54 protein-coding genes and 1 riboswitch (1 of these 55 running past the window's edge) are annotated in these 57,671 nt (G+C 53.2%); of the genes, 48 read left to right on the forward strand and 6 right to left on the reverse strand.

The window, feature by feature from the left end; genetic code table 11:
- Positions 1-254 precede the first annotated feature (254 nt).
- Entirely contained in the window at positions 255-2,171 is a 1,917-nt protein-coding gene (locus M0651_RS19775; protein ID WP_248553457.1) for an amidase family protein, read from the reverse strand.
- A gap of 419 nt (positions 2,172-2,590) precedes the next feature.
- Here M0651_RS19775 and M0651_RS19780 point away from each other — a divergent pair, with 419 nt between their 5' ends.
- Positions 2,591-3,019 carry a hypothetical protein gene (locus M0651_RS19780; protein ID WP_248553458.1) on the forward strand — a complete coding sequence of 143 codons (429 nt, stop codon included), beginning with the start codon at positions 2,591-2,593 and terminating at the stop codon, positions 3,017-3,019.
- A 139-nt stretch (positions 3,020-3,158) separates the two neighbouring features.
- On the opposite strand, the gene M0651_RS19785 is transcribed toward M0651_RS19780, so the two are convergent.
- Positions 3,159-3,686: a hypothetical protein gene (locus M0651_RS19785; protein ID WP_248553459.1), complete on the reverse strand. Its 528-nt coding sequence runs from the start codon at positions 3,684-3,686 to the stop codon at positions 3,159-3,161.
- A 210-nt stretch (positions 3,687-3,896) separates the two neighbouring features.
- Between M0651_RS19785 and M0651_RS19790 the strand changes: the two genes are divergently transcribed.
- The 10 genes from M0651_RS19790 (at position 3,897) to rsmI (ending at position 11,701) form a co-directional block, all read left to right on the forward strand.
- Positions 3,897-4,082 carry a sigma factor G inhibitor Gin gene (locus M0651_RS19790; protein WP_155608050.1) on the forward strand — a complete coding sequence of 62 codons (186 nt, stop codon included), beginning with the start codon at positions 3,897-3,899 and terminating at the stop codon, positions 4,080-4,082.
- 133 nt (positions 4,083-4,215) lie between these two features.
- Positions 4,216-5,745, forward strand: a complete 1,530-nt coding sequence (locus M0651_RS19795) for an aminotransferase class I/II-fold pyridoxal phosphate-dependent enzyme (protein WP_248553460.1) — start codon at positions 4,216-4,218, stop codon at positions 5,743-5,745.
- Between the two features lie 55 nt (positions 5,746-5,800).
- Complete coding sequence (gene tmk / locus M0651_RS19800; protein WP_248553461.1) at positions 5,801-6,451, forward strand: dTMP kinase; 651 nt, start codon at positions 5,801-5,803, stop codon at positions 6,449-6,451.
- A gap of 54 nt (positions 6,452-6,505) precedes the next feature.
- Positions 6,506-6,835, forward strand: a complete 330-nt coding sequence (gene darA, locus M0651_RS19805; protein WP_059040419.1) for a cyclic di-AMP receptor DarA — start codon at positions 6,506-6,508, stop codon at positions 6,833-6,835.
- 325 nt (positions 6,836-7,160) lie between these two features.
- On the forward strand, positions 7,161-7,604 hold the full coding sequence (locus M0651_RS19810; protein ID WP_248553462.1) for a YaaR family protein: 444 nt from the start codon (positions 7,161-7,163) through the stop codon (positions 7,602-7,604).
- A gap of 25 nt (positions 7,605-7,629) precedes the next feature.
- Positions 7,630-8,607: a DNA polymerase III subunit delta' gene (gene holB, locus M0651_RS19815; RefSeq protein ID WP_248553463.1), complete on the forward strand. Its 978-nt coding sequence runs from the start codon at positions 7,630-7,632 to the stop codon at positions 8,605-8,607.
- Between the two features lie 154 nt (positions 8,608-8,761).
- On the forward strand, positions 8,762-9,562 hold the full coding sequence (locus tag M0651_RS19820; protein WP_248553464.1) for a PSP1 domain-containing protein: 801 nt from the start codon (positions 8,762-8,764) through the stop codon (positions 9,560-9,562).
- A gap of 48 nt (positions 9,563-9,610) precedes the next feature.
- Entirely contained in the window at positions 9,611-9,982 is a 372-nt protein-coding gene (gene yabA, locus M0651_RS19825) for a DNA replication initiation control protein YabA (RefSeq protein WP_248553465.1), read from the forward strand.
- Positions 9,983-10,049: 67 nt separating this feature from the next.
- A complete protein-coding gene (locus tag M0651_RS19830) occupies positions 10,050-10,805 on the forward strand; it encodes a tRNA1(Val) (adenine(37)-N6)-methyltransferase (protein WP_248553466.1) in 756 nt (251 codons plus the stop codon).
- Positions 10,802-11,701, forward strand: a complete 900-nt coding sequence (gene rsmI / locus M0651_RS19835; protein ID WP_248553467.1) for a 16S rRNA (cytidine(1402)-2'-O)-methyltransferase — start codon at positions 10,802-10,804, stop codon at positions 11,699-11,701. The genes M0651_RS19830 and rsmI overlap by 4 nt, the downstream gene beginning before the upstream one ends.
- Before the next feature lie 154 nt (positions 11,702-11,855).
- Here rsmI and M0651_RS19840 read toward each other — a convergent pair whose 3' ends face one another.
- Positions 11,856-12,110 (reverse strand): AbrB/MazE/SpoVT family DNA-binding domain-containing protein, encoded by a 255-nt coding sequence (locus M0651_RS19840; protein ID WP_009226360.1) that lies wholly within the window; start codon positions 12,108-12,110, stop codon positions 11,856-11,858.
- 314 nt (positions 12,111-12,424) lie between these two features.
- Here M0651_RS19840 and M0651_RS19845 point away from each other — a divergent pair, with 314 nt between their 5' ends.
- The 31 genes from M0651_RS19845 to M0651_RS19990 all read left to right on the forward strand — a co-directional run bounded on the left by M0651_RS19845 (position 12,425) and on the right by M0651_RS19990 (position 48,256).
- Positions 12,425-13,714 carry an HD domain-containing protein gene (locus M0651_RS19845; protein ID WP_248553468.1) on the forward strand — a complete coding sequence of 430 codons (1,290 nt, stop codon included), beginning with the start codon at positions 12,425-12,427 and terminating at the stop codon, positions 13,712-13,714.
- Between the two features lie 17 nt (positions 13,715-13,731).
- Positions 13,732-14,505: a TatD family hydrolase gene (locus tag M0651_RS19850; protein ID WP_248553469.1), complete on the forward strand. Its 774-nt coding sequence runs from the start codon at positions 13,732-13,734 to the stop codon at positions 14,503-14,505.
- Between the two features lie 206 nt (positions 14,506-14,711).
- Positions 14,712-14,924: riboswitch (cyclic di-AMP (ydaO/yuaA leader) on the forward strand.
- A gap of 443 nt (positions 14,925-15,367) precedes the next feature.
- Complete coding sequence (locus M0651_RS19855; RefSeq protein ID WP_248553470.1) at positions 15,368-16,504, forward strand: resuscitation-promoting factor; 1,137 nt, start codon at positions 15,368-15,370, stop codon at positions 16,502-16,504.
- 372 nt (positions 16,505-16,876) lie between these two features.
- Positions 16,877-17,422 carry a ribonuclease M5 gene (rnmV, locus tag M0651_RS19860; RefSeq protein ID WP_248553471.1) on the forward strand — a complete coding sequence of 182 codons (546 nt, stop codon included), beginning with the start codon at positions 16,877-16,879 and terminating at the stop codon, positions 17,420-17,422.
- A 5-nt stretch (positions 17,423-17,427) separates the two neighbouring features.
- The gene (gene rsmA, locus M0651_RS19865; RefSeq protein WP_248553472.1) at positions 17,428-18,324 is read left to right on the forward strand and encodes a 16S rRNA (adenine(1518)-N(6)/adenine(1519)-N(6))-dimethyltransferase RsmA; all 897 of its coding nucleotides are present in this window, start codon (positions 17,428-17,430) and stop codon (positions 18,322-18,324) included.
- Positions 18,325-18,348: 24 nt separating this feature from the next.
- Positions 18,349-19,266: a sporulation peptidase YabG gene (gene yabG / locus M0651_RS19870; protein WP_248553473.1), complete on the forward strand. Its 918-nt coding sequence runs from the start codon at positions 18,349-18,351 to the stop codon at positions 19,264-19,266.
- A gap of 236 nt (positions 19,267-19,502) precedes the next feature.
- Complete coding sequence (gene veg, locus M0651_RS19875) at positions 19,503-19,778, forward strand: biofilm formation stimulator Veg (RefSeq protein WP_155608065.1); 276 nt, start codon at positions 19,503-19,505, stop codon at positions 19,776-19,778.
- A gap of 201 nt (positions 19,779-19,979) precedes the next feature.
- Positions 19,980-20,159: a small, acid-soluble spore protein, alpha/beta type gene (locus M0651_RS19880; RefSeq protein ID WP_016314706.1), complete on the forward strand. Its 180-nt coding sequence runs from the start codon at positions 19,980-19,982 to the stop codon at positions 20,157-20,159.
- 186 nt (positions 20,160-20,345) lie between these two features.
- Complete coding sequence (ispE, locus tag M0651_RS19885) at positions 20,346-21,200, forward strand: 4-(cytidine 5'-diphospho)-2-C-methyl-D-erythritol kinase (protein ID WP_248553474.1); 855 nt, start codon at positions 20,346-20,348, stop codon at positions 21,198-21,200.
- A 118-nt stretch (positions 21,201-21,318) separates the two neighbouring features.
- Positions 21,319-22,155 (forward strand): pur operon repressor, encoded by an 837-nt coding sequence (gene purR / locus M0651_RS19890; RefSeq protein WP_248553475.1) that lies wholly within the window; start codon positions 21,319-21,321, stop codon positions 22,153-22,155.
- A gap of 176 nt (positions 22,156-22,331) precedes the next feature.
- The gene (gene spoVG, locus M0651_RS19895; RefSeq protein WP_036618134.1) at positions 22,332-22,616 is read left to right on the forward strand and encodes a septation regulator SpoVG; all 285 of its coding nucleotides are present in this window, start codon (positions 22,332-22,334) and stop codon (positions 22,614-22,616) included.
- 158 nt (positions 22,617-22,774) lie between these two features.
- Positions 22,775-24,175 carry a bifunctional UDP-N-acetylglucosamine diphosphorylase/glucosamine-1-phosphate N-acetyltransferase GlmU gene (gene glmU, locus M0651_RS19900; RefSeq protein ID WP_282578016.1) on the forward strand — a complete coding sequence of 467 codons (1,401 nt, stop codon included), beginning with the start codon at positions 22,775-22,777 and terminating at the stop codon, positions 24,173-24,175.
- Positions 24,176-24,277: 102 nt separating this feature from the next.
- Positions 24,278-25,231 (forward strand): ribose-phosphate diphosphokinase, encoded by a 954-nt coding sequence (locus tag M0651_RS19905; RefSeq protein WP_248553476.1) that lies wholly within the window; start codon positions 24,278-24,280, stop codon positions 25,229-25,231.
- Between the two features lie 653 nt (positions 25,232-25,884).
- Complete coding sequence (pth, locus tag M0651_RS19910) at positions 25,885-26,445, forward strand: aminoacyl-tRNA hydrolase (RefSeq protein ID WP_248553477.1); 561 nt, start codon at positions 25,885-25,887, stop codon at positions 26,443-26,445.
- An 87-nt stretch (positions 26,446-26,532) separates the two neighbouring features.
- On the forward strand, positions 26,533-26,763 hold the full coding sequence (gene fin, locus M0651_RS19915; RefSeq protein WP_248553478.1) for an anti-sigma-F factor Fin: 231 nt from the start codon (positions 26,533-26,535) through the stop codon (positions 26,761-26,763).
- A 160-nt stretch (positions 26,764-26,923) separates the two neighbouring features.
- Positions 26,924-30,448, forward strand: a complete 3,525-nt coding sequence (gene mfd / locus M0651_RS19920; protein WP_248553479.1) for a transcription-repair coupling factor — start codon at positions 26,924-26,926, stop codon at positions 30,446-30,448.
- Positions 30,435-31,580, forward strand: coding sequence for a peptidylprolyl isomerase (locus tag M0651_RS19925; RefSeq protein ID WP_248553480.1), 1,146 nt, complete (start codon positions 30,435-30,437; stop codon positions 31,578-31,580). Before mfd ends, M0651_RS19925 begins: the two co-directional genes overlap by 14 nt.
- 305 nt (positions 31,581-31,885) lie before the next feature.
- On the forward strand, positions 31,886-32,428 hold the full coding sequence (spoVT, locus tag M0651_RS19930; protein WP_248553481.1) for a stage V sporulation protein T: 543 nt from the start codon (positions 31,886-31,888) through the stop codon (positions 32,426-32,428).
- A gap of 188 nt (positions 32,429-32,616) precedes the next feature.
- Positions 32,617-34,260, forward strand: a complete 1,644-nt coding sequence (locus M0651_RS19935; protein WP_248553482.1) for a putative polysaccharide biosynthesis protein — start codon at positions 32,617-32,619, stop codon at positions 34,258-34,260.
- A gap of 154 nt (positions 34,261-34,414) precedes the next feature.
- Positions 34,415-35,911, forward strand: coding sequence for a bifunctional methyltransferase/pyrophosphohydrolase YabN (yabN, locus tag M0651_RS19940; RefSeq protein ID WP_248553483.1), 1,497 nt, complete (start codon positions 34,415-34,417; stop codon positions 35,909-35,911).
- A 184-nt stretch (positions 35,912-36,095) separates the two neighbouring features.
- A complete protein-coding gene (locus tag M0651_RS19945; protein WP_248553484.1) occupies positions 36,096-36,368 on the forward strand; it encodes an HU family DNA-binding protein in 273 nt (90 codons plus the stop codon).
- The gene (locus M0651_RS19950; protein ID WP_059040394.1) at positions 36,368-36,649 is read left to right on the forward strand and encodes an RNA-binding S4 domain-containing protein; all 282 of its coding nucleotides are present in this window, start codon (positions 36,368-36,370) and stop codon (positions 36,647-36,649) included. The genes M0651_RS19945 and M0651_RS19950 overlap by 1 nt, the downstream gene beginning before the upstream one ends.
- A 239-nt stretch (positions 36,650-36,888) precedes the next feature.
- Complete coding sequence (locus tag M0651_RS24140; RefSeq protein ID WP_282578017.1) at positions 36,889-37,014, forward strand: hypothetical protein; 126 nt, start codon at positions 36,889-36,891, stop codon at positions 37,012-37,014.
- A 131-nt stretch (positions 37,015-37,145) separates the two neighbouring features.
- Entirely contained in the window at positions 37,146-38,204 is a 1,059-nt protein-coding gene (hydE, locus tag M0651_RS19955) for a [FeFe] hydrogenase H-cluster radical SAM maturase HydE (RefSeq protein ID WP_248553485.1), read from the forward strand.
- Positions 38,205-38,302: 98 nt separating this feature from the next.
- Complete coding sequence (locus M0651_RS19960; protein ID WP_248553486.1) at positions 38,303-39,295, forward strand: 2-oxoacid:acceptor oxidoreductase family protein; 993 nt, start codon at positions 38,303-38,305, stop codon at positions 39,293-39,295.
- 64 nt (positions 39,296-39,359) lie between these two features.
- Positions 39,360-41,651 carry a thiamine pyrophosphate-dependent enzyme gene (locus M0651_RS19965; RefSeq protein ID WP_248553487.1) on the forward strand — a complete coding sequence of 764 codons (2,292 nt, stop codon included), beginning with the start codon at positions 39,360-39,362 and terminating at the stop codon, positions 41,649-41,651.
- Positions 41,652-41,688: 37 nt separating this feature from the next.
- On the forward strand, positions 41,689-42,192 hold the full coding sequence (gene nuoE, locus M0651_RS19970) for an NADH-quinone oxidoreductase subunit NuoE (protein WP_248553488.1): 504 nt from the start codon (positions 41,689-41,691) through the stop codon (positions 42,190-42,192).
- Positions 42,193-42,208: 16 nt separating this feature from the next.
- Positions 42,209-44,095, forward strand: coding sequence for an NADH-quinone oxidoreductase subunit NuoF (nuoF, locus tag M0651_RS19975; protein ID WP_248553489.1), 1,887 nt, complete (start codon positions 42,209-42,211; stop codon positions 44,093-44,095).
- 15 nt (positions 44,096-44,110) lie between these two features.
- On the forward strand, positions 44,111-45,850 hold the full coding sequence (locus M0651_RS19980; RefSeq protein ID WP_248553490.1) for an NADH-dependent [FeFe] hydrogenase, group A6: 1,740 nt from the start codon (positions 44,111-44,113) through the stop codon (positions 45,848-45,850).
- 105 nt (positions 45,851-45,955) lie between these two features.
- Positions 45,956-47,389, forward strand: coding sequence for a [FeFe] hydrogenase H-cluster radical SAM maturase HydG (hydG, locus tag M0651_RS19985; RefSeq protein ID WP_248553491.1), 1,434 nt, complete (start codon positions 45,956-45,958; stop codon positions 47,387-47,389).
- Positions 47,390-47,857: 468 nt separating this feature from the next.
- Positions 47,858-48,256, forward strand: coding sequence for a hypothetical protein (locus M0651_RS19990; protein ID WP_248553492.1), 399 nt, complete (start codon positions 47,858-47,860; stop codon positions 48,254-48,256).
- A 183-nt stretch (positions 48,257-48,439) separates the two neighbouring features.
- Here the strand turns inward: M0651_RS19990 and M0651_RS19995 are convergent, their stop codons facing one another.
- The 3 genes from M0651_RS19995 to M0651_RS20005 form a co-directional block, all read right to left on the reverse strand.
- The gene (locus tag M0651_RS19995; protein ID WP_248553493.1) at positions 48,440-48,892 is read right to left on the reverse strand and encodes a hypothetical protein; all 453 of its coding nucleotides are present in this window, start codon (positions 48,890-48,892) and stop codon (positions 48,440-48,442) included.
- Between the two features lie 274 nt (positions 48,893-49,166).
- Positions 49,167-50,411 (reverse strand): [FeFe] hydrogenase H-cluster maturation GTPase HydF, encoded by a 1,245-nt coding sequence (hydF, locus tag M0651_RS20000; protein WP_248553494.1) that lies wholly within the window; start codon positions 50,409-50,411, stop codon positions 49,167-49,169.
- Between the two features lie 16 nt (positions 50,412-50,427).
- Positions 50,428-51,861 carry an aspartate ammonia-lyase gene (locus M0651_RS20005; protein WP_248553495.1) on the reverse strand — a complete coding sequence of 478 codons (1,434 nt, stop codon included), beginning with the start codon at positions 51,859-51,861 and terminating at the stop codon, positions 50,428-50,430.
- Between the two features lie 162 nt (positions 51,862-52,023).
- Between M0651_RS20005 and yabP the strand changes: the two genes are divergently transcribed.
- The 6 genes from yabP to M0651_RS20035 all read left to right on the forward strand — a co-directional run.
- Positions 52,024-52,305, forward strand: a complete 282-nt coding sequence (gene yabP / locus M0651_RS20010) for a sporulation protein YabP (protein ID WP_059040382.1) — start codon at positions 52,024-52,026, stop codon at positions 52,303-52,305.
- Positions 52,302-52,889: a spore cortex biosynthesis protein YabQ gene (gene yabQ, locus M0651_RS20015; RefSeq protein WP_248553496.1), complete on the forward strand. Its 588-nt coding sequence runs from the start codon at positions 52,302-52,304 to the stop codon at positions 52,887-52,889. Before yabP ends, yabQ begins: the two co-directional genes overlap by 4 nt.
- A 17-nt stretch (positions 52,890-52,906) precedes the next feature.
- The gene (locus tag M0651_RS20020; RefSeq protein WP_248553497.1) at positions 52,907-53,263 is read left to right on the forward strand and encodes an FtsB family cell division protein; all 357 of its coding nucleotides are present in this window, start codon (positions 52,907-52,909) and stop codon (positions 53,261-53,263) included.
- Between the two features lie 124 nt (positions 53,264-53,387).
- Positions 53,388-53,864 (forward strand): S1 domain-containing RNA-binding protein, encoded by a 477-nt coding sequence (locus M0651_RS20025; protein ID WP_059040379.1) that lies wholly within the window; start codon positions 53,388-53,390, stop codon positions 53,862-53,864.
- Positions 53,865-54,314: 450 nt separating this feature from the next.
- Positions 54,315-56,822, forward strand: a complete 2,508-nt coding sequence (gene spoIIE, locus M0651_RS20030) for a stage II sporulation protein E (protein ID WP_248553498.1) — start codon at positions 54,315-54,317, stop codon at positions 56,820-56,822.
- Between the two features lie 154 nt (positions 56,823-56,976).
- Positions 56,977-57,671, forward strand: the 5' portion of a protein-coding gene (locus tag M0651_RS20035) for a vWA domain-containing protein (RefSeq protein ID WP_248553499.1). 49 nt of this gene lie beyond the right edge of the window; only the first 695 of its 744 coding nucleotides appear in the window; its start codon is at positions 56,977-56,979; the stop codon falls past the right edge of the window.

The raw sequence follows: 57,671 nt of genomic DNA on the forward strand, positions 1-57,671 counted from the left end.
AGGGGAATACAGTTATTTCAGGAAGATGGGCCGGTGTTGAAGGATTAGTTGCATAAATGCAGTTAGTTTCAACGTTTCGAGTGAATTTGGACCGAATGAGTAAATTTAACTGCTTTTCAGCAACTATTGAGCCTGGTTGACCGATAACATGCGAAATAACAATATAGCTGCAACTATCCTAATAAACCCCAGTGTACGTAAAGAATAACTAGAGCACTACCGTTATACCGGCAGTGCTCTAGTTCATAGATATATTATGGCGTTAACCTAGGAGCATGGCGATGATGAGTGCCTTGTTCGAAACTATATGCGAATTTGATTAATGTTCCTTCGTCGAAGGCGCGGCCCAGAAATTCGATCCCAACGGGGAGGCCGTCAGCCGTAAATCCAGCAGGCACCGTAATGGCCGGGAATCCAGAGAATGGACTCAGTCGATTGTTGCCTCCGGAGGATTGGCTTTCACCAATTAACGCCGGAGGTTGGGTGCTTGTCGGATAGACGATGGCATCGAGGTTGTAATCCGCCATGACCTTCAGGAGGGACTCTCGGGTTAAGCTGGTGCGCTTCAATACGATATCCTTGTATTCCTGTGTATCCAAGGATTCACGAGCATCGCGGGCTTTCATGGATTGTTCTTGAGCTTTATCATAGTTGCCTGAGGCGATGATTTCGGCCAGGCTGTGATAAGGGGCGTCATCCCCTAGTTCTTCTAGGTAGTCGTTCAGTTGAAATTTGAACTCGTAGCCGCTTAAGCTTGGGTACTTATTGATCTCTGCTAAATGGGGGATCTTGATATTAACAACTGTCGCACCAAGTGAACTAAGTTCATGGACGGCATTAGATACAACGCTGGAGACGGCTTTTTCTTGATTATTCCCTTCCAGGAATAGTTCTGTGGCTACCCCGATACGTGCGCCTTTTAGTCCATTTGCGTCAAGGTAACGGGTATAGCTTTCCGGAATACGGCCAACGCTGTAGGCAGTAGCAACATCATCCGGGTCATAACCGGCCGTAGCGTCGAGCAGAATCGCAGCATCTTCGACCGTTCGGGCGATCGGACCACCGACGTCCTGGGTCAGGGCTAGAGGGATGATACCATCCCGACTGGATAAGCCGATCGTTGGACGGATCCCTACGAGACTGTTGAAGCTTGATGGAATACGGATGGACCCCCCGGTGTCCGTACCCAATCCGGCGACTGCTAAGTTAGCGGCAATCGCCGCTCCAGTACCGCCGCTGGATCCACCCGGATAACGGTCAAGGGCATAAGGATTTTTCGTTTGCCCCCCTAACGAGCTGGAAGTCGTAATACCGAAGGCAAACTCATGGAGGTTGGTTTTGCCTAGAATGATCGCTCCGGCTTCTTTGAGCTTGGCAATTTGATCGGCATCCTGATCGGGTATAGAGTCCTTCAGACAAAGGCAACCGGCAGTGGTAGGCATATCTGAGGTATCGAAGTTGTCCTTAACTAAGATCGGAATCCCGTGTAAAGGTCCACGTGGACCTTTAGCAGCCCGTTCTTGATCTAGCGCGTCCGCGATTTTGAGCGCCTCGGGATTGATCGTTAATACAGCCTGCAGGGAGATCCCCTGATCATCGTATTTGGAGATGCGATCGAGATACATCTGTACCAGCTGTTTCGAAGTCAGCTTGCCTTGCTCCATCGCCAGTTGAATTTCGGTAATCGTGGCTTCGGGGAGGACAAAGGGTTTTAAATAATCAAGTACACGTTCATGAAGTCGATTAAGATCATTTGCCGTGAGTGGTTCGGCAGGTAGGAATGAGGTATCGGAGTAGCCTTTCATCAGACCCGCCTTGACGACCGCTCCTACGGCCCCTGCATAAGTTGCTTGATCCGGAACGTCACGGAAGGATTCGGCTGTGTTCCCTAACCCCAGCCATTCCTGAAGGAAAACAGCAACCTGGCTGCGGAGCATGCGATGACCAGAGACCTCCGGTATCGTAAGGGAGCTTCCTGCCTCGGCCGCGGCTTGTTCCATCGAGTGGCGGAACTGTTCGCCGGTGACAAGCGATGGTTCAACTGAGATAGCGGACAATGCACCTGAAGCCGCTTGGGCTTGTGGAATCAGTCCGATCCATAGCCCGGAGATGAGTACATAAGCCAACAAGTATCGGCTTCCTTTTTTCCAACGTAGTCGATTTTGGTTCATAAGCAATCCCCTCTCCCCAGTAAAATGATTGAAGTTTATGTGAACTATCATAGTTTCATGTTAGATATAGTGACAAAGGTCGAGTTACTCTGAAAAAACGCATACATACTACGTTATTGAGGAGATATGGGAGTTTTCTCTTGATTGCTTTCATTAACAAATTCTCATATTAGATCGAAGCAATGTTATATAAGGTGACTTAAAACTGACAACAATTCTTTGGTTTTCTGAAAAGCGCTGAGTTATTTTCAGTTTCTACCAAATGGAATGTAACCATTTTGTTACCGACATGGATACTTCACCCGTTATAATGAGAATGGTATGTTAGCATCTAGGGCATTTAGCCTATCCGGAATCTATATCAGAATGACAACAAGGAAGCTTTTTCAGTATATAGGCAGGGTAAGGAGGAATGGATCATGCAGCGAAGAAGGATAAGAATATCCTTATGCTTCATGTGGGGAGTCTTGATGATGATGGTATTCATCGCAGGCTGTGCATCTTCCGAGCCATCGTGGACGGATTTTGTGGGATCAACGGTTGAGAAGAATTTTCCCGTCCCCAAAGAGGCCAATCAAACGGAAACGGCTCTTAATAACTCTAAGATGGACTATGTGCATTATAAGTTAACCGGACTTAAAGAGAGTAGCGAAATTCCCGAAGCCTATCAGAAGGTGATCGAGGAATGGGGATGGAAGGAGAAGAAAGAGGAGAGCACCGGCACAACCCGAGTGTTCGAGAAAGGGAAGCAAATTGTGCAGTTAACGCTTCACGACAACTCTTTTACCGTCCTAGTCCCCAAAAAGGAAGAGAAAACCGTCATTCAAGGGTTGGAAAGCAGTCCTTAATTCCAGGACTTCGGATAATAAGGCAAACGCCCGTTACTGGACAAGCCGGTACAAAACGCGATAACAAGCAAAAAGCCTGTACTCTGCAATTGTTGCAGGGAGCAGGCTTTTTTGTTGCGTCTATGGCTATGAAATGAAGTTACTGCATGTAGTAGGCAATTTCTAGACCGGTGATTTTGATCATTCCGTCTTTGCGTTGTCCCCGCAGGGTGGACAGTACGATAAACCGCGGAATCATCAGCCAAAGGTGCCAGAAGAATAATGAGAGGACAAAAGAAACCGGCGACCAAGGGATGAGGATGCCGATAATGCAGCAACCAATCCAGGCCGAATGTAGGTGGACCCGTCGATACACGGAGTACGCGATGTATTGATCGGGCATATAACCGATCCATGGCATCTGACGGGAAAATCTCCAGCGTTTTCGATAGGAATGACTAACGATCATCAATACGGAGCGAGAAATCACGTATTGGATCCACAAGATAACCGGTATGGCCAGCAGGAAGAAAAAGAGGCTGATCCAGGATATAAAAACCGTCTCGGCAGCCAGCCATATGACGGGGAGTATAACTAAGCTGTGATTAAGCGATTTTGGCAAAACCTTCTTTTTGAGCAGCGTATAATGATAAAACGTCGCATGAGTTTCGGGTTCGGCGGACTTCAAGCGTTCGATCCTCCTTCGCATCAGTTCCCGCAAATAGCGGGCAAGCTCTTCTTAATATATCGGATAAAACAAAGAATAATTAAGACGCGCGTACAAACACCGCGTTCTGGCTTGCGGCATAAGATAAAGTAGGAAACGGACTATGAAAAGGTTTAAAATAGTAGAATCTGTGTCATACTGATAGTAAAAACAGACAAGGTGGGATCGGGCATGGATGAGCTTGGCGTCAGAACTTGCATCATTTGCGGGGAGCCAAAAACCGAAGGCATTCATATCGTATCGGAATTTATTTGCGACGCTTGCGAGTCAGAGATGGTGCACACCGACGTGCAGGAGGAGAAATACCACTTCTTCATTCATCAAATGAAGCAGATCTGGGTGCAAAAAAATGCATAACACCGCCGATTAAAAGGACCAGTTCAATTTTGGGAGCGGGTCCTTTTATATTGCTCTACCGGGTAGTAAAGCGGTAAAATGGAGCAAAGGTTGTAATATCGATAAACCTCGAGTTGGAAGGGTTAAGTATAGAATGGAAGAAGAATCAAATCATGTTGCCCCATTATATGAGGCCTTAAGGCGATACCGGGAGAAAAAGGACGCTTCGTTCCATGTGCCGGGTCATAAAAACGGACAAGCGCTATGTGGCGACGAGCGTGCGATCCATGATCTGGCGCGAGTGATGGAAATCGACGTAACGGAAATCACCGGGACGGATGATCTTCATCATCCGGAGGGCGTCATCCGTGAGGCGCAAGAGTTGGCCGCCGCCCAGTTTGGGGCGGAGGAGACATTTTTTCTGGTTGGCGGCAGCACGGCCGGGAACCTGGCATTGATCCTGAGCGTGTGCACCACGCCAGGAGATGTGCTGCTCGTGCAGCGGAACGTGCACAAATCCGTGATTCACGGATTGATGCTGGCGGGCGCGCACGCGGTCTTTTTGGCGCCGCAGCAGGATGCCGGCAGCGGGCTGGCGACCATCCCGAGCGGAGCCGCGGTGCGGGAAGCCCTGCGCCGGTATCCCGGCGCCAAGGGGCTGCTGCTCACGCACCCGAGCTACTACGGGATGGGCTCGCCGCTGCGGCCGCTGGCCGAGTTGTGCCACGCGCACGGCGTGCCGCTGCTCGTCGACGAGGCGCACGGCGCCCACTTCGGCCAGCACCCGGCGCTGCCGGAGAGCGCGCTGGCCGCGGGGGCCGATGGCGTCGTGCAGTCGACGCATAAGATGCTGGCCGCGCTCACGATGGGCGCGATGCTGCACGTCCAGGGCGGGCTGCTCGATCGCGCGCTGCTGCGCCAGCGGCTGGCGATGCTGCAGAGCTCCAGCCCGTCCTACCCCATCATGGCTTCGCTCGATCTGAGCCGAAGCCTGCTGGGGACGCAGGGCCCCGCCTTCTTCGAGGGCGGGCTCGCCGCGGCCGCGCATCTGCGGCGCGGCCTGGCCAAGCTGCCGCGCTTCGGCGTCGTTGCACCGCCGGGCGCCAGCGGAGGGGCAGCTGCATATACTATCCAAGATCCTTTGAAACTTGTTATTTTCGATGCATCCGCAGCCCTCACCGGGTATGAACTGCACGAACGGCTCGAAGCCGAAGGCTGCGTGCCGGAGATGAGCGATGACCGCTATGTCGTTCTGGCGCTAGGTCCGGGGACATCGATGGAGGATGCCGAACGGTTACTGCAGGCGCTGGTACGAATCGCTGACGAAGCCGGCCAACTAGGAAATGCGGTAGGACGCAGCCCTTATCCGGTACCGGCCGATGAACTTTCCACGTGGAACATTGCGGCTGATGAGGACCGTTTATCGGTGGTGTCCGAGCCTGTACCGTTTGGCCTTACACCGCTGAATCCGGCGGAGATTGAGGTCATTTCTATCCAGGACAGTCTCGGTCGGCAAGCGGCGGAAATGATTATTCCGTATCCTCCCGGTATCCCGCTACTCTACCCCGGAGAGACGATAACCGAGGCGGTTAGGCAGCAGCTGTTGACACTGCGGGATTCCGGAGCTAAATGCCAGGGGCTGGCCGACCCGCGGCTGCGGACGATTCAAGTCAAGAAAAGATAAAGCCAAGCATATACTTGTACATGATTTTTTTAGAAGAAAGCAGGGAACGAACTAGATGAACCATCATGCCAAAGGATTATTTATTACGCTCGAAGGGGGAGATGGCTCCGGTAAAACGACGGTGATGCGGGAATTGGAACTGGCGTTAGAGGAACATGGCGTGCCGTTTATATCTACTCGGGAACCCGGAGGTATTGAGATCGCTGAGAAGATCCGTGAGGTCATCCTCAATCCGCAGCATACGGCAATGGATGCGCGAACGGAGGCGCTGTTGTACGCCGCATCCCGGCGTCAGCATTTGGCTGAGAAGGTGGAGCCCTCCCTGGATCGCGGAATTACCGTTCTCTGCGACCGATTCCTGGATAGCAGTCTGGCCTACCAGGGCTACGCGCGTGGGCTTGGCATTGATGAGGTGCTGGAGATTAATCTTTTTGCCACCAAGGGGCGGTTTCCGGATCTCACCTTCTATCTCGATATTGAGCCGGAAGCGGGTTTGGCTCGCATCGCCGCTGGCGAAGGGCGCGAAGTGAATCGTTTGGACATGGAAAGTCTACAATTTCACGAGAGGGTCCGGGAAGGGTATCGGATCATAGGCGGGATGTACCCTGAGCGCATCAAGACGATCGATGCTTCGCGCAGCAAGGAAGAGGTCGCTGCAGAGATCCGAGGGTATCTTTCCGCGGCAATAAAGGAATTCATGGCCTAGCCGTCAAATAGGTTAGTATGGTACATTTTTTTATAAAACAAGGAGGTACTGCATATGAAACTGATTGTTGCGATTATCCAAGATAAAGACAGCAACCGGCTATCCAGCGCGCTCGTGAAGGAAAACTATCGGGCCACTAAGCTGGCGAGTACCGGAGGGTTTCTTCGGGCGGGGAACACGACGTTTATGATTGGCGTTGACGACCATCAGGTAGATGCCGTCTTGAACGTTATCCGTACCAGTTGTAAAGTGCGGGAGCAGCTCGTTACCCCAGTTACGCCGATGAGCGGTACAACCGATTCGTATTTGCCGCTGCCCGTGGAAGTGCAGGTGGGTGGGGCGACGGTGTTTGTCCTCCCAGTAGACCGTTTCGAACACTTCTGATAGGATATCAAAAAAGTAAGCTTCCCATCACGAAGAAAATCGAGGATGCACATTCGGCGTCGAATCTTGAATTCAACCGGGCCTTCCGTTGCTCACGTAGATTTATCTACGCTGCGCTACTCACGGGCCTAAGCATATGCTTTCGAAGTATGTTTCCTACGGAAACATTTGAGTTGCTCACGTAGGTCTGCCTACGCTGCGCTACTCAGTCCCTAGTTTCATCCAACCTTCTCGGTGCTGAAAAGCCGACTTCTTAATCTTCATCATCTTTACGAGTTAATTGATCTATATTGAACTATATCTCAACCGACAGGCGGTGAACGCTTTGAAAATTGATCCGGGATACCGGCCGCTCAAAAGCGGCTTGGGGGTTAGTGACAGCCCTGCCAAGTCGGTGCAATCCAAAAGCTTCTCCGATGTGATGCAGCAGCATGGCCAGCAAGCGACCCAAGAGGAACTGAACCGGAGATTTAAGGAAATTCAAATGCAAGGGGACCGGCTTGCCCGGTCCATGACCGTTCGGGAGCTGAAGGCTTACCGGATGATGGTCAAGCGGTTCTTGGAGGAGACGGTACGGCGGGGCGTTACCATCAAAGAGTCCAAAGGATGGGATCGTCGGGGCCGCGGGAAACGCTACAAGCTGCTGGACGAAGTAGATGCCGCGTTACTCGCGATGGCAGATGAACTGCTGGAGACGGAGCAGGGCAAAATCGATCTCCTGCAAAAAATCGGTGAAATCCGCGGTATGCTGATCAATCTGTGTTTCTAGCTTCGAAAGGACGAGGGCAAACGCAATGTCATTTCAAGAGATCATCGGGCAGGATACGGCCAAACAGCTGCTGCAGAGCAGCCTGAGACGCCAAGAAATATCCCATGCCTATATATTTAGCGGACCGCCTGGAAGCGGGCAAATGGAAGTGGCCATGGCCTTCGTCCAGGCGTTGTTTTGCACCCGGGGTGGCGACGAGGCTTGCGGGGAATGTCTAGAGTGCCGTAAGGTACTGCACGGCAATCATCCCGACTTGTTTACAATAAAGCCTGACGGGGCATCGATCAAAATTGAACAAATCCGTGATTTGCAACGGATTTTCTCTTATCGATCGGAGAGCGGAAATCCCAAAGCTTACATTATTGACGAGTCTGAAAAAATGACGGTACAAGCGGCGAACAGCCTGCTGAAGTTTCTAGAAGAGCCCCCATCCCCGGCCGTAGCGATCTTACTGTCGGACAATGGACGAGCCTTACTCCCGACGATTCAGTCCCGGGCGCAATGGGTCCCTTTCTCAGCGGTGGATCCGGAAACGATGCTCCAAATATTGGCGAACGAGGGATTTCCGTCAATCTTGGCTCGAAGTGCCGTTCACCTCGCGGCAGGACTGGGCCCGTGTCGTGATTTAATCCAACAGAATTGGTTTGCAGAAATTAGAAACGTAGTGTTACAATTAGGGAAGGAAATCGCAGGCCGTGGCGGTTCTTCTTTAATCACAGCGCAGCAAACTTTGTTCAAATCCGGCTTGACCGATCATTTGGACATGTTGTTCAGCCTTTTCCATTTGTGGTTCAAAGATATGATCCATGCGCTCTATCATAAACATGATCAAATCGTTTTCATAGATGAGCTTTCGTTTATCAATCAGCATGCCGCCAGCCGCAGCGCCGAACAATGGATTGATGCCATGGCGCTGGCCGCGGAGAGCAAGAAGAAGCTGCGGCAGCATATGAATGCCAGCCTCTGCGTAGAGCAATTTCTGATCGCCGTGGATGGACAGTGATAGCCTAGCCGTAAGGGATAAGACAGACAAGATGTACTTTCGCATGAAACTTTCTCCCCTGAAAGAGCAGGGATTTCTAGTAGTTTCTTCTGAACGCGCGTTTCGATGGGAAAGCGGTTCACCAGTTTTTAGAGCTATATGAGGGGGTTAGTTTTTGTATACAGTAGTGGGTGTCCGCTTTAAGAAAGCGGGCAAAATCTATTATTTCGATCCGTTGGAGCTCCCCGTGGAGAAGGACCAGAGCGTGATTGTCGAAACCGCGCGGGGGATCGAATATGGGAAAGTGGTGGTCGGCAAGAAAAAGGTCGGAGAATCCGATGTCGTCCTTCCGCTGAAGAAGGTCATTCGGATCGCCGATGATACCGACGCCCGTGTTGTCGAAGAGAACAAATTTGCGGCAAAGAATGCTTTTGCCACATGTTTAAATAAAATCAAAGATCATGATTTGAAAATGAAGCTGGTCGACGTCGAATTTACTTTTGACCGCAATAAAATCATTTTTTATTTCACGGCGGAAGGCCGCGTGGATTTTCGTGAATTGGTTAAGGATTTGGCCAGCATCTTCCGAACCCGGATCGAGCTAAGACAGATCGGTGTGCGGGACGAAGCCAAGATGCTTGGCGGTATCGGTCCTTGTGGACGGGTACTCTGCTGTTCTTCTTGGTTGGGCGATTTTGAGCCCGTATCGATCAAGATGGCCAAGGATCAGAGCTTGTCGCTGAATCCAACCAAAATCTCCGGATTATGCGGTCGTTTAATGTGTTGCCTGAAGTTTGAGCATGATAACTACGAAAGCACCAAAGAAGAGCTTCCATCCGTAGGTAAAATCGTCGTCACTTCGCTGGGAGACGGCAAGGTCGTCGGACTCAACGCCGGTACCCGTACCGTGCATGTACAGCTGTTTGAAATCGGGAAAGTGAAGGAGCTTCCATTGGACGATGTCGTCCTGAAGTAAGAAGTTTTTTTCAACGATAGATTCTAGAGATGACTCTGGGGTGGGAACTTGGAGAACAAGGACATATTTACAAGTATGCAGGCGTTGGAAACGCAAATGGGAAAAGTTCACGGCGATTTGGGCAGCCTCAAGTTGGAGGTCAAGAAGCTGGTGGAAGAGAACCAGCGGCTTCGCCTCGAAAATGAACAGCTGCGCAAAATATTAAAGCGAGAAAGCGCAGAGGGGCCGTTGTCCTTACCTGTGGCGGAGAGAGCCGATATTCCGGTTCTGACCGGCAAGGAAGCGATGGATGTCGTGGGCGAAGGCTACGACAACTTGGCACGTCTATACCACGAAGGCTTTCATATTTGCAATGTTTATTATGGGCATCTGCGCACGGAAGGCGACTGCCTGTTCTGCTTGTCGTTTTTGAATAAATAATGAACCGTGGGGGCGTCCCTGCGGTTTTTTTTAAATTTAGGCTGAAAAAGGATGGGTATCGGATTTCATGAACCAAGTACCGATTTATGAGCAGGAACGTGTAGACGACTTGCTGACGCAGGAGTTACATATCATTCAAAGCGATGAAGTGTTTAGCTTCTCGATGGATGCCGTATTGTTAGCCCGGTTTGCCCCGGTGCCGAAGTATGGCAAAATCCTCGATTTGTGCACTGGCAACGGGGTCATCCCCCTGCTGCTCTCCACCCGGACGGAAGCGGAGATCGAAGGGATTGAGATTCAACCGCGGCTTGCCGACATGGCCCGTCGCAGTGTGGAAATGAACGGATTGTCCCAACGGATCCAAATTCGTGAAGGAGATTTGCGCGAGCTGGTGAAGGTGACGGGGCACGGCGTTTACGATGCGATCACGGTGAATCCGCCGTATATGCCGGTGACGACGGGCGAGGTGAAGCTCAATGCGCATCAGGCGATTGCCCGGCACGAGATCCACTGCAGCTTGGAGGAAGTGGCGGCTGCTGCGATGCGGCTGATACGGCCCGGAGGTAAGGTATCGATGGTCCACAAACCCCAGCGCTTAGGCGAAATCATAACCGTGCTTCGCCAGTATCGCTTAGAACCGAAGGTGATCCGTTTCGTGCATCCAAGGGCCGGGTCGGAAGCCAATATGGTGCTGATTGAAGCGTTGCGGGACGGAAAGCCGGACCTGCGGGTGCTGCCGCCGTTGATCGTTTATAATGAAAACGGGGAATACTGCGAAGAAATCATGAATATCTATTACGGGCCAAAAGAGGGTAGAGTATGAATATTCAAGTACAGAAGAGTTTTGAAACCTCGCCGGGCGGAGCGGCCGATGCGGTCAGCGGTAAGTTGTTCCTGGTAGGCACACCGATCGGCAATTTGGAGGATATGACCTACCGTGCGGTCCGTACCCTGCAAGAGGCGGACATCATCGCCGCTGAGGATACCCGGCAAACGCGAAAGCTGTTAACTCATTTCGACATCTCCCCGGGGAAATTACTAAGCTATCATGAGCATAATAAGGTTGCTAGTGGCCCGGAACTGATACGCTTTATAATAGAAGGAAAAAATTTGGCGCTCGTCAGCGATGCGGGTCTACCGGCCATTTCTGACCCCGGGAGCGATTTGGTGAAGCTGGCGCTGGCGGCGGGAATTTCAGTCATACCGGTGCCGGGGGCCAACGCCGCATTATCAGCGCTCATCGTATCCGGTCTACCGACCGAACGGTTTACGTTTCTCGGCTTCTTGCCGAGAGACCACAAGGAACGGGAACAATTGCTAAAGTCGCTGGAGGATCGGGAAGAAACGATGCTGATGTACGAATCACCCCATCGGCTAATCAAAACGGTGGAGTCCCTGCTTGAGGTATGGGGAGATCGGCGGATCGTGTTGGCGAGGGAATTGACCAAGCGATATGAGGAAATGGCCCGGGGCAAAGTTCAGGATTGTCTGGCTTGGCTGCAGGAGCATCCGCCGCTTGGCGAATATTGCCTCGTCGTTGAAGGAGCTCATCCCGACCAAGTGAAGGAGAAACGTGACGCCTGGTGGCAGTCGCTTACGGTGGAGGAACATGTTCGCCATTACGAAACAGAAGGAGAGATGACGCGAAAGGAGGCGATGAAGAAAACAGCTGCAGATCGCGGCGTTGCGAAACGGGATATCTATAACCAATTGATCTAAATCTCCACTTCTCTCCGAGAATATACAAGATTAACCATACCCTTGCAAAAAAAAGGGCCTTCGCTAGGCTGGGTTCAAGCCTAGGAAGGCGCCAAGGAGATATGAAAAAGGTTAGAATTAACAGTTTCAGTAAATCTATTATATACTATAATTCTTAATTTGTCACAGGGGTAGGAAGCTCAGTAATGCATTCGTGACAAACAATTTTGCCTTTGAAGTAAGTTACGTTCTCAGCATTCCCGCAGAAGATGCAAGCCGGCTCATATTTCTTGAGCATGATCCGTTCACCGTCTACATAAATTTCGAGTGCGTCCTTTTCTCCGATCCCTAGAGTGCGGCGCAATTCGATCGGGATTACGACACGACCCAATTCGTCTACTTTTCTTACGATACCTGTGGATTTCATCATATTGATGATTGCCCCTCTCGCTATAAATTGGAATTGTCATTATTCGACATGATTCTATCTTTTATGCTTTTTATAATACCAACCATTGCCAGATTAGTCAACCTATTTATGGTATAGTTCAATATTATTTCTAAATTAATGAGATGCATAACTCCGAAAACCGTTACAAAGCCTAGAAAGTTTATCTTATTCTATGATTCGACATTTTGGAAATCGTTAATTTGACAGTAATCGACAAGTTTCGACATAACCCGTCGTCATCAGTCAGAATTCAGCTTTTAGTCATGAATTTACGTAAAAAGGAGTGTTGACCCATGCATCGTCGGCTTCGCGAAGAGAAAGTGTTCAAAGATCCCGTACATAATTATATTCATGTACAGGACGAAGTGATCTGGTCGCTCATTAATACGCCGGAGTTCCAGCGCCTTCGTCGGATCCGTCAGCTCGGCACGTCTTATTTGACGTTCCATGGCGCCGAGCACAGCCGATTCTCACATTCACTTGGCGTTTATGAGATTACGCGTCGAATTATTTCGCAGTTTGAACGAAGCGGGTACGCCGATTGGCCCCAAGGGGATAAATTGGTGGCTTTGTGCGCGGCGTTGCTGCACGATTTGGGACACGGGCCGTTCTCGCATTCTATAGAAGAAGCGTTTCAGATGCATCACGAGGATTGGACCTGCAAAATTCTGCTGGGGGATACCGAGGTTGGTGCGGTCATGCGCGAGGTATCCGCTGATTTTCCGGAGAAAGTGGCTGCGGTGATCCGCAAGGATTACGAGAATCCGATTGTGGTCAATTTGGTTTCGAGCCCGCTCGATGCCGATCGAATGGATTACTTGCTGCGGGATGCGTATTTTACCGGTGTCAACTACGGTACGATTGATATGGACCGGATTCTGCGGATGTTACGTCCCTATCAAGGGCGGGTTGTTGTTAAGGAATCCGGCATGCACGCGGTGGAAGACTATTTGATGTCGCGGTATCAGATGTATTGGCAGATTTATTTTCACCCGGTAACGCGGAGCTCGGAGATTATACTCCGGCAAATTCTGCGCCGTGCCAAGGAATTGTACCGGAACGGGCATTCCTTTAACTTCTTGCCGCATCCGCTTCCGGATTTATTCCAAGGTAACATCGGGGTCGCCGATTATTTACAACTGGACGAAGCGTTGATGCAAACTGCTTTTATGCAGTGGACGAGGGAGTCAGATGAGTTATTAAGCGATTTGTGCTCCCGTTTTTTGAATCGCAAATTGTATAAATATGTAGAATTGGACACACCGGAGCTGGAAATGCTGGAGGAGATTCGGGAGGCCTTCACACGCGTTGGGCTGCATCCCGAATATGACATGGAAATTGATTTTCCGACCGATCTGCCGTATGATGTGTTCCGTCCGGACGAGGGGATCCGCCAGAAACAAATCTTATTGTTGGATCGTCAGGACCGGGTGAGGGAAATTTCCGAAGTTTCGGATATCGTGCGGTCGATCAGCGGATTACATCGAGGTAAGACGCATTTGTACTATCCCGATAATAAATTGAGTGCGGTAATGGATCGGTTGCCCCGGAAGGTAGCCCGCATATTCGAGCAACAGAACTAGGAGGATGACGATTCGAGATGTTATTTGATACGCATACGCATTTGGACGCTCCCCAATTTGACGACGATCGCGAAGAAGTGATTGCGCGCGCCGTAGAGCATGGGGTCACGCGAATGATCAACATCGGATTTAACCGGGAAACGATCCCGTCAACCATGAAGCTGGCGGAGTCGTATGACTTCATTTATGCGGCCGTTGGATGGCATCCGCAGGACGCCATTACGATGCAGGAAGGCGATTTGGACTGGATCGCTGAATTATGTAGTCATGACAAAGTCGTGGCGATTGGCGAAATCGGACTGGATTATTATTGGGACACCTCTCCAAAAGAAGTACAGCATGATGTATTCCGCAAACAAATTGGACTAGCTCGCAGTCTAGGGATGCCGATTTCTATCCATAACCGCGATGCCCATGAGGATGTGGTACGCATTCTCCGCGAGGAGAAAGCAAACGAGGTTGGCGGTGTCATGCACTCGTTCTCGGGTAGTTGGGAAATTGCCAAAATGTGTCTGGATTTGGGATTTCATTTGTCGTTTGGCGGACCCATAACGTTTAAAAATGCAAAGCAGCCCAAAGAAGTGTTGACCAAGACGCCAATGGATCGATTGTTGATTGAAACGGATTCCCCTTATTTAACACCACACCCATATCGTGGCAAGCGAAACGAGTCTGCTCATGTTCGCCTGGTTGCGGAGATGGCAGCCGAGCTCAAAGGGGTCACTTTTGAGGAAATCGCCGAAATTACGACCCGAAATGCAATGGAACGATTTGGAATCTCGAGGATTTGAGAGTAAATCGGCTGAAAAAAAGAGGATTTCGAAAAGATTAATGCTTTTTAACCATTAAAACCGAGATCATTACATTTTTTTAACCATTTTTTAAAAAAAACGTGGTTGATTCGTCCTTTACAACATGCATCGAAACAGGATAGAATTTTTTCAGTATCGATTTGGTTCGTTCTGGATGGACAAATTGAACGGTACATTGGTTCCATGAACCAGTCTCGCTGAATCTCCTTCACCGGAGAACGGGGGAACCGATACAGGCAGCGGTTGGCGGCAAGCCTCTCGCGTCGGTATTTGATTTCTTTCCAGGGTCTTTGGGGTGAATTCGAGGTCATTGCGCCATGAGCGAATGAACTGAGAAAGGGCGGCTCTCTTTCGTCCTAACCCGACAGCTAACCTCGTAAGCGTATAAGAGAGGTCACTCGTGCAGCTATTACACCAAGACATTCAAGAAGCCACGAAGGAGTTCCTCTAACTCTTTCTTTAGGCTTCTTTTGTTTTGAATAAAAGTAATAGGGTCATCATACTGTTGGTAAACAGGAGGTGACTATAGGCAAGAGAGACTGGATCAGGATGCAAAACGCGTTAAGGTGGTCAAAAAGTCATCTTTTGATCACGAAGCAGGTCAAGAAGTTGATTCGACATCGAATCTTGAATTCAGCCGGGCCTTCCGTTGCTCACGTAGCCTAAACTACGCTGCGCTACTCAGTCCCTAGCTTCATCCAACCTTCTCGGTGCTGAAAACCTGACTTTTTGACTGAATTTGAACTTAACCGCTGCGCGTTTTGTAAAAAGTAACTGTAGTCGCGTCAATCGTTATCATGCATCGACCTAGACGGCGGGACTATGAAGGAGGACGGAAGAAATGGGCATTTTCCGCAAAGAGGAGACCCATGAATCACGCTCATCCAGCATGTCTTACGCAATGCGATGGAAGCATGAGAATTTACGTCAGATTGCGCTCGTCGGCGTTCTGACCATCGCGGTAATCATCATCATCCTAATCTGGCTGTTTGGCCAGGCACATAAAGAAGTGTCCCTGATCGTGGACGGCAACGTCCAATCGGTGGAGACGAGCAAATCCAGCGTAGCCCATTTGTTGGAGGAGCAAGCGATCAAACTCAGCGCGAAGGATTCCGTATCGCTTCCGCTGGACAGCACGCTGAAGAACGGCGACCGCATTGTCATTGTACGCGCAATGCCGGTCAATGTGTCCGTGGACGGCATGAGCAAAGTCCATTTTACGACACAAAAGAAAGTGGAAGGCGTATTGTCTGAGCTCGGCGTTGCTTTGGACCAAGACGACAAGGTCACCCCGGCATTGGACAACAAAGTTACCGCGAACCTGAACGTGAAGGTTGTTCGGGTGAGCAAACAAACGGTGCAGACGAAGGAGACCGTGCCTTTCGGCGTGGTCAAAACGTCGGACGCCAATTTGCTGAAAGGCACGACGAAGGTTGTTCAGCAAGGCAGCTCCGGTCTGGTCATTCACAACATTGAGAAAACCTACGAGGATGGAAAGTTCGTGACGAAGCGCTGGCTCGGCAAAGAGGTCTCCAAGAAGGCCCAGCCGAAGGTTGTTGCTGTCGGCACGAAGAAGCCAACCGCCGTTCTGTCGGCCAGCATCAACCGCAGTGCAAATGCGGTGAACATCAGCGGGTTGACGACGAAAGGCGGCGTCTCTTTTGAATATAAAAAGATACTTAAAAACGTCACGTTGACCGCCTACTCGGCGGAAGAAGACGGGATTGGCACCCGGACGGCCTCCGGTACCCGCGTGACCGAAGGCAGAACGATCGCGGTTGATAAGGACGTCGTTCCACTCGGTTGGTGGGTATACATCGAGGGGATCGGCTTCCGTAAGGCGGAGGATACCGGCGGGGCCATTGATGGGAATAAGATGGACGTTTATTACGACTCCCTAAAGGATGCGAAGAACTTCGGCCGCAAGAAGGGGCGTACTGTATACGTCATCGGCCCGACGAAGCCGGAATTGAATTAACTCTCGCCGCTCTCTGTTTTACAACACAGAGGGAATGCGATAGTATTAGGATGATGAATAAGACAGTGGATTAGAAGAGGATAACATCCTCTTCTTTTTTGTTATTCTTGAGAGGTAGTTCAAAAAGTCGACTTTTGATCACGAAGTAGGCCACGAAGCAGATTCGACATCGAATCTTGAATTCAGCCGGGCCTTCCTTTGCTCACGTAGGCTCCTCTACGCTGCGCTACTCATGCCCTAGCTTCATCCAACCTAAAGCGTTTTGAAAAAACGCACATCGGAAGCTTAAGCTTCGGTGCTGAAAACTCGACTTTTTGAACATCATTAATAACAAAAAAGATAAGCTAGAGCACGAAGGGAAGAATAGATACCATGATCAAAGAGGTCATCGTGGTGGAGGGACGGGATGACACCGTGGCCATCAAACGCGCCGTGGAGGCGGATACGATTGAGACCGGCGGTTCGGCCATCGGGGAAATGACGCTCAAGAAAATCGCTTTGGCCCAGGAGCGCCGAGGCGTCATCATCTTTACCGATCCGGACCATGCCGGGGAACGGATCCGCAAAATCGTGGCGGCGCGCGTGCCGGGCTGCAAGCATGCCTTCTTGCCCGAGGCCGAGGCTACGAAGCGCGGCGACATCGGCGTGGAGAACGCCTCACCGGAGGCGATCCGCACGGCGTTGTCCCGAGTCCGCAGTGAAGCGCCGGGAGTAGAGGCCGCCATCGACATGGAAGACTTGATGAGTGCGGGGCTGATCGTTCACCCGCAAGCTGCCGCGCGACGGAAAGCGCTGGGTGAGCTGCTGGGCATCGGGTATTGCAACGGGAAACAATTGTACAAGCGGTTATCGGTATTTCGTATCACCCGCGAGGAGTTCGCGGCCGCGTTGGCCGAGTTGGAGAGCAAAGGAGTTTAGGGAACATGAGTATAAGGGAAGACGTATCTACGCCGCGCCGGACGAAGGAGATCATTCAACGGCACGGTTTTTCGTTCAAAAAAAGCCTGGGACAGAATTTTCTGATCGATCAGAACATTCTTGGAAAGATCGTCGCGGCAGCAGGCCTGGACGATACCAAGGGCGCGCTGGAAATCGGACCGGGTATCGGCGCGTTGACGGAGAAGCTGGCTCAGGAGGCGGGTAAGGTAACAGCAGTGGAGATCGATCAGCGCCTGCTCCCGATCCTGGAAGAGGTGTTGGAGCCCTATTCACACGTCAACGTGATCCATGGGGACGTGCTGAAGTTGGACCTGCAAGCTTTATTCGCGGCTGAATTCGGCGGGGTAAACGGCGTCAGCGTCGTGGCAAATCTGCCGTATTACGTGACGACGCCGATTCTGATGAAGCTCCTGGAGGAGAAGTTGCCTCTGGAGCATATTGTCGTGATGATCCAGAAGGAAGTGGCTGAGCGCATGGCTGCGGCTCCCGGTGGCAAGGATTACGGCAGTCTTAGCATCGCCGTGCAATACTATAGCGTACCGGAGCTGATCTGTACGGTACCGCACAGCGTGTTTATTCCGCAGCCGAATGTGGAGTCCGCGGTGATCCGTTTGACCGTCCGGAAGACACCGGCCGTGGCCGTTAAAGACGAAGCGTTTTTCTTCGAGGTGGTGCAGTCCTCTTTTGCCCAAAGACGGAAGACGATATCGAACAATCTTAAGAGCCGGTTCTTCCCGAAAGAGGGACGCGAGCGGCTGGAGCAGCTGCTGGAGGAAGCCGGTATCCAGCCCACCCGGCGGGCCGAGACGTTAAGCCTGGATGAGTTTGCGAAGCTGAGCGATACGCTGCTAAACGCCGGCTTGAAGGAACTCCGCGTGTAACCATTCCCTCTTGTCGCCCATACGATGGGGATAGAGGTGATTGACTTGACGAATTTGGGAGACTTGGTCGTCCGCAAATCATACGGTGGAGACGTCACGTTCCGGATCGAACGGATTGAGCGGAGCGAAGCTATCATCAAAGGAACGGAATTTCGGCTGCTGGCGGATGCGCCCTTGACCGATCTGGTCAGGGTAGACCCGGCTTCCCCAGGAGAAACCACGCAACGGGCCCGAATCAAGGCGACAGAGTCGCTGAAGTGGTTAACTCAGGACCGCAAGGACTTGGTAGAACGCAACCGGATGGCGATTGGACGGGAGCTATATGCACAAGGAGAACCGGCTTATTTCGAGGTACCGGGCAAGGTGCTGCATTTGGACGGCGACGAACGATATTTACAAAAAAGTTTAAGCCTATACGAGAAGCTGCGTGTACCGGCCCAAGGCTATTACGTCACGGAGTCGCAAATGTCCCATGCGCTGTATCGCCTGCTTCCTGCCATCAAACCGGATATCGTTGTGCTGACCGGACATGACGGGGTTTTAAAATCGCGTCCCAACGGCGACCTTTACAATTTAACCAGCTATAAAAATTCCAAGCATTTTGTGGAGGCTATTCAAACAGCCCGGCAATATGAACGGAATTTCGATACGTTAACGATCGTGGCCGGCGCTTGCCAATCGCATTTTGAAGCGCTGCTGCAGGCGGGGGCTAATTTTGCCAGCTCACCCGGCCGAGTGCTGATCCATGCGCTGGATCCGGTCTACATCGCAGCCAAGGCGTCGCTCACCTCCATCCGCGAGACCATTCAGATCACCGATGTGCTGAACCACACGATCAGCGGAACGCAAGGCGTCGGTGGGATTGAGACCCGTGGCAGCTACCGAATTGGACTGCCCAAACTTAAGGATTTATCGACGCTGAAGGTTGTGCCGTCCATGTGAAATACCATAATAAATCTAAAGATCATCCTTGTTATTTGTCCATACCGGAAGGATCTGAGGCGAACGCCCCAGGACCTTCCGGTTATTTTATTAGGACTCCCATCGGGTTAAGAGAAAAAATGTCGAAAAATAATCGTTGACACACCATTTTTACTGCTGATATAATTATTTGTTTTGATTTGACAAGGTTGTGACTTTCCTGTATAATGGACAAAGAAAGAAGGTGGTCACAGGCAATGGCTAAAAATGCGCTGTCGGAAATTAAGCATAGTCTCGACGCCCACGTAGGACAGAAAATTATGCTCCGGGCAAACGGAGGTCGCCGGAAGACCGTCGAACGCACTGGAGTATTGGAGGAGACTTATCCTTCGGTCTTCATTGTGAAGCTGGATCAAGAGCAGCAAACCTTTAAGCGTGTGTCTTACAGTTATGCCGATATACTGACCGAATCCGTTGAAGTTATGATTTGCGACGACAACGATGAGATGCGGATTTCGTATATTAAACCGTGAACATCATGAACCAAATGAACCAAGCAGCAAACGGTTATCACCCGGCGGGTGAGGCCGTTTTTTTCTTGCCTGAATGAGGGAACTTGCCGCTTCGTTATTTGTTCGCCTTAGGTGGACAGACTTTCCATCGTATGCTTGAGCCAAAGCCCGCGTATACTATCCTCGTTCCTATATCCATGACCCCAAAGGAGGAGTACTGACATGTCGCGAAGAAGACGCAGCGTGATGTCGGAGAACTTGAAGGTCGAGTTAGCGAAGGATTTGGGATTTTATGATACCGTCCAGCAGGAAGGTTGGGGGGGCATCAAAGCCAAAGATGCGGGCAATATGGTGAAGCGGGCGATTGAGCTCGCGGAGAAGGCCGCAGCGAAACAGCAATAACCTCTGCCGCAGCGAAGCTTCCCGTCCGGGGAGCTTCGTTTTTTTCGCCGGATGAAGTAAGATAGAGGGAGAAAAATTTGTCTTTCGTACATAGACGTGAAGGCAATCATTTCTTAAAATATAGGAATGTGTCAGATGACCGGATGGATGAGGAATTCCACGGAATTGCTGAGGTGGGGGAGCGCCATGAAAATTTACGAAAAAGCACCGGCCAAAATCAACTTAATGCTCGATGTGTTACATAAACGTCCGGACGGTTACCACGAGGTCGAGATGATCATGACCATGGTGGATCTAGCCGACCGTCTGGAAATGAGCGCCCTCCCGCGGGATACGATTATTATTTCGAGCCAGGCTGGATATATTCCGCTGGATGAGAAGAATTTAGCGTTTCAGGCGGCGAAGCTGATCAAGGAAAGATATAACGTACGGAGCGGGGTGTACATTCACCTCGACAAGAAAATCCCAGTTGCCGCGGGCCTGGCCGGAGGTAGCAGTGATGCGGCGGCGACGTTGCGTGGATTAAACCGGCTATGGGACCTGGGCATACCCGAAGAAGAGCTGAAGGAGCTGGGCTCGGAACTAGGCTCGGACGTGCCGTTTTGCGTGACGGGGGGGACGGCGCTGGCAACAGGGCGGGGCGAAGTGCTGTCGCCGCTGCCGAATCCGCCGCAGTGTTGGGTGGTGCTGGCGAAGCCCCCGATCAACGTCTCGACGGCAGAGGTGTATGGGCGCCTTCACGCGGACCAGATTACGAATCACCCATCTGCATCCGAGATGCAAGAGGCGCTGGCGAAGCGCTCGTTCAACGACGTATGCGAGCAGTTGGGGAATGTGCTGGAGCAGGTGACGCTTACGCTGCACCCGGAAGTGGCGCACTTGAAGGAAGCGATGCTGCGTCTCGGCGCGGATGGGGTGTTGATGTCCGGAAGCGGACCGACGGTGTTCGGCCTCGTGTCGAAGGAATCGAAAGTGTCGCGCATTTATAACGGATTACGGGGATTCTGCAAAGAAGTTTATGCTGTGCGGTTGTTGACTTGAGATCGGCTAAGGGAACTTGATCTGCCGTACACCTACACTATTTTTCCAAGGCTTGGACAAATCCGTACAAAAATGTTATAGTTTCATTAAAATATTCGGATTTAGCGAGGGGTACTTCGTGAAGAAATTAAAGAGAAGCGCTCGTTTGGTCGAGATGACCCATTACTTGTTGTCTAGACCTCATCATTTGATCCCATTGACCACCTTTGCGCTGCGGTACGGAGCGGCCAAGTCGTCGATCAGCGAGGATCTGGGCATCATTAAAGAAGTGTTTGAAGGCGAAGGCATGGGGGAATTGCTGACGCTTGCCGGGGCGGCCGGCGGTGTGAAATACATTCCCCGGGTCGGCTGGGAGCAAGCGAAGGTGTTTATCCATCAGCTGTGTGAGAAGCTGGCGCAATCAGATCGTATTTTGCCGGGCGGGTATTTGTACATGTCAGACCTTCTGGGACAACCTGCGCTGATGAATGAGGCGGGTAAGCTGTTTGCTACTGCTTTCGGCGATTTGGAGATCGACTGTATCATGACCGTGGAGACGAAAGGGATCCCTCTCGCGTATGCGACCGGGGCGGAGCTGAATCTGCCGGTTGTCCTGGTTCGTCGGGACCATCAGGTCACCGAAGGATCGGCTGTTAGCATCAATTACGTGTCGGGCTCCCATAAGAGTCTGCATACCATGACGTTGTCCCGTCGGGCGCTGAAGGAACGTTCCCGCGTGCTGATCGTCGATGACTTCATGAAGGCGGGAGGAACGATCCAGGGGATGGTAGACCTGCTGGCCGAGTTTAATGCTGAGGTTGCCGGCGTTGGTGTCCTGGTGGAATCGGGTGAAGTCGCCAGCGAACAGCGTCTATTGCATGATTACGTTTCCCTGGCAACGCTTCGAGCGGTTGATGCCAAGGAGAAGGAGATCTCGGTAGAACCTGGGAATTATTTTTCGAAATTTGGACAATAAGAACGATGTCGAGATCTTAACAAATTGTAAGAATTCTCGACGAAACGTGTCGAAAACCCCGTTTTATCAAAAAAAATCGTGATTTTCGGCCATTTTGTTGATTTAAAAAAAAGGATTTCCGTTTGCTATGTGGAATATTACACCAAGTCTCTGATGGAAAAAGGTGGTGAACACATATGCAAATTACGGATGTAAGACTCCGCCGAGTCAGCTCTGAGGGCAGAATGAAGGCAATCGCATCCATTACCATCGATAACGAATTTGTTGTTCATGACATTCGAGTCATCGACGGGAACAATGGGATGTTTGTAGCTATGCCTAGCAAGCGCACGCCGGACGGGGAGTTCCGGGATATCGCGCATCCGATTTCCTCTGGCACACGCGAGAAGATTCAAGCTGCTGTCCTGGCTGAATACGAACGTGCCGCCGACCAAGAGGAAGCGATTGAAGAAGGGGCGTAAGTCGCATTTATTTGAATTCTTGACCAATTGGGGTTCGAGGAAAAGGGAGCCATGCGTATATGGCTCCCTTTTCTTTTTGTCTTAAATGAGATATATTCAGTAATGAGTTTTAATGAGAGAGAACTACTTCTTTAAAAAAAGAGAAGGAGGCCGGGGACTTGAAAAGATTAGCGATCGTTCTTGCCGCGGGCCAAGGGAAACGGATGAAGTCCAAGCTTTATAAAGTGCTTCACCCCGTTTGCGGCAAACCGATGGTTGGGCATGTGTTAAACGCGGTTCAAGAGGTGGGTTGTGAACGCAGCATCGTGGTTGTTGGCCACGGGGCCGAAGCCGTGAAATCCTATTTAGGTTCATCGGCGGAATACGTGTTGCAGGAGCAGCAACTGGGAACTGGACATGCCGTCAAGCAAGCCGGGTCATTATTGGCGGGAGAAGAAGGAGTCACACTGGTTATCTGTGGCGATACCCCATTGGTTACGGCAGAGACGCTGGAAGCGTTATTCGACCTTCATCACCGTAAGGGAGCGGCGGCGACTGTTCTCACGGCGAAGATGGAACAGCCGTACGGATATGGACGGGTGATCCGCGGTGCGAACGGAACGGTTGAACGGATTGTCGAGCAGAAGGATTGCTCGCCGGAAGAAGCCGCCGTGCAGGAAATTAATACAGGCACTTATTGTTTTGATAATGCAAAATTATTTGCCGCGCTGGAGAAAGTCACCAACAACAACGTTCAGCAAGAGTATTATCTTACCGATGTCATTGGCATTCTTGTACAGGCGAACGAAGTCGTGGAAGGATATGTGGTAGCAGACGTTCGGGAATCGATTGGTGTTAATGATCGGGTAGCGTTATCCGAAGCAGAAGCGGTCATGCGTGAGCGCATCGTACGTAGCCATATGCTGAATGGTGTGACGGTTATCGATCCGGCTTCTACCTATATTGGGGCCGACGTAACGATCGGTGCGGATACCGTGGTCTATCCGGGAACGGTTCTGTCCGGGAAGACGGTCATTGGCGAAGATTGTGTGATTGGGCCAGCGGCAGAAATTGAAGATAGTGAGATTCAGGACGGCGCGAAGGTGAAACAGTCGGTGCTCAGCCGGGCAGAGGTCGGCCGGGAAACGACCGTAGGGCCTTTCGCTTATTTGCGTCCGGGGGCGAAACTTGGAGCGCATGTTAAAGTCGGCGATTTCGTGGAAATCAAAAACGCGACGCTCGATGATGGCTCTAAAGTGTCGCACCTCAGCTACATCGGTGACGCGAAGGTCGGTAAGAACGTGAATATCGGCTGCGGCGCGATTACAGTGAACTATGATGGTTATAATAAATCCATTACGGAGATCGAGGACGACGCCTTCGTTGGCAGTAACGTGAACTTGATCGCACCGGTCAAGGTAGGTAAAGGCGCTTATGTCGTCGCCGGATCTACGATTACGCATTCCGTACCGGAGAACGACCTGGCCATTGCCAGACCCCGGCAGGAGAACAAAACCGGTTATGCCGAGAAGATTCGTGCTCGGGCCAAAGCCAAGAAGCAAAGACAGCAAGAATCTTAATCAAGGATGCAGTGACCATTTGAATAGACGGGGTAGCTGGGAAGGCGGGTTATTCACAATACTCCCTAACGCTATCTACACAGCACGGAGGGTTTACATTTTATGACTTATTGTGATTCTAAATTAAAGATCTTCACTTGTAACTCCAACCCTAAATTGGCTCATCAGATCGCCGACTACATCGGCATCCCGATGGGGGATTCGGAGACGACGGGCTTTAGCGACGGCGAAATTCAGGTCAAGCTGTCCGAAAGCGTTCGGGGCTGCCACGTCTATGTGGTGCAATCGACTTGCGCACCCGTCAACGATAACTTGATGGAGCTCCTCGTGATGGTAGATGCTTTGAAAAGAGCTTCGGCCAAGAGCATCAATGTGGTTATCCCGTATTACGGTTACGCCCGCCAAGACCGGAAGGCCCGTTCGCGCGATCCGATCACGGCCAAGTTGGTCGCCAATCTGATCGAGAAAGCCGGTGCCCACCGGGTCATTACGATGGACCTTCACGCCATGCAGATTCAGGGTTTCTTCGATATCCCTGTGGATCACATGTTGGGCGTGCCGATTTTGGCCCAATATTTCCGTTCCAAGCATATCCCGAATCCGGTTGTCGTCTCGCCTGACCACGGCGGGGTGGTTCGTGCCCGCAAACTGGCTGATTTCCTGAACGCGCCGCTGGCGATTATCGACAAGCGCCGTCCGGAGCCGAATGTCAGTGAGGTCATGAACATCATCGGGAACATCGAAGGGAAAACCGCGATCCTCGTGGATGACATCATCGATACCGCTGGCACGATCGTCCTTGGCGCTAACGCGCTGAAGGAAGGCGGGGTCGAAGAGGTGTATGCCTGCTGTACGCATCCCGTGTTGTCCGGACCGGCGATGGAACGGCTGGAGAACTCTCCGCTGAGGGAAGTTATCGTCACGGATACGATTCCGATCACGCACCCGAATCCAACAAGCAAGCTCAAGGTGCTGTCTGTCGCTCCGTTGATGGGTGAAGCGATCATTCGCGTGCATGAGGAGCTGTCGATCAGCAAGCTGTTCGAGATCGAATAATAATGGTCACTGCCACAGCAGGGGTTGCGTCCTCCCGAACGGGGGACGTAACCCCTATCGGTGTATGGGCGGATAAGATGGAGACGCTGGTGAAAATGGTGCTGCGCGAACTCGTTTGATCCTACGATCGCTGTTGCTCGCGGATTTCTTGGATTGGACTACATTCAGAAGTTGTAGAAATCCGCTCACAAAGGCGAACGCTCCGCTTCTTCGGATTCAAACGGCCCGCTCCGCAAATTTTCACCATATGAGTGAATCCATACCGGGGGCGATCCTGGCCGCAACCCTCAATGCGGCAGTGGTGGGGGAAGGCAGGGAAGACGGGAACGTTGGCACTTCCCGTCAGGGAATACGAATTAACTGGAAATTCTACTGTTAATTTAGACTGAATCGGGAGTGTTGGGTAATTAACGGTAAATTGTACAGTTAATTTGGGTGGTTTTTCGCTAAAGCGGTGATTTTGGTGAGATTAACGGTAGGTTTTACCGTAAGTTGCTCGGACAGCGGATTCACATCGAAATTAACGGTACATTTTCCAGTAAATTCGAGTGTAGGTTAGTTAGTTTATCCAAGAATCAAGCAACATCGGCGGTTTTAATCTACAACAGAGCGTGAAGAACGCCATAGTAACCTGATTTGGAGGTACATGACCCATGAAGTGGATCGTAGGGCTCGGCAATCCGGGAGCCCAATATGAGAAAACCCGGCATAATATCGGCTTTATGGCCGTAGATGAGTTGGCGCGCCGGCATGGCATCGAGATCAAGCAGAGCAAATGCAAAGCCTTGATTGGGGAAGGAATGCTGCCGGGCGGCAAGGTTGTGCTGATCAAGCCGATGACCTACATGAACTTGTCCGGCGAAGCGGTGCGCGCTTATATGGACTACTATAAGGCCTCGATTGAGGACATGATCGTGGTGTACGATGACCTGGATACCGAGCTGGGACGCAATCGTCTGCGTTACCAAGGCAGTGCCGGCGGGCATAACGGCATCAAATCGATTATTCAACATACCGGCACGCAGACGTTTAACCGCATCCGAATGGGGATTTCCCGGCCGGAGCCGGGGTTTGCGGTGGTTGATTATGTGTTGTCGGGGTTTGCGAAGAAAGATAAGCCGTTGCTCGAACAGTCCATTGATGCAGCCTGTGATGCGTTGGAATACAGCTTGGACCACACGTTTGAGCAAACGATGGCTAAGTTTAACGGCTGAGGTTTATAGCAAGGCCAAGGCTGATAGGCTAAAAGTAGAGAGCCCGGGGCATACTGGAGACATAAAGAATCTTCAGGAGGCATAAAGATGGCTATAAACTACGTTTGCAAGCACTGCCGGACGGTGATTGGTAGAATTGAATCGCCTCAAGTGACAGAAGCCCAGTTAGGCTTTCATTCCTTGACCCCCGATGAGCGGAGAGATATAATAGCGTATGATTCAAACGGCGAAATGACGGTTCGAGTCACCTGCGATTATTGCAGGGAAGCCTTCGACCATAACCCAGAGCTGATGCTGCTTGCGAATCCTTTGCAATAGTCCGCAAGCCTCCAGCAACAATGGACAAATTCACCGGAATGCACGGTTATAGAGCCTTGGCACGTTTGCTGAGGCTCCTTTTTGGTTCGGGTAAGGAGGACTTACCCTTTTCGTTTAGACATCCATTTTCTATCCATCAGCAGTAAGAGAGGTGCCTCATTTGTTACAAGCACTTATTCAAGCTTTTTCACGCGATACCGATTTTGCTTCGACGGTAGCGGGTGTGAACTCGGGCATGAAGGAGCAGCTCATCTCAGGCCTGTCGGGTTCGTCCAGGCAAGTGATGTTGGCTGCGCTGCATCAAGAAACAGACCGGCCGCTGCTCGTCGTGACCCACAATATGTTTGCCGCTCAGAAAATATATGAAGATTTACAGGAAGCGCTGTCATCCGATCAGGTGCTGTTGTATCCAGCGAATGAGCTGGTGGCTGCCGAATCGGCTGTATCCAGTCCGGAGACGTTGGCACAACGGATCGAGGTACTGCTGCAATGCTCCCGGGGGTTCCGGGGCATCGTGGTGGTGCCTTATTCCGGCATTCGCCGCTTTGTCCCGACGCCGGAGGCCATGGCTGAAGCGGGGCTGACGGTTAAGCTTGGGGGCACGCTAGAGCTGGATCGTTTCCTGACCCAAATGGTTGAGCTGGGTTACGAGCGGGTCGAACGGGTGGAATCCCGCGGCGAGATGAGCCTGCGCGGAGGGATCATCGACTTCTATCCGCTGATCGCTTCGACCGCTTACCGGGTGGAGCTCTTTGATGACGAAGTTGATTCGATCCGTACCTTTGACCCGGCCGATCAACGGTCGGTGGACCAGATTAAGGAAGTGTTCATCCCGCCTTGCAAGGAACTGATTGCTTCGAAGGATCGGTTGGAGCGGGCGGCGCAGGCAATGTCCGAGAAACTGGAGATCCAACTGGACAAGATGACGGATCGTCAAGCCAAAAACCGACTGCGCGAAGAGCTGTTCAAAGAAATGGAAATGCTGCGCGAGCATGTTTATTTCTCAGAAATCTATAAATATATTTCTCTGATTTATCCGGAAAGAAAGACGCTATACGATTACATGCCGAAGGATACGCTGCTTCTGCTCGACGAACCGGCGCGGCTCTTGGAAACGGCCAAGCAGCTGGAACGCGACGAGGCGGAATGGAACCTGCACTTGTTCCAGAATGGGAAGAGTCTCCCGGACCTGCCACTGGCGGTGGACGTGGATCATCTGATCTACCACCGGCCGTTCCAAACGTTGTTTATGTCGTTATTCCTGCGGCAAGTGCCGCATTCCCAGCCCCAGAACATCGTGAACTTTGTGACGCGGGCGATGCAGGATTTTCATGGGCAAATGAACGTCTTAAAGGCAGAAATGGAACGTTGGAAAAAGAGCGGCGCTCACGTCATCATGTTAGCCAGCACCGAGGAACGTATGGATCGCATGCGTCGCGTCCTGCAGGATTACGGGATTGATGAGCCGTCGATGCTGCAAGGGAACTTGCAGTCCGGCTTTGAGCTGCCGTCCGTACACCTTGTCGTCATCACAGAAGGCGAGATGTTCTCCCAGAAACAGCGCAAAGCACGCCGGGTTGGCAAGAGTATGGACAATGCCGAACGGATAAAGAGCTACACTGAGCTGAAGGTCGGCGATTACGTCGTCCATCAGAATCACGGGATCGGGAAATACATGGGGATTGGAACGCTGGAGGTTGGCGGGATCCACAAGGATTACATGCATATCCTTTATGCCGGCGGTGACAAGCTATCTGTACCGATCGAACAGATCGATATGATTCAGAAATACGTCGGTTCGGAGGACAAGGAGCCGAAGATTTACAAGCTGGGCGGCAACGAATGGACCCGCGTGAAGAACAAAGTTCGTTCCTCCGTACAGGACATTGCTGACGACTTGATCAAGCTATACGCCGAGCGGCAAGCCGCGCCGGGGTATGCTTTCGAGAAAGATACTCTCGAGCAGCAGGAATTCGAAGGGATGTTCCCATACGAAGAAACGCCGGATCAGCTGCGGGCGATCGAGGAGATCAAGAAGGACATGGAGCAGAGCCGTCCGATGGACCGCCTGCTATGCGGCGATGTAGGTTATGGTAAAACTGAAGTCGCGATTCGCGCGGCCTTTAAGTCGGCAATTGAAGGCAAACAGGTTGCGGTACTTGTGCCGACGACGATTTTGGCGCAGCAGCACTATGAGACGTTCCGCGAGCGGTTTGCCGGATATCCGATTAACATTCAGACGTTAAGTCGTTTCCGCAGCCGTAAGGAGCAGAACGAAACGATCAAGGGGGTTCGCCAAGGTACGGTGGACGTCGTGATTGGAACGCACCGGATTTTATCGCAGGATTTGGTCTTTAAGGATTTGGGCCTGTTGATCGTCGACGAAGAGCAGCGGTTCGGCGTGACGCATAAGGAGAAGCTGAAGAAGCTGAAAACCAATGTGGACGTGCTGACGCTGACGGCGACGCCGATTCCGCGGACCTTGCATATGTCCATGCTTGGCGTACGGGATCTGTCGGTCATCGAAACACCGCCGGAGAATCGCTTCCCGGTACAGACGTATGTCGTTGAGCATAGCCAATCGCTCGTACGTGAAGCGATCGAACGGGAAATGGCGCGGGGTGGACAGATTTATTACCTGTATAACCGCGTGCAAGGCATTCAGGAAATGGCCTCGCAAATTTCAATGCTTGTCCCTGATGCACGGGTCGGAATCGGCCATGGCCAAATGTCGGAGCAGGAGCTGGAGAAGACGATTCTCGATTTCCTTGATGGGGAATACGACGTTCTGGTCAGTACCAGCATCATCGAAACCGGCGTGGACATTCCGAACGTCAACACGTTGATCGTGCACGACGCCGACAAGATGGGCTTGTCCCAGCTGTATCAGCTGCGTGGCCGTGTGGGTCGGTCCAACCGGATCGCCTACGCGTATTTCACGTATCAGCGTGATAAGTCCCTGACTGAGGTGGCCGAGAAGCGGCTGCAATCCATCAAGGAATTTACCGAGCTGGGTTCCGGCTTTAAGATCGCCATGCGCGACTTGGCTATCCGCGGCGCGGGGAATTTACTTGGTGCGGAGCAGCACGGCTTCATTGCTTCCGTCGGCTTCGATCTGTACTCGCAGATGTTGGCGGAGGAAATCCAGAAACGGAAGATTACGATGCTCGGCGAGACCGTGCCGGCTGAAGCGACCTGGAATACGACTATCGATCTGGGGATCGATGCGTATTTGCCGTCGGATTACATCTACGACAGCATCCAGAAGATCGAAATTTACAAGAAAACGGCCTCTGCTTCCTCCTTTGAGGACGTCTCCGAGTTGGAGGACGAGCTGCTTGACCGCTTTGGCGAACTCCCGGAGGCCGTGCAAAATCTCCTAGCCGTTGCCCGGGTCAAACTGTATGGTAAGCAGTATGGCATCGAGTCGATGACGCTGCGGGGCGAGGAAGTGACGATCAAATTCTACGAAGGTCGGGAAAAGGTCGTCGTTCCGGGCAAGCTTGCGGAAGTTGGCAATCTATTCGGAAGACGTGTACAATTTAGTCAAGGATCCGTGATGCTTATCCGGATAAAAACCAAGGGAATGGACGACAAAGAGTTGATGGGCTTGCTGGAGCAGTTTCTCGGGGCCCTGAAGGATGCGTTCAAAGCGAAAGGGGAACTACAGGATGTTTCAAAGTAAAAGGCGCTCATGGAGAATGCTGCTGATTGCGCTCGTAGCGGTATTGGCTCTCTCCGTCATGGCGGGATGCGGCAAGAAAGAAGCAAGCTCGGGAGGGAATGATACGAGTAAGGTCATCGCCACGTATGAAGGCGGCGAAATTACGGAAAACGAATTCGACCGTGAACAACGGATCGTATTAGCGCTCCAGCCGCAAATGGAACAGTTTATGCAAATGGAGGATTTCCGCCAGTATTTGATCAAGCAGGAAATCGCCTATGAATACCTCGAAACCAAAGCCGACGATAAGACCAAGGAAGCCGGCAAGAAAAAGGCTGAAGAGCAGTTTGATCAGATGAAGACGTCGTATGGCGAAGACAGTTTCAAACAAATGCTGGACGCCCAGAAGATCACCGAAGCTGATTTCAAGAACTACATGGTACGGATCTATACCGTGATGGAAGGCGAACGGCAGAAGATCACCGAAGACGACGTGAAGAAAGAGTTTGAAGCGACGAAACAAAACTATACGACGGCATCGGTTCGCCACATCCTGATTAATTTCACTGATCCGGACGGCAAAGAGCGTACCTCTGAGGATACGCTGAAGCTGGCGAAAGAAGTCAAAGCGAAATTGGACAAGGGTGAGGATTTCGCAACCCTTGCTAAACAATATTCCGAAGACCCAGGCTCCAAGGACAACGGCGGTTTGTATGAAAATGTGGAGGTCAGCAATTGGGTAGAAGCCTTTAAGCAAGCTGCCTTGACTCAACCGCTGAACCAAATCGGCGAACCGGTAGAGACCGAATACGGCTACCATATTATTCGCGTGGAAGCTCGGACCGAGAAGAAATATGAGGATTTGTCTCAAGAACAGAAGGACATGATCCAAACGACGTTGGCCTCGAACAAATTGGACGAGTTCATGTCTGGGGATCTGGAGAAGAAGATCATCAAGAAAATCGAACTGCCTAAAGTGGAACCTAGCAAGAGTGAAAACGGCACAAATGCAGGCACCAATGCGGGCAATGGAACGAATGCCGGGACGAACGCAGGTACCAATGCCGGTACGGAAGGGTCCGGCAATGCCGGAACGAGCGGCAACGGGGCTGCCAACGACGCTGGCACGAATGGCGGCAATACAAGCAAATAAGCAAGATAAGGAAGCAGCGCGGGGGAAATCACGCTGCTTTTTTTGCGGGGTTTTTTACCTATACATGGCCTGTCGTTTAAAATCATGGTTCATTATGATGAATAAGGTGTTCGCCCGGGATGAATACTATGGTCATAATCACAGAACAAGCCATCCCTGTCCCCACCTTCGGCCGCTCGTTTTGGCGAAGCTTATGGCGCATACATCTGTGTAAGCCGCAGATTACGTATAAAGTCCGATTAGGTGAAGCTTAAGGAAATTCAGCCGTAGTTCAAAACTTCTAAGAAAGCGGGGCATCAAGTGAAATGAAAGCTACTGGTATTGTACGCCGTATTGATGATCTGGGCCGTGTTGTTATTCCTAAGGAAATTCGCCGCACTTTGCGGATTCGGGAAGGAGATCCGCTCGAAATTTTTGTGGACCGGGATGGAGAAGTGATTTTGAAGAAATATTCGCCGATCGGCGAATTGGGCGATTTTGCGAAGGAGTATGCAGAGTCGTTGTATGAGAGCACCAATCATGTGACTTTAATATCCGATCGGGATACGATCATAGCCGTTGCAGGGGCTTCCAAGAAAGAGTACCTGGAGAAGCAAATCAGTACGCTTCTGGAGGGCAGCATGGACGGGCGGAAGATCCTCATGGAAACCGAGTCGGGGTCCTATGAGATTATAAAGGATCATCCGGAGAACATCTCCTCGTATGTAATCGCACCGATTATTGCCGGCGGGGATCCGATCGGAACGGTGGTACTGGTCAACAAAGACGATGCGGTGAAAATGTCTGATTTGGAATCAAAAATGGCCGAGACGGCGGCTGGCTTTCTGGCGAAACAGATGGAGCAATAGAACACAGATATCAAGGATGACGCATGGAGGAACTTACACACACCCGCTGTTCGGGGCGGACTTGGTCAGTCCGAGGCTCACGAGGGATGTGTAAGTTTTTTGCGTTTCGCTTGGGGATAAATGGCGGCAACCCCCTTTTCGTCTTATAATGGAACCTGTTAGTTTAAACAAGAGCAGAGTAGGTTGCCATGATGGAAACGAAAGATAGCTTGTCCTCGAAGCTGCTGAGGGGAGCAGCCGTGCTGAGTGCGGCGGCTTTGATCACCAAGCTGCTGGGGATGCTGCAGAAGATCCCGCTGCAAAATATCGGGGGAGACGGCGTATTTGGCATTTATAATACGGTATATCCTTTTTATACGTTATTGATTACGCTCACGACATCCGGTTTTCAAGCGGCAATTGCCAAATTCGTCGCGGAACGCCAAACCCCCGGGCTTGAGCGGGAGCAGGGCGAGGTGCTGCGGCTTGCGGCGGTCATGATGACAGGGATGGGGATCGCTTTTGCGTTGCTGCTCTATTTCGGGGCGCCCATACTGTCGCAGTGGATTGGCAGCCGTTTGCTGATCCCGGCTTTTCGCGGGGCCGCGCCGGCCTTGCTGCTCGTACCGGTGGCCGCAGCGTTGCGCGGGTATTATCAAGGGCACCAGAAGGTGACGCCGACGGCGGTCTCTCAGGTGGTGGAGCAGGCTGTCCGAGTCACGGTTATGATCGTGTTACTGGTGGTACTAAGCCGGCTGGGGGCCGGAGAGCCGGAACTGGCTGGCGGGGCGCTCATTGGCTCCTCGGCGGGGGCGGCCGCGGGACTTGCGGTGATGCTGTGGTATTGGCGGCGGGCTTCTACTCGTCCTAGGACAGGCCATGAGGGGAAAAGGGCGGCGCTGCCGGCTAATGAGAGCCGAGCGAAGCAATGGGGGCGCCGTAGGAAGCTTCTGTCCGCTCTGCTGAGGGATGCGCTTCCGATCAGCCTCGCCGCGCTGGGAGTTCCGCTGATCAGCTTGGTCGACACGTTCACGCTGCCGCGATTGCTCTCCGCTCACGGGGAAGAGCTGCGGATCATGGCCCAGGTGGGGATCTACAATCGGGGGATCCCGTTGGTTCAGCTTGTCACGATGCTAGCGACGTCGTTATCGGTATTGTTTATCCCGGCGATGGCCGAGCTGCAGATGAAGGGGGACGCCGGAGCGATTCGGCGGCAAGTGCAGGTGGCCCTGCGCTGGTTTTGGCTGATCGGCCTGGCGGCTTCGCTGGGCCTGGCTCTGTTGGCAACGCCCATCAACGTGATGTTGTACGAGGATGCGGCGGGGTCGGCCACCTTGGCTTGGGTGGCCTGGACGGCTGCGCCCGGCGCGCTGGTCGCGGTCACGAGCGCCCTGCTCCAGGGCCTCGGCCACGTGCGCGCCCCGGCGCTGCACCTGCTCGCTGCGGCGTTGCTCAAGACCGCGCTGAACGCGGTGCTCGTGCCGCAGCTTGGCATCACCGGCGCCGCCATCGCCGGCGTCGCCGCGTACGGCGCGGCAGCGGCGCTGAACACCGCGCTGCTGCTGCGCCGGGCCCAGCTGCGTCCGCGCCTGCGGGACGCGCTGCTGCGCCCGGCGGCGGCCGCCCTGGCGATGGCCGCCGCGGTGCTGGCGCTGCGCCTCGCCGCCGCCGAGCTGCATGCAGGCCGCGGGGGAGCCGCGGCCGTGAGCCTGCTCGGCGTGCTGCTGGGCGCAGCCGTGTTTGCCGCAGCCGTGCTGCGCACACGGCTGCTCAGCGCGGCAGAGCTGAGCGCCCTGCCGCGGGTGGGCCCGAAGCTGCTGGCGCTGCTTCGGAAGCTGAGGCTGCTGCCGTAGCATGGCTTGGCAGCCCGCCGCGTGGGCTTCCCAATTTCTATTTCGACCTTGGCAGTGATATAGTAAGTGATAGCATTCAATGGTCTTTCAGGTCCGTCAGCTACAAGGGAGCGGATCGATCGACAAGTAGAACGGACAGGGAGTGAGCAATACCATGAGCGCAACCATTACAGTGGTCGGCCTCGGCTCGGGGGACCCCGACCGGCTGACCTTAGGCAGTCTGAAGCGGCTGCAGGAGGCGGGGGAACGTTACGTTCGGACGAAGGATCATCCGGTCGTAGATTGGCTGGAGCAAACGGGCGTCAGCTTCGTTTCGTTCGATGAAGTTTATGAAGCGAAGGACGATTTCCCTTCCGTCTACGAAGAGATTGTCGCTAGGCTGTTGTCACGGGCTGAAGCTGGTGGTGATGGGGAGAATATCGTTTACGCGGTTCCCGGACATCCGCAGGTCGCCGAAGCGACGGTCAAGCGGTTGCGGGAGCGCTGCCCAGAGAGGGGCATCGGACTCGACATCATTGGCGGAGAGAGCTTCTTGGACGAAGCGTTTGTGCGACTTGGCTTTGACCCGATCGAAGGCTTTTTGCTGCTGGACGCCTCGGAGGTCAGCGGGGCGGCGATCGATCCGAGACGGCATACGTTGATCGGACAAGTATATGACCAGCTGACAGCCTCGGAAGTGAAGCTTGGGCTGATGGAGTTGTTGCCTGACGATTATTTGGTGGTCGTGGGACATGCCCTTGGGGTTGCAGGCCAGGAGCGAATCGAGCGGGTACCGCTTTTTGAACTGGACCGAATCGACGGTTACGGTAATCTGTCCGTGGTCTACGTGCCGGCAAGTGAGGACGAAACCCTGCGGATTCGCAGCTTCCAGCGGCTTCATGAGATCGTGTCGATTCTGCGCAGTCCGGGGGGATGCCCGTGGGATCGCGAGCAGACGCATGAATCGATTCGCAAGAACCTCATTGAAGAAACCTATGAAGTGCTGGAGACGATTGACGACGACGATCCCGATCACATGCGCGAGGAACTCGGCGATCTGCTGCTCCAAATCATGCTCCACTCCCAGATGGAGGAGGAGACCGGCGCTTTTTCGGTGTATGACGTCATCCAGGAGCTGAATGAGAAGCTGATTTACCGTCATCCGCATGTGTTCGGTAATTTGAGCGCGGAGGATGCCGAGGCGGCGCTGAACAACTGGGAAGCGATGAAAGCCGAGGAGAAGAAGCGCAAAGGCATCGAACCCGAACGTCAATCGGCGATCAGCGGGGTGCCGCGTGATTTGCCGGCCTTGATGAAGGCGTATAAGCTTCAGAAGAAGGCGGCTAAAGCTGGTTTCGACTGGGAGAACATCAATGGCGTCTGGTCCAAGCTGGAGGAGGAAATCCGCGAGCTGAGAGAAGCCGTAGCGCAAAAGCAAGATCCCGAGTCACAGGAGCTGGAGCTCGGTGACGTGTTATTTTCGGTCGTGAATGCCGCCCGCTACATCGGAGCCGACCCGGAACAAGCCTTATCTCGGACGATCCGTAAATTCACCTCTCGTTTTCATTACGTGGAGGACCGGCTTCGCGAACAAGGCAAAACCCCCGGCGACAGCACGTTAGCCGAAATGGACGTTTTATGGGACGAAGCTAAGTCGAAAGAACGGGAATGATGGGAGAAAAGGCCTAAATTTCGGGTTTTATGCGAAAAAAACAAAAAAAAAGTTGATAACAGTGCAGGATTTTTAAATTCAAGCAAGAATACTCATACAAAGATAACCCTTTGGCGCTGACAGGCCTAGAGCCTTGTAGTGCCTAGGTATCACCTATTTCTTTTATTATTGGGAGGCATTATTAATGAACAAGACAGATCTGATCAACAACATTTCCGGTAAAAGCGGTTTGACAAAAAAAGACGTTGAATCCGTATTGAACGGTTTCCTCGGCGAAATTACCGATGCTCTAGCTGGCGGCGACAAAGTCCAATTGATCGGCTTCGGTACGTTCGAAACTCGTAAACGCTCCGGTCGTACGGGCCGCAACCCGCAAACCGGCAAAACCATCGAAATCCCGGCTTCCAATGTTCCAGCATTCAAAGCGGGTAACAAACTTAAAGAAGCTGTAAAATAATGCGTCTTGATAAATTCCTGAAGGTATCGCGGTTAATCAAGCGGCGCACGGTGGCCAAGGACGTCTCCGAACAAGGCAGAGTTCTGATCAACGGACGCGAATCCAAACCGAGCAGTACCGTCAAGGTGGGCGACGAAATCACGGTTCAATTCGGCCAGAAGCTGGTGACCGTGCGCGTTGAGCGCCTTGTCGAAACAACTCGTAAGGATGAAGCTGCGACCATGTATACCTTAATCAAGGAAGAGCCGATCGCGAAGGATACCGGTTTGGACTGGTCCTGATAGAGTGAAGCTCAGAGCATGTTCCGTTAACTCGGGACATGCTCTTTTTTTTAACCGCGGAAGGGTGTAAAAAATAGTCTAGCTAAACTGTGAAATCGTGGTAATATAGTAAATACACATTTACTAACGTTTTCGATTAAGCACATCTGCTTCTTAGAAAACACCTCTGAATCAACCTCATGCCCGAAATCCATCGACGCTGCACATGCGGCACACATCTACGATCCGAAATCACGCCCATGGATCAACCAACATTTCTACTAACGATCCGACAACTGAATGAAGCAACAGACGAAGCAACGAACGAACTCGACAACGCAGCCTATCGCCGCTCAGACCGCAGCATTATTGTGAAACCGGGGTGATCTTATTCGCGAATTTTAATTAAAACGCTTACAAAGTGAAAATATTCACAATTGTTTCATTCATCATTTGCTTCGCGAGCCATAGGGTATACAAAGGTCCATAATCCAGTTATCCAAAGGATGATTGCCTGATGAAACAGCTCGTGCACAAGCTCTACGCCCGGGGAGAGCTCTCCAAGGATGAGCTCGTCTATTTGCTGGGGCATATGGATATCGAAACGCGCAAGGAGCTTTACCGATTTGCCCGTATGAGAAGGGAACAAGCTTACGGGGACAAGGTGTATATGCGCGGTCTGATTGAGTTTTCGAGCTACTGTCGGCAGAACTGCTTATATTGCGGACTGCGGGCCGGCAATCGCGCTGCCGAGCGTTACCGACTCAGCCCCCGGGAAATTCTCGAATGCTGCCGCGAAGGGTATGAGCTGGGCTTCCGCACGTTTGTGCTCCAAAGCGGAGAGGATCCCTGGTATACGACCGATCTGCTGGCAACCTTGATCCGAGATATCAAATCGGAGTTTCCGGATGCGGCCATCACCTTATCCATCGGCGAACGGGAGGAGGGAACCTACCGATTGCTGTTTGAATCGGGGGCGGACCGCTTCTTAATGCGTCATGAAACCGCTTCCCGAAGGTTGTATCAATCGCTGCATCCGTCCATGTCCTTCGACCACCGCCGCCAATGTCTGGAGACGCTGCTGGCGATCGGTTATCAGGTTGGCGCAGGGTTTATGGTCGGGTTGCCCGGCCAAACCGTGGAGGATTTGGCGGAGGATATGAAATATCTCAAGAGCTTAAATCCGGATATGATTGGCATTGGTCCGTTTATTCCCCACGATCATACCCCGCTTGGCGATGCGAAGGCCGGATCGCTGGAGGATACGCTGGTTATGGTGGCGCTGGCTCGACTATACCTTCCTCATGCCTTGATTCCTGCAACAACGGCTCTTGGGTCGCTAAACCCCGAAGGCAGGGAAATGGCGTTGAAGGTTGGGGCCAATGTGGTCATGCCTAACCTGTCGCCCATCTTCGTCCGGAAGAAATATGCCTTGTACAACAATAAGATCTGTACGGGTGACGAATCTGCTCAGTGCAGGCACTGCCTCGAGCTCCGGATTGGAGCTGCGGGCTTTTCCGTAGATATGGGAAGGGGGGACAGCTTGAAGGCGGTAGGAACACGCCGCCATGCCTAATAAAGTAAGCATCTGTAGGCTGATTTGATGAAAAAGAGGGTTCTTTTCGCTATTATTCGTGAAATATTTCACAACTAAACGTAGAGGAGACATGGCGAATGAGCATATTGACCAAAACGAACGAGCTTGGTTTTTTTGAAATCCGGCTGGAATCCATCGGCGGGCTCGGGGCTAATCTGGCCGGGAAAATGCTGGCGGAATCCGGGGTACTGGGACTCGGCTTAAACGGGGCAAACTTCTCGTCTTATGGTTCGGAGAAGAAAGGTTCTCCCGTAAAGAGCTTCGTCCGTTTATGTGAACCGGATGTAGAGATTCACGATCACAGCCCGATTGAGGAGCCGGACGTGATTGGCGTCTTCCATGAAGCGTTGCACAAGACGGTGAATGTCCTAAGCGGCCTGAAACCGGACGGGATTGTGTTGGTAAATTCGACCCGTGATTTCGAGGAGATTCGGCGTGACCTGAAGTTCCCTTATGGGACGTTGGCTGTAGTCGACGCAATGGGGATCGCCATCGATGAGCATACGAAGGTGAATACTTCAATGCTGGGGGCATTGTTCCGGATTTGCGATTTTCTCGACCCGGATTCCATGCGCGAAGTGATCCGACATACGTTCCAGAAAAAATATCCGCACCTGGTGGAGCCCAACCTGCGTACGTTCGACCGGGGCTATCAAGAGGTGCGCTTCCAGACAACCCCGCCACCGGAAGGAGCGTCAGGGATGCGCTTCGAACGGCCGCAGCCGTTGCTCGGCTATGAGACGCAAGCGCCTGGCGGCGTGATCCGTGCGCAAGGCAACAGCTTGTTGAAGGATTTGAGCGGTTCTCGTCAGGGCTTCCTGCCGGAGCTGAACTTGGAAAGCTGTATTCATTGCGCTAACTGCGACACGGTTTGTCCTGACCTGTGCTTCGTGTGGGAATCCGGGGAGGACAAAAAGGGCCGGCCGCAGATGTTTTTACGCGGAATCGATTATCAGTATTGCAAAGGCTGTTTGAAATGTGTGGAAATCTGTCCAACCGGTTCACTTAGCGCGCGCCGGGAGGAAGCTGGGTACGCCGACAGCCACCGCGTGCCGCATGTGTTCATATAAGAAGGAGTTCCAACCTTTATTATTAGTTTCGACTCGCAGAAGAGCCTAAAGGAGGACTTTATCGATGTCTATAACCGAAGAGAAAATCACGAATAGGACGCTGGCGGAGCAAACAACCGCCTTCGAATCGGGCAATGAAGCGGCGGCGATGGCAGCAGCTCAGATTAATTACCATGTGATGGGGTATTTTCCGATTACGCCGTCCACAGAGATTGCACAGATCCTGGATCAGAAGAAAGCACAAGGCCTGCATGACATCAAGCTGATCGCGGCGGACGGGGAGCATGGCTCGGCGGGGATTTGTTATGGGGCGGCGCTCAGCGGAGCCCGGGTTGTTAATGCCACCAGTGCCAACGGGTTCATGTATATGATCGAACAGCTGCCGGTGCAGTCCGGGACGCGGTTCCCGATGGTGTTAAACCTGGTTACGCGCGCGATCAGCGGTCCGCTGGATATTCGCGGCGACCACTCCGATTTATATTACGCGCTGAATACGGGCTGGTTGATCCTAACGGCAAGCACACCGCAAGCCGCGTACGATATGAACATCATGGCGCTGAAATGGTCCGAGCATCCGGAGGTACGGCTGCCCGTGATCGTTGCCTATGACGGATTCTTCACCTCCCATCAGAAACGGAGACTGAGTTATTTCAAAGACGCTAAGGCGGTCCGGGCCTTCGTGGGCGAAACGCCGCCTGCCGGGTTCGATAACGTGGCTGATCCGTCGCAGCCGATTACGGTCGGCGCGCATATGAACGGCGATGACCTGTTGAATAACCACTACCAACTGCACCTGGCACATGAGCGGGCCGGCGAAATCTATCAACAGATTGCTGCTGAATATAAAGCTCTCTCAGGACGTGAATACAAGGTGCTCGATTTGTATCAAATGGAGGATGCGGAGGTCGCGTTGTTCCTGCTGAATTCGGCGGCGGAAACGGCCAAAGCAATCGTCGACAAACTGCGGGCGCAGGGAATTAAGGCGGGGATCATTCGGCCGAACGTCATCCGGCCTTTCCCGGCGGAGGAAATCCGTGACGCACTGCAGGGTGTAAAAGCGCTGCTGGTAGGGGAACGCGCCGATTCCTATGGCGGCAGAGGCGGCAATATGACGCATGAGGTCCGCTCCGCGCTGAAGCTGGATCCGGCGAACCAAACGATCGTCTTATCCCGTGTATTTGGACTGGGCGGTAAGGACTTTTACCCAGATGAAGCGGAAGCGTTCTTTGAGTTGGCTATTGAGGCGATGAACCAGGGTGAAGCGGCGGTGCCTTTCGATTACTTCGGGCAGGCGGCCGGCGATCCGGTGCACGAGCTTAGACCGCTGTTGACCCCGCAGCATGGGGATGCCTTTAACAGCGGGTTGATCCAGATTACGCCGGATGAGGCGACCGGCAAGTTGAAGGTGAAGCTGCCGCCGCTGCGCAGCTTGACGGCGAAGCCGAAGCGACTGGCTCCTGGCCACGGTGCTTGTCCGGGCTGCAGCGCGATCTCCTCGCTGGAGCTATTTTACAAAGGCATTGAAGGCGATGTCGTGACGTTGTTCCAAACCGGCTGCTCGTACGTCGTTACGGCTGGTTACCCTTATACCTCGCATAAGCAGACGTTCATCCACAATCTGTTCCAGAACGGGGCTGCGACGGTAGCCGGTGTGGTTGAGGCGTTCTGGGAACGGAAGCGCCGCGGCGAGATTGACGTCTCGGATAACGTTACCTTTATCATGGTGACCGGTGACGGCGGGATGGATATCGGGATGGGGCCGGCGATCGGTTCGGCGCTGCGGAACCATAAGATGATTATTTTGGAATACGACAACGAAGGGTACATGAACACCGGATCCCAACTCTCCTACTCCACGCCGCTGGGTCATCAGACCAGCACGTCCGGCGTAGGTAAAGCGCAGAAAGGGAAGGCGTTCCATCACAAGGATACGCCGCAGATCATGGCAGCTACGAACATCCCGTACGTGTTTACCGGGGCGGAGGCTTTTCCGCAGGACCTGATTACGAAGGCGGCCAAAGCACAATGGTATGCCCAGCATGAAGGACTGGTGTATGGGAAGGTGCTTAGCACCTGTCCGCTCAACTGGCGATCCGAGGACCAGCTCGGTACGAAAATTCTACAAACGGCGGTAGACTCCTGCTTCTTCCCGTTGTACGAAATCGAGCATGGCGTGACGAACATCACCTACAATCCGGAGGCGAAAAACAAGCGGGTATCGCCGCAGGAATGGCTGAAGCTGATGGGCAAGACGAAGCACATGCTGAAGGACGACGAACTGCTGGATGTGTTCGAGGAAGAGGTCAATCGACGTTGGGAGCGTTTGAAACTGAAGCACGAAAGTCCGCTGCTCTAGGAACAGCTGCCGGATGATGAAGGGAGAGGAGTCTAAGATGGAAGAGACTTGCCGTTGTGAAGGAGAACAGGAGCGGCTTCGCAGGGTCGGGGAGATCATTGACCAGTTCCGCTTGCTGCCAGGCGCATTGATCCCGGTGCTGCATGAAATTCAGGATCTGTACGGCTACCTGCCGGAGGAAGCACTGCAGATCGTTTCTCGAGAACTGGAAATGTCCATGGCCGAAATCTATGGGGTAGCGACGTTTTATTCGTTTTTCTCGCTGGAGCCGAAGGGGGAACATGTCATCCGCGTCTGCATGGGGACGGCTTGCTACATTAAGGGTGCTCAAGGTGTGCTGGATCGCCTCAGCCAGGAACTGAACGTTCCGGTGCAAGGGACGACGGCGGACGGGAAATTTACGTTGGATGCTACTCGCTGCTTGGGGGCTTGCGGTTTGGCACCGGTTATGACCATCGGCGAGAAAGTGCATGGGCGGCTGACGCCAAACGAAATACCGAAAATTCTGAAGCCGTTGCGCACGCCAGTGGAGACGCGCTAGAAGGGAGGGTAGGACGATGAAAACAATGTTGGATCTCGAGAGTATCCGCACGGCGCGGTTAAGCCGGCTAGTCCGCCGTAAGCTGGGTAAGAGCGGGGCCGGGGATGGGAGCGTTGCGGAGCGGTCCGTCATGATCTGCGGCGGTACGGGTTGTACTTCTTCGGACTCCATGCTGATCGCGGAAGCGTTCGAGCAAGCCGTGACCAGTCAAGGAATTCAGGACAAGATCGATATCGTAAGAACCGGTTGCTTTGGGTTATGCGAGCTGGGGCCGGTCGTGATTATTTACCCGGAGGAAGTGTTCTACAGTCGGGTGAAGGTGAAGGACGTGGCGGAGATCGTCGACGAGCACCTGCTCCAGGGCAAAATCGTGGAGCGCCTCGTCTATCAACAGTCGCTGGAGGAGGACGGGCGGATCAAGCCGCTGCATGAAGTCGACTTCTTCCGCAAGCAGCAGCGGATTGCCCTTCGGAATTGCGGCACGATCGACCCGGAGGATATCGACGAATATATCGCCATGAACGGGTACAAGGCACTTCATAAAGTTTTGACGACCATGGAGCCGGCGGAGGTTGTGGCTGAGGTGAAGGGTGCGGGCTTGCGCGGACGCGGCGGCGGCGGGTTTCCGACCGGGGTGAAGTGGGAGACGGCGGCGAAGCAGCGGACGGGGCAAAAATATATGATTTGCAACGCCGACGAAGGCGACCCGGGCGCGTTTATGGACCGCTCGATCCTGGAGGGCGACCCGCACTCCGTGCTGGAAGGTATGGCGATCGCCGGCTATGCCATCGGGGCGAATCACGGCTTCATTTACCTGCGGGCGGAATATCCGATCGCGGTGAGACGGGTGCAGGCGGCGATTAAGCAAGCCCGCGATTACGGGCTGCTGGGCGAGGACTTGTTTGGTAGCGGTTTCTCTTTTGATATCAGCGTCCGGTTGGGCGCGGGAGCGTTTGTCTGCGGCGAAGAGACGGCGTTGATGAACTCCGTCGAAGGCAAGCGTGGCATGCCGAATCCGAAACCGCCATTCCCGGCCGTCAGTGGGTTATGGGGCCAGCCGACGGTGATCAATAACGTGGAGACGCTGGCTAATGTGCCGATTATTTTGCTGGAAGGCGCTTCGTGGTATGCAGGCATCGGGACGGAAAAAAGCAAAGGCACCAAGGTCTTCGCCTTGGGCGGCAAGGTGGTCAACACCGGGCTGGTGGAGGTGCCGATGGGCATTACGCTTCGCGAGGTCATTTACGAAATCGGCGGCGGGATTCCCGGGGGCAAGGCGTTCAAAGCGGTGCAGACCGGCGGTCCTTCGGGCGGTTGCTTGACGAGTGAGCATCTCGACCGTCCGATCGATTACGATACGCTGCTGGGCTTGGGTTCGATGATGGGCTCGGGCGGCATGCTGGTGATGGACGAAGAGACGTGCATGGTCGACGTGGCCCGCTATTACCTCGACTTTACGCGCGATGAGTCGTGCGGCAAATGCGCACCGTGCCGGATCGGTACCAAACGCCTGCTGGAGATTTTGGAGAAAATCACAGAAGGCAAGGGCACGATGGAGGACCTGGATGTGCTGGAGGAGTTGTCCGAGCAGATCAAGGCAGCTTCGCTTTGCGGGCTCGGCCAAACGGCGCCGAATCCGGTGTTGTCTACGCTGAAATATTTTCGCGAGGAATATCTCGCCCATGTGGTCGACAAGAAATGTCCGTCCGGCGTTTGCCGCTCGCTGATCACGTATACAATCGATGCGGACAAATGTAAGGGCTGCAGCCTTTGCGCCCGGAAATGTCCGACGGGGGCAATCACGGGTAAGGTGAAGGAGCCGCATATGATCGATCCGCTTGTGTGCATTAAATGTGGAATCTGCTTCGACAGCTGCAAATTCGCGGCGATCTATAAGAGCTAAAGGGGGGAGAACTCTATGTTGGATACCGTGAAACTATGGATTGATGAGATGGAAACGGAGGTGCCGAAGGGAACGACGGTCCTTCAGGCAGCCCGGGGATTAGGCATTCACATTCCCACCCTTTGCCATCTGCAGGGGATGAACCACCCGTCCAGCTGCCGCGTTTGTCTGGTGGAGTCGGGCCCTCGCCTGATCGCTTCGTGTACGCTGGTGGCCGAAGACGGGATGCGGATTCGGACGAATTCATCTCGGGTACGCAAAGCCCGCAAAACGACGGTCGAGCTGATCCTGTCGGACCATAATCGGGAATGCACCTCCTGCCTGCGCAGCGGAACCTGCGAGCTTCAGGAGGTAGCAAATCAGATTGGCGTGCGCGACGTGCGGTATGCGGGGAGCAAAGCGCGGTCAACGGTCGACCTCTCGTCTCCGTCGATTGTACGCGATACCTCGAAGTGCCTGCTATGCGGGCGCTGTGTCGCAGTTTGCAGCGAGGTGCAGACCGTGGGGGCCATCGGGTTCATGAACCGGGGATTCGACACGGTGATTGGACCGGCTTTGGGCAGACCAATTGGTGAATCGGTCTGCGTCAACTGCGGGCAATGCATCATGGCTTGTCCGGTTGGCGCGCTGCAGGAACGGGAAAATATCAACGACGTCTGGCAGGCGATCGCGGATCCGCATAAATTCGTCGTTGTCCAAACGGCTCCCGCGGTTCGCGTCGCCTTGGGCGAGGAGTTCGGGATGCCGATTGGCACGCGCGTGACGGGCAAGATGGTCGCTGCGCTGCGACGGCTTGGCTTCAATAAGGTGTTTGACACCGATTTTGCTGCGGACTTAACGATCATGGAGGAAGGCACTGAGCTGATACATCGCTTGACGACCGGGAAGAACCTGCCGCTGATGACGTCTTGTTGTCCGGGCTGGGTGAAGTTTGTCGAGCATAACTTCCCGGATATGCTGGAGAACCTGTCGAGCTGCAAATCGCCGCATGAGATGGAAGGGGCGATGATTAAGAGCTACTTCGCCCAAACGATGGGAATCGATCCGGGGAACATCGTCGTCGTGTCGATCATGCCGTGTACAGCGAAGAAGTTCGAAGGGCAACGCGAGGAGCTAGCCAGCGAATCGTTGCAAGACGTTGATTATGTGCTGACGACGCGGGAGATCGCCCGGATGATCAAGGAAGCGGGCATCGACTTCACCGGCTTGCGCGGCGAGACATTCGACAATCCGTTTGGCGAAGCGTCGGGGGCTGGGGTGATCTTCGGCGCGACCGGCGGTGTGGCCGAAGCGGCGCTGCGAACGGTATTCGAGCTGGTGGCCGGGGAAGAGCTGGAGACGGTGGAATATACCTCTGTGCGTGGGATGGACGGTATCAAGGAGACAACGGTGGAGCTGCCGGACGGCCGGATGATCCGCACCGCCGTCGTGCACGGGCTCGGCAATGCTCGGAAGCTAATGTCGATGATCCAGTCCGGCCAACGCCAATACGAATTTATCGAGGTTATGGCTTGCCCGGGCGGCTGCATTTGCGGCGGCGGGCAGCCGATCGTAAGTGCCAGCCTGCGGGATACGCTGGATGTGAAGGCGGAGCGGGCCAAGGCAATTTACGACGAGGACGAGGCTTCTGCGATTCGCAAATCGCATAAGAACCCTTATATCCAGCAGATCTATCGCGAGTTTTTGGAGGAGCCAAACAGCCATAAGAGCCATCAATACTTGCATACGCATTATTTGGTGCGCTCCCGCTATTAGCTGTTAGTCGATGGCGTTGTAGAGGCGTTGAAAATGGTTTCATTATCCAAACAGTCTCGAAGGGGCTTAAGAAGGGATTAGGGCATCTCACAGGGAGGGATTGGGATGAGCAGGTCAGATCAATGGGAGTCGGCGGATTTCATCCGGGATGAAACGATCGTATCAGCGCTCGCTTACGGGTCGCAGTTAGCCCGCGACCGTAAGAAGGTGCTGGCTATTCTGGAACGAGCCCGGACCGCCAAAGGCATCACCGCGGCAGAAGCCGCTGTCCTGTTGAACGTGGAGGACGATGTGCTGCTTGAGGAGATCTACCATGCGGCACGCGAGGTGAAGGAACGGATATACGGAAATCGGATCGTGTTGTTTGCCCCTTTGTACGTTAGCAACTTCTGTGTAAACAATTGCGAGTACTGCGGGTATAAGCAGTCCAATGAGAGTATGGTGCGGCGGCGCTTGAACCGGGAGGAGCTGATCCAGGAGGTCGAGGTGCTGCAGCAAATGGGGCACAAGCGGCTGGCGCTGGAGGCCGGGGAGGATCCAGAGCATTGCCCAATCGACTACATTCTCGAATGCATCGAAACCATCTATTCGGTGAAGGTCGACAACGGAAGCATCCGCCGCGTTAACGTCAACATTGCGGCTACAACGGTGGAGGATTACCGTAAACTGGCGAACGTCGGAATTGGCACGTACATCCTGTTCCAGGAGACATACCACCGTCCGACTTATAGCCGGATGCACCAGAAAGGACCCAAACGCGATTACGACTGGCATACGACGGCGATGGACCGAGCGATGCGGGCCGGCATTGACGATGTCGGCGTTGGGGTATTGTACGGATTATATGATCACAAATACGAAACGATCGCCATGCTGATGCACGCCGAGCATCTGGAAGCGACGTTTGGCTGCGGGCCGCATACGGTTTCCGTACCACGTCTGCGGGCGGCGGATGGCGTCGACCTGAACAGCTTCCCGTATCTGGTGAACGATCATGAATTCAAGAAGATCGTGGCCGTGCTGCGGCTGGCGGTGCCTTATGCCGGCATGATCCTGTCCACCCGCGAAGACTCGGAATTCCGCGACGAGGTGATCAAGCTGGGCATCTCCCAGATCAGCGCGGGTTCGTGCACCGGCGTCGGCGGGTACATGGATGCGTACGGAGATAGCGGAGCTCAGAGTCATGCCGATACCGCGCAGTTCGAGGTTGGCGATCACCGTTCGCCGCTGGAGATGATCAAGTCGCTGTGCCGGGACGGCTATATTCCGAGCTATTGTACCGCCTGTTACCGCGAGGGCCGGACGGGCGACCGCTTTATGCGCCTGGCTAAATCGGGCCAGATCCACAACGTCTGCCACCCGAACGCGTTGCTCACCCTGCAGGAGTATTTGCTGGACTACGGGGATGACGAAGCCCGGGAGATGGGGGCGACGTTGATCAAAAACAACCTCCGCCGTATCCCCAAAGCGTCCGCCCGCGATGCGACGATCAACCGCCTGCAGCGTATCCAGGAAGGCGAGCGGGATTTGCGGTTCTAGGTAATAGAAATCGAAAACCTTCAATGTCACCCTAGCGGTCGACGTTGAAGGTTTTTGCGTTGGTGAGGGTTTTTTTTGTTCCACTACTTCCTAAAAATCTGCTATGTCTATACGATAATAGGGATTTTAATATAGAGGTTGTACTATCTCGCGGATGCATTGTATTGATGGAGAGATACGACTTTTTTGGATGAGATTTGTATTAACGAGACATACAGCAGTCTGAGATGGTTGTAGTATGTGTAAAATATAGATTCTAGTTTTAGTAGTACTACATTCAGCAAGAAAAAAGATTGGAAACAATAACAAAAAGTCCAATCCTTTCTTTCATAATTTCATATTTTGGGAGATATAAGGGGAAATTCCCTTAAAGTTGAGCAGTAAAGGCGCCAGCTCTCGACAAATCAAAAAAGGAGATGTTTTATTTATGGCATTTACAAAGGAGTATGCAAGAAAATAATTTTAAGTTTGGACGGAGTAAGAAAAACTGAACGAGCGCAAAGAACAATCTATGGCAAAGCTTTTGATAAACCTACGAATGTTACTGATCTGACGGACGGATTATCAAACGTTGCCGGTATATTAGGTCTAATTTTTCTAACATCTACAGCTACTGGTGTTGCAACAGGTGTATTTTCTATTGTTGCAATGCTTGCTCCGTCGGAAAAGGATGACCTTCAGGATATGGTTTATGAAGGATATTGGAATTTAGGATATTTGGAAGATTTTCTGGATGATCATCCAGAATATGATTTAATTGAGGTGAATTTTCCCTTCATCGAATATGAAACACAAGGAGTTCGGTTTATCACAGGTAAAGGTGCAGTAACACGGGTTCATTCAGGAAGTGGCTGGATCCTTTTGTAACGGGTTAAATTAAGAAGCGGCTGTTCCAAAAGGTAGTTAAACTGGAGCTACTTAAGGGATAGATTTTAGGTAAAAATACCCAAATTTTGAAGAATAGACGGCCAGGAAGATCATACCTGGCCGTCTATTCTTGCTTGTTGGCAATAACGAAATGAAAAAAGAGGGGTGCCCTTTCTACTTTAACTATTTATTGAACAAGCTAGGAATTACACTAGGATCATCAATCTTATTCGTTATTTCATAAGATGAGATGCCTCGTAAAGTGGCATTATAATCATAAACACTTAAATAATTGTTATCGTACAGTGTTATTCCAAACCTTCTTTTCTCATCTGTCCGTATAATTATTCGATACTGCTCCGTATAATCAACACTTGGTCTGGATTTTTTTTCTTTTAGTTTCATCTGAGAGAAATAATGAACCACTTTCTTTATTCCGTTGGGGTCAGTAATTGATATTTCTTCTTCGCTGTTATCATCAAGTGTCCTTAAGAGGGTAATAGAACTGATTTCATTTCCATTTAGACGTTCCAGAACAATCTTGTCAAAGGTAGTACTTTTTGAAACCTCAAAGATAATTACACCGGCAATAACAATTAGAACAATAACGGCAAGAGCATAGATCCTACGCTTCATTAAAACCAATCCCCTTTTACCTTTTTGATACTTTCGACACAGAAAAAAACAAACAACAATTATTGAATCAACTTAGTAAAATATTTGCTTCGTCCAATGTTTACCACAAATTCAATGTGATATATATTTTACCTTAATTTATTAATGTCCTCAATAGAACTGAATGATATGACGAGACGGATGAGTTAGGAAAAATTGAATTAGATATAATAAAACGACGGTCAGGGAAAACATCCAGTTTCCTTAACCGTCTTAACTATGCGTTAATGTTCACTCAGTTTCGTTCCCACGCCATCATGGCGGAGGGGAAAAGTTCGATGGCCCGGGGGAACACGCCGTGAAGGTAGGCGATAAGCACGCCGTAGTTGACGATCGGAACGCCGGCCGCTTGGGCTTCGCCGAGGCGATGCAGCATGGCGCGGCGGTTTAGCATGCAGGCGCCGCAATGCACGATCAGCGCGTATCGGGCCAGGTCCGGCGGGTAGCTGTAGCCGGAGACATGCTCGATGTGCAACTGCTTGCCTGTGGCCTGCCGTAGCCAACGTGGGATTTTGACGGTGCCGATGTCGTCGGACTGCTGATGGTGCGTGCAGGCCTCCGCGATCAGGACACGATCACCGTCCTTGAGCCGATCAATGGCCTGCGCGCCCCGGACCAGCTCGTTCAAGTCGCCCTTATGGCGGGCGAATAGGATAGAGAACGAGGTCAGGGGGACGTCCCTCGGCGTGTCGGCGGCAACCTTGAGGAAGACCTGCGAGTCAGTGACGACGAGCCGAGGCTTCTTCCCGAGCCGCTCCAGCGTCGCCCTGAGCTCGTGCTCCTTCGTCATGACGGCGATGGCGTCGCTCTCGAGCAGGTCGCGGATCGTTTGCTGCTGCGGCAAGATTAGCCGGCCCTTGGGGGCGGCTTTGTCGATCGGCACGACCAGCACGACGAGATCGCCCGGCGCCACTAGGTCGCCGACGAGCCGGAAGCGCTCCTCCTCATGTGGAAGCGCCGTGACGATCGCACGTTTCAGCTCGGACACGCCGCGGCCATCCAAAGTGCTAAACGCCACGCATTCCTCTAGGCTTAGCTGGGCCTTCGTATCGGCAAGTGCTGCCACCCCCGCGTCGTGATCCAAGAGCGTATCCACCTTGTTGAGTACGCCTACGACCGGGATCTTCCGCTGCCTCAACTCGGCCAGCAGCTCCCGGTAAAAGTCGTCGGCCCCCGTCATAGCGTCGATCACCAACAAGGCGAGGTCGGCGCGGTGGATCAGCTCCCGTGTTTTTTGCTTCCGCAGCTCGCCCAGCGTTCCTTCGTCGTCCAGTCCGGCGGTGTCGATCAGCACCACCGGCCCCAACGGTAGCAGCTCCATCGCTTTGTACACGGGATCGGTGGTCGTCCCCCGCACCGGCGAAACCACGGCAATCTCCTGCCCGGTCAAAGCGTTGACCACGCTCGATTTCCCCACATTCGTCCGGCCGAAAACGGCGATGTGCGTCCGCTCCCCGCGCGGCGTTGCGTTCAGGCTCATCTCGCGTTCCCCCTTTTTATTCGCCGGGGATGCCCGGCTTCGTCACTTGCAGCGGATTCAGGATGGCGGCGGCGCGCTCGGCGGTGAGCCAGCCGCCGTCGACGGCGACATGCTCCACCGACAGCCCCTCGCGCCGGGCGATCTCGGCAATCTCGGCGGCCGCCTCGTAGCCGAGATGCGGGACCAGCGCGGTGGCCAGCACAGTGGAGCGCCGCAGATGCTCGCGGCAAGCCGTCTCGTTGACGGCAATGCCGCGAATGCAGCGCTGCTCGAACAGCGGAACGGCCCGCCCCAGGATCTCGAGCGATTCCAGCAGGGAATCGGCGATCAGCGGGCCAAATGCGTTCAGTTCGAGCTGGCCGCCGGCGGCGGCCCAGGTGATCGCGGTATCGTTCGCGATCACCCGCATGGCCGTCTGGCCGGCCATTTCCGCCATGACCGGGTTCACTTTACCCGGCATGATCGACGAGCCGGCCTGGACGGCGGGCAGCGCATATTCGCCGATGCCCCCGGCGGGGCCGGACGCCAGCAACCGCAGGTCGCTGGCGATCTTCAACAGCGTCACGGCTGCCGCTTTCAGCAGCCCGGACACCTCGACGAAGACGTCCATATTTTGCGTCCCGTCCATGGGGAATTCGCTGCGCGCCAGGCCGAGCCCGGTCAACTCCTGCAGCGTGTCGGTCACCTGGAAGACGTAGGCCTTGGGCGCGTCCAACCCGGTTCCGATCGCCGTGCCGCCGAGATGAATCTCGCGCAGCCGCTCCTCGGCTTTGTACAACCGCCACCGATCGCGTGCGACCGCCTTGGCGTAAGCGCCGAACCCCTGGCCGGCCATCATCGGCAGGGCGTCCATCAGCTGCGTGCGCCCCAGCTTCAGCACGTCCGCGAATTCCTGCTCCTTTTCCTGCAGTGCTTCCTGCAGGGAAGCATAAGCTTCGCTGAGCGGACGCAGCAGCCGGATCGCCGCAATTCGCAGCGCGGTGGGGTACACGTCGTTGGTCGATTGGCAGCGATTGACGTGGTCTAGGGGATGGACGAGCTGATAGTCACCCTTGGACCCGCCAAGCCGTTCGATCGCTAGGTTGGCGACCACCTCATTGACGTTCATATGAGTGGATGTCCCCGCACCACCTTGCAGGGCATCGACGACAAACTGATCCGCCAAGGCGCCGCCGATTATCTCGTCGCATGCCGACTCAATCGCACCCGCCACCTCTGTAGGAATCAGGCCCAGCTTGCTGTTGACCCGCGCCGCCGCTTTCTTGACCACGGCGATCGCTTCGATCAGCCGGGGATGGGCCGGACGCCCGCTGACTGGAAAATTCTCCATCGCCCGCGCCGTATGAATGCCGTAGTAGACCTCTGCCGGGAGATCCTTGCTCCCTAGCGTATCGGTCTCTCGGCGGTATTTTTCACGCGAATCGGAACCTCTCGACAATCCAGGACTCATGCGAATTCGCCTCCAACAACGAATGTCAATCTCTTCCACTTCATCGTAGTTGAAAGCGGTTCCCAAGAACAGTAAAGAAGATCACGTTATGGGCCGAAAGGAACTTGTTCTAAAGCCGTTTTTTCGTCCATAAGCTAGGGATAAGAAGGAGGGGTACATGCCATGGTCGAACCAAATAAAGCTAAGCATCAGGAGCTGCATCTGCTAAATCGCAAGCTGCTGGACATCTCGGGAGTTCTCAATGTGGAAAGCTTCGACAGCGAGGAGTTCTTGCTACAGACCGAGCTTGGGCATTTAACGATACGAGGGCAGAATTTACATATCAAAAACCTGAACCTGGAGCAGGGGCTGGTCAGCATCGAAGGTACGGTCAATTCCCTATCGTATTTGGATCCGGGATCCAATTCGTCCGGTAAGGGCCTGCTTGGCAAGCTGTTTCGATGAATTTAGAGACGCAATGGGCGACCCTGCTCTGGATGCTGGCCTCCGGGGGAATCCTGGGCATCGCCTTTGACAGCTATCGTGTCGTCTCGGGACAACTCCGGTTTCCCCGCTGGAGCGTCCATGCCCTCGATTTGCTCTATTGGTTGGCTGCTGCCTTGTTCGTGTTCCGCACATTGTACCACAGCAACCACGGGGAACTTCGGTTCTATGTGTTCTTAGGCCTGTTTCTAGGCATTTGGATTTATTTTTTGTTCCTCAGTGTTATCACGGAACGTTTTGTGTTAATGTTAATGAGGATAGCTAACAAAATTTATCATTTTATCGTACGAATGATCGAGATTTTCATCATTGCTCCGTTACTATGGCTGGTCAAAGTGATTCGTATTTTGCTCGGATTCATTTGGATCGTGCTGCTGTTCCTGGGCCGGGTGACCTTACTGCCGATTTGGAAGTTGTCTGTATGGGTATTAAGACCTATATGGACGAGGCTTCGAATTCCGCAAGGATGGGACAAGGTTCGGCGCTGGGCGGCGATGTGGCGGGAGCGCGCAGTGCGTTTATTACGCTGGTTCAACAAGGAATAATGCTGGGAGGTGCCCTGATGCGCGAAGTGTCTACGAATCCGAATACATCGAACCCAAGTCAGTCCTCCGGAAACGGATCTGCTTTCGCGAAGCGCAGGCTGCGGCTCTGGATGGGATTCATGGTCCTGTTCTTAGGCTGGGCCGGGTACACGTTTATTTCCCAAGCTGGGGACATCGGCGGCAAATCACAGCAGTTAGCGGAACGGCAAGCCGCCAAGGCAACCAGTGAGCAGAACTTGAACCAGCTCAAATATGAAATTAACCGACTGAACGACCCCGAGTACATCGGACAAATTGCCATGAAGAAGTATGGTCTATACAAACCGGGCGAAATCCCGGTCCGGGTATCCGAGTCTGAAGCCGGAAATGACTGACCCCATGCGGGTTGACGGGACATCCGTCTGTTGACCTTGTATCCGTCATTCGGTATAATCAAATCACCGCAGTCATGATTTCGAGGCCTGGCTGTATATTTTTAAGGGAGGATCATTTTATTTTATGGCAATTGAAGTGGGCACCAAGTTAGAAGGAAAAGTGACAGGCATCACGCATTTCGGAGCATTTGTGGATCTGTCAGGAGGTGTCACGGGTCTCGTTCACATTTCGGAGATCGCCGACAATTACGTGAAAGACGTCAACGATCATCTGAAGATTGGCGATACGGTTACCGTCAAGGTAATTAACGTCGATAAGGACGGCAAGATCGGACTTTCCATCAAGCAGGCTGTTGACAAACCGGCCGAAGCCAGACCGCCTCGCGCACCGAGACCGGACCGGCCAAGCGGAAGAGACGGAGACCGTCCGGGCGGCGGATTTAACCGAGACCGGGGAGGACGTTCTTTCAAGCCCCCAGCCAACAAAGCTTCTTTCGAAGACAAAGTATCTCGTTTCCTGAAGGATAGCGAGGAGCGCATTTCTTCGCTCAAGAAGAATACGGAAGGCAAACGCGGAGGACGCGGAGCCAAACGGATGTAATCCCTGAAAATGAATAATCAAACCCACCGTAGGCGATTCGATCGCCTGCGGTTTTTTGTTTTGCGGAGTAACGGATGGCCCGGCTGTATTCAAGATTCGATGTCGAATTCACTTCTGGGTCCGCTTCGTGAACAAAAGATGACTATCTGAATCTCCTCTAAAGCATCTTTTGTCGCCTCCGGGCTTTTTGCCGACAGGTTCTTACGGTTTTTTACGAGGAGCGCCCCCGAACGGCCGTCTTTCGCTAACCCTGCCTGTGATCTCCGATACGAACATAGAAACCCCTAACGAGGCCCATCGCTATGAGGCGCATGCATTCGCGCGGTGTCGGCGCCCCCTCTCAATTTGTCGGAAATTTCTTTGGCCTCTGCTCCGGTATCTGACAAACTTTCACGTTCTAGCCTCCTATAATGGGACATACCTTATTAATTTGGAAAAGGCGGTGCCAGGATGTTGAACAAGTGGAATGTCACCCTGTTTCCAGGGATGAGAAAGGCGAAGGCATGGGACAAGGGATCGTTGAGGAGCCTATTGCTGGACCAGCCGGTCATTCGACGGGCCGGACGGCTGTTCGCAGTCAACAAGTGGAACGTACTGCTCCTCGCGATGAGCTTCTTGCTGGGGCGTGCGACGATATTGGACGAGCTGGCTCCCTTTGCCGTCGCGTTCTTTGCCGTAATCCTGTTTATGCGGCGGGACATCGCCTGGATCGCAGGCGCAGCGATGGTCGGAGGGGCACTGCTGACGCCGGATACGCATCTCCATGCCGTGGAAATCGCGGTGGAGCTGCTGATCTTCTACCTGTTGCAAAAGGGCTTGGAGACGTTTGAACGGGCGGATCTCTCCTATGCTCCGATTATGGTGTTCACGAGCACCTTCTTCGTTGGTATGTTCGGGGCGGTGATCGGACCTTCGCTGACCTGGTACGCGCTGGCGATGACCGTAATGGACGCGCTGCTGAGCTTTGTTCTGACGCTCGTATTTATCCAGGCGGTCCCGGTGTTTACGTACCGGAAGAAGCAATATCAGCTTCGCGGCGAAGAAATTTTATGCCTGGTCATCCTGCTGGCCTCGGTCATGACCGGAACGGTCGGGTGGGAGATTCAAGGGTTATCGGCCGAGCACGTGTTGTCGAGATACTTGATCCTGTTGTTCGCTTTGGCAGGCGGTGCGCCTCTGGGGGCTTCGGTCGGCGTGATAACCGGACTGATTCTCAGCCTGGCGGACACGTCGGCTCTCTACCAGATGAGCTTACTGGCCTTCTCCGGGATGCTCGCCGGAATGCTGCGGGAAGGGCGCAAATGGGCCGTTGGGTTCGGGATGCTGCTGGGCTCGTCCATTTTGTCTATCTACATCGCCGGTCCGGCGGACGTGATGTCCTCCACTTGGGAGAGCTGCGCTGCAGTTCTGCTCTTTCTGTTGACTCCCAAAAAAACGGTCCAAGTCATCGCCAAATACGTACCTGGCACGCAGGAGCATGTCAAAACGCAACATGAATACGCCAAACGGGTGCGTGACATTACGGCCGGTCGGGTGGCGCAGTTCTCCCAAGTCTTCAAGCAGCTGGCGCGAAGCTTCGGACAGGTATCCAGCACCGGGGAAATCGCCAAGCGAGGCGAGGAAATCGACCATTTTATGAACGCAGTAACCGAAGGAGCTTGCGCAACCTGCTTCCGTAAGAATACGTGCTGGGACGGACGGTTCTATCAGACTTATAAGCTGATGACGGAGATGATGACGGCGATCGAGGAGAAGCCGGACATCACGGTTAAAGAGTTCCCTGCAAGATGGGGCAAGTTATGCTCGAAAACCGACCAGGTGCTGGACATTATGAAACACGAATACGATCTGTATCAACATGATATGCATTGGAAACGGCAAATCTACGACAGCCGCCAACTGGTGGCGGAACAGCTCTCGGGTGTCTCACAGGTCATGGAGGACCTGGCTCGCGAAATTCAGCGCGAAGGACAAGCCATGTACAAGCAGGAGGAACAAATCCGCGAGGCATTGGAGAAAATGGGCCTGTCCATCCATAGCATCGACATCGTTAATTTGGATCACGGCAACGTGGAGATTGAAATCGTACACGCGTATACCCGTGGTTTCGATGAATGCCGGAAGATTATCGCTCCGCTTCTGTCGGATATTTTGGGCGAGCATATCGCCGTCATGAACGATACGCTGCATGGAGGCAAAGAAGGCTTGTCAACCGTCACCTTCGGCTCCGCCAAGGCGTTCGAAATCACGACGGGGGTGGCCGGCACCGCCAAAGGTGGGGACATGCTCTCGGGCGACAGCTTTAGCGCTAAGGAACTCGGCAACGGCACGTTTGCCGTGGCGATCAGCGACGGCATGGGCAACGGGGAACGTGCGCGGTTGGAGAGCAGTACAGCGCTGAACATCCTTGAGCAACTGCTGCAATCCGGCATGGAGGAGACGCTGGCGATCAAATCAGTGAACTCAATTCTAATGTTGCGCTCGCCGGATGAGGTGTACGCGACGGTTGATATGGCGCTGATCGATCAGTATACAGCACGGACGACATTTATGAAGATCGGCTCGTCACCCAGCTTTATCAAGCGAGGCCAGGAGGTGATTCCTGTTACGGCCAGCAATTTGCCGATTGGCATCATTCAGGATATCGAGGTCGATCTGGTATCCGTCCAGCTGTACCCGGGGGATACGCTCATCATGATGACCGACGGCATTTACGATGCGCCGGGACCGGCGGTCAACAAGGAGCTGTGGATTAAGCGGCTGATCCAGGAAATCCAGGCGGAAGAGCCGCAAGAAATCGCGGATTGCCTGCTCGAGTCGGTGATCCGGTATCAGAAGAACGTTATCCACGATGATATGACTGTGGTCGTCGCCAACGTTGATCATCTTCGTCCCGAGTGGTCCACGCTGCACATCCCCGGCATCAGCCGCCTGGAGCGACCGCGAACGGTGAGTTAGTAGAGAGCTTGAGGTGAGAACCTCAGGTTCTTTTTTTGCCCGGAATAGCGGAATACTAGCTAGTATCAGCCCCAAACTGGTTTGAACTCGATCCTCTCTGGAAATGATAGATACGAGAATGTTGAACTCTATCTATTGAAGGGTGGGTATCGGGATGAAACAGATCATGTTGATAACGGACGGATGCTCCAATGTTGGGGAGAGCCCGGTCATGGCTGCGGCGCTGGCGAGACAGGAAGGGATCACCGTGAATGTGGTGGGAATCGTCGATTACGGTACGATTGGAGAACTGGGGAGTTTGGAAATCTCTGAAATCGCCAAAGCCGGCGGCGGCATGAGCCGAATTGCCGGAACCGAGAATTTGGCGCAAACGATGCAGATGCTGACGCGAAAAACAGTCGTGCAGACGATTCAGCAGGCGGTTCATAAGGAGATTCGACAGATTCTTGGCGATCAGAAGGTCGGCGACTTGCCGCCGGAAACGCGTTCGCAGGTCGTGGAGGTGATCGACGAGCTGAGCGAGAACAGTCCGCTGCAAGTGGCGCTTCTGATCGACGCCAGCGCCAGCATGAAGCCGAAGCTTCGGGCCGTAGAAGAAGCGATCCGGGACATGATGCTGAGCCTGGGCTCGAGAAAAGGGGAGAGTAAGCTGGCCGTCTTCCATTTTCCCGGCTCGCACAGCGGAGAGGATGCCGTCCTGGACGTGGACTGGACCGGAGATTTGGGGTCGGCACGCTCCATCTTTCAACGCCTCGTCATGAGAGGGGCAACGCCAACAGGACCGGCGCTCTTGAAGGTGATGGATTTCATGCGATATGGTACACTGAATGAACATGGTAAGTCTTGGCG

This window comes from Paenibacillus mellifer, assembly GCF_023195895.1.
Taxonomy (GTDB): Bacteria; Bacillota; Bacilli; order Paenibacillales; family Paenibacillaceae; genus Fontibacillus; species Fontibacillus mellifer.

Bases quoted from the DNA above. Each gene is read 5' to 3' on its own strand.
- M0651_RS19960 (WP_248553486.1), top strand. From the start codon at position 38,303: ATGAGCATATTGACCAAAACGAACGAGCTTGGTTTTTTTGAAATCCGG.
- hydG (WP_248553491.1), top strand. From the start codon at position 45,956: ATGAGCAGGTCAGATCAATGGGAGTCGGCGGATTTCATCCGGGATGAA.
- tmk (WP_248553461.1), top strand. From the start codon at position 5,801: ATGAACCATCATGCCAAAGGATTATTTATTACGCTCGAAGGGGGAGAT.
- M0651_RS19935 (WP_248553482.1), top strand. From the start codon at position 32,617: ATGATGGAAACGAAAGATAGCTTGTCCTCGAAGCTGCTGAGGGGAGCA.
- M0651_RS19830 (WP_248553466.1), top strand. From the start codon at position 10,050: ATGAACCAAGTACCGATTTATGAGCAGGAACGTGTAGACGACTTGCTG.
- M0651_RS20005 (WP_248553495.1), bottom strand. From the start codon at position 51,861: ATGAGTCCTGGATTGTCGAGAGGTTCCGATTCGCGTGAAAAATACCGC.
- holB (WP_248553463.1), top strand. From the start codon at position 7,630: ATGTCATTTCAAGAGATCATCGGGCAGGATACGGCCAAACAGCTGCTG.
- spoVG (WP_036618134.1), top strand. From the start codon at position 22,332: ATGCAAATTACGGATGTAAGACTCCGCCGAGTCAGCTCTGAGGGCAGA.
- M0651_RS19995 (WP_248553493.1), bottom strand. From the start codon at position 48,892: ATGAAGCGTAGGATCTATGCTCTTGCCGTTATTGTTCTAATTGTTATT.
- M0651_RS19790 (WP_155608050.1), top strand. From the start codon at position 3,897: ATGGATGAGCTTGGCGTCAGAACTTGCATCATTTGCGGGGAGCCAAAA.
- rnmV (WP_248553471.1), top strand. From the start codon at position 16,877: ATGATCAAAGAGGTCATCGTGGTGGAGGGACGGGATGACACCGTGGCC.
- hydE (WP_248553485.1), top strand. From the start codon at position 37,146: ATGAAACAGCTCGTGCACAAGCTCTACGCCCGGGGAGAGCTCTCCAAG.
- yabQ (WP_248553496.1), top strand. From the start codon at position 52,302: ATGAATTTAGAGACGCAATGGGCGACCCTGCTCTGGATGCTGGCCTCC.
- fin (WP_248553478.1), top strand. From the start codon at position 26,533: ATGGCTATAAACTACGTTTGCAAGCACTGCCGGACGGTGATTGGTAGA.
- rsmI (WP_248553467.1), top strand. From the start codon at position 10,802: ATGAATATTCAAGTACAGAAGAGTTTTGAAACCTCGCCGGGCGGAGCG.
- M0651_RS19925 (WP_248553480.1), top strand. From the start codon at position 30,435: ATGTTTCAAAGTAAAAGGCGCTCATGGAGAATGCTGCTGATTGCGCTC.
- M0651_RS19945 (WP_248553484.1), top strand. From the start codon at position 36,096: ATGAACAAGACAGATCTGATCAACAACATTTCCGGTAAAAGCGGTTTG.
- darA (WP_059040419.1), top strand. From the start codon at position 6,506: ATGAAACTGATTGTTGCGATTATCCAAGATAAAGACAGCAACCGGCTA.
- yabN (WP_248553483.1), top strand. From the start codon at position 34,415: ATGAGCGCAACCATTACAGTGGTCGGCCTCGGCTCGGGGGACCCCGAC.
- pth (WP_248553477.1), top strand. From the start codon at position 25,885: ATGAAGTGGATCGTAGGGCTCGGCAATCCGGGAGCCCAATATGAGAAA.
- M0651_RS20025 (WP_059040379.1), top strand. From the start codon at position 53,388: ATGGCAATTGAAGTGGGCACCAAGTTAGAAGGAAAAGTGACAGGCATC.
- M0651_RS19880 (WP_016314706.1), top strand. From the start codon at position 19,980: ATGTCGCGAAGAAGACGCAGCGTGATGTCGGAGAACTTGAAGGTCGAG.
- M0651_RS19950 (WP_059040394.1), top strand. From the start codon at position 36,368: ATGCGTCTTGATAAATTCCTGAAGGTATCGCGGTTAATCAAGCGGCGC.
- M0651_RS19855 (WP_248553470.1), top strand. From the start codon at position 15,368: ATGGGCATTTTCCGCAAAGAGGAGACCCATGAATCACGCTCATCCAGC.
- M0651_RS19795 (WP_248553460.1), top strand. From the start codon at position 4,216: ATGGAAGAAGAATCAAATCATGTTGCCCCATTATATGAGGCCTTAAGG.
- ispE (WP_248553474.1), top strand. From the start codon at position 20,346: ATGAAAATTTACGAAAAAGCACCGGCCAAAATCAACTTAATGCTCGAT.
- veg (WP_155608065.1), top strand. From the start codon at position 19,503: ATGGCTAAAAATGCGCTGTCGGAAATTAAGCATAGTCTCGACGCCCAC.
- M0651_RS20020 (WP_248553497.1), top strand. From the start codon at position 52,907: ATGCGCGAAGTGTCTACGAATCCGAATACATCGAACCCAAGTCAGTCC.
- hydF (WP_248553494.1), bottom strand. From the start codon at position 50,411: ATGAGCCTGAACGCAACGCCGCGCGGGGAGCGGACGCACATCGCCGTT.
- yabP (WP_059040382.1), top strand. From the start codon at position 52,024: ATGGTCGAACCAAATAAAGCTAAGCATCAGGAGCTGCATCTGCTAAAT.
- M0651_RS19840 (WP_009226360.1), bottom strand. From the start codon at position 12,110: ATGATGAAATCCACAGGTATCGTAAGAAAAGTAGACGAATTGGGTCGT.
- M0651_RS19980 (WP_248553490.1), top strand. From the start codon at position 44,111: ATGTTGGATACCGTGAAACTATGGATTGATGAGATGGAAACGGAGGTG.
- nuoE (WP_248553488.1), top strand. From the start codon at position 41,689: ATGGAAGAGACTTGCCGTTGTGAAGGAGAACAGGAGCGGCTTCGCAGG.
- M0651_RS19850 (WP_248553469.1), top strand. From the start codon at position 13,732: ATGTTATTTGATACGCATACGCATTTGGACGCTCCCCAATTTGACGAC.
- M0651_RS19780 (WP_248553458.1), top strand. From the start codon at position 2,591: ATGCAGCGAAGAAGGATAAGAATATCCTTATGCTTCATGTGGGGAGTC.
- M0651_RS19775 (WP_248553457.1), bottom strand. From the start codon at position 2,171: ATGAACCAAAATCGACTACGTTGGAAAAAAGGAAGCCGATACTTGTTG.
- M0651_RS19965 (WP_248553487.1), top strand. From the start codon at position 39,360: ATGTCTATAACCGAAGAGAAAATCACGAATAGGACGCTGGCGGAGCAA.
- rsmA (WP_248553472.1), top strand. From the start codon at position 17,428: ATGAGTATAAGGGAAGACGTATCTACGCCGCGCCGGACGAAGGAGATC.
- yabG (WP_248553473.1), top strand. From the start codon at position 18,349: ATGGGGATAGAGGTGATTGACTTGACGAATTTGGGAGACTTGGTCGTC.
- nuoF (WP_248553489.1), top strand. From the start codon at position 42,209: ATGAAAACAATGTTGGATCTCGAGAGTATCCGCACGGCGCGGTTAAGC.
- spoIIE (WP_248553498.1), top strand. From the start codon at position 54,315: ATGTTGAACAAGTGGAATGTCACCCTGTTTCCAGGGATGAGAAAGGCG.
- M0651_RS19845 (WP_248553468.1), top strand. From the start codon at position 12,425: ATGCATCGTCGGCTTCGCGAAGAGAAAGTGTTCAAAGATCCCGTACAT.
- spoVT (WP_248553481.1), top strand. From the start codon at position 31,886: ATGAAAGCTACTGGTATTGTACGCCGTATTGATGATCTGGGCCGTGTT.
- M0651_RS24140 (WP_282578017.1), top strand. From the start codon at position 36,889: ATGGATCAACCAACATTTCTACTAACGATCCGACAACTGAATGAAGCA.
- M0651_RS19905 (WP_248553476.1), top strand. From the start codon at position 24,278: ATGACTTATTGTGATTCTAAATTAAAGATCTTCACTTGTAACTCCAAC.